This is a genomic window from Sphingobacterium sp. UBA5639, assembly GCF_002421245.1.
GTDB lineage: Bacteria > Bacteroidota > Bacteroidia > Sphingobacteriales > Sphingobacteriaceae > Sphingobacterium > Sphingobacterium multivorum.
This window is the reverse complement of record NZ_DIJR01000026.1, coordinates 1-47,075: the sequence shown is the minus strand read 5'-3', so window position 1 is coordinate 47,075 and position 47,075 is coordinate 1. Positions and strand designations below refer to the sequence as shown.

At 37.9% G+C, this 47,075-nt stretch carries 32 protein-coding genes and 1 pseudogene; 20 read left to right on the top strand and 13 right to left on the bottom strand.

What is annotated here, in order from left to right; translation table 11 throughout:
* Positions 1–143: 143 nt before the first annotated feature.
* Positions 144–4,010: a TIM-barrel domain-containing protein gene (locus tag B4Z90_RS16165; protein WP_070563789.1), complete on the top strand. Its 3,867-nt coding sequence runs from the start codon at positions 144–146 to the stop codon at positions 4,008–4,010.
* Positions 4,011–4,087: 77 nt separating this feature from the next.
* Here the strand turns inward: B4Z90_RS16165 and B4Z90_RS16160 are convergent, their stop codons facing one another.
* The 3 genes from B4Z90_RS16160 to B4Z90_RS16150 all read right to left on the bottom strand — a co-directional run bounded on the left by B4Z90_RS16160 (position 4,088) and on the right by B4Z90_RS16150 (position 5,844).
* Entirely contained in the window at positions 4,088–4,966 is an 879-nt protein-coding gene (locus B4Z90_RS16160) for a pirin family protein (RefSeq protein WP_070563786.1), read from the bottom strand.
* A 129-nt stretch (positions 4,967–5,095) separates the two neighbouring features.
* On the bottom strand, positions 5,096–5,410 hold the full coding sequence (locus B4Z90_RS16155) for a hypothetical protein (protein WP_070563783.1): 315 nt from the start codon (positions 5,408–5,410) through the stop codon (positions 5,096–5,098).
* 11 nt (positions 5,411–5,421) lie between these two features.
* Positions 5,422–5,844 (bottom strand): OsmC family protein, encoded by a 423-nt coding sequence (locus B4Z90_RS16150; protein WP_070563780.1) that lies wholly within the window; start codon positions 5,842–5,844, stop codon positions 5,422–5,424.
* Between the two features lie 261 nt (positions 5,845–6,105).
* Between B4Z90_RS16150 and B4Z90_RS16145 the strand changes: the two genes are divergently transcribed.
* The 9 genes and pseudogenes from B4Z90_RS16145 to B4Z90_RS16105 all read left to right on the top strand — a co-directional run bounded on the left by B4Z90_RS16145 (position 6,106) and on the right by B4Z90_RS16105 (position 20,428).
* A complete protein-coding gene (locus tag B4Z90_RS16145) occupies positions 6,106–6,825 on the top strand; it encodes an outer membrane beta-barrel protein (RefSeq protein ID WP_139144934.1) in 720 nt (239 codons plus the stop codon).
* A pseudogene (locus B4Z90_RS16140) lies at positions 6,818–7,030 on the top strand (TMEM175 family protein); the annotation flags it as partial. The gene B4Z90_RS16145 and the pseudogene B4Z90_RS16140, both read left to right, overlap by 8 nt.
* 138 nt (positions 7,031–7,168) lie before the next feature.
* Positions 7,169–9,193, top strand: coding sequence for a glycoside hydrolase domain-containing protein (locus B4Z90_RS16135; protein WP_236560373.1), 2,025 nt, complete (start codon positions 7,169–7,171; stop codon positions 9,191–9,193).
* 505 nt (positions 9,194–9,698) lie between these two features.
* Entirely contained in the window at positions 9,699–12,167 is a 2,469-nt protein-coding gene (locus B4Z90_RS16130) for a phosphodiester glycosidase family protein (protein WP_286802764.1), read from the top strand.
* Positions 12,168–12,307: 140 nt separating this feature from the next.
* Positions 12,308–12,877 carry a sigma-70 family RNA polymerase sigma factor gene (locus tag B4Z90_RS16125; protein WP_115047393.1) on the top strand — a complete coding sequence of 190 codons (570 nt, stop codon included), beginning with the start codon at positions 12,308–12,310 and terminating at the stop codon, positions 12,875–12,877.
* A gap of 64 nt (positions 12,878–12,941) precedes the next feature.
* A complete protein-coding gene (locus B4Z90_RS16120) occupies positions 12,942–14,126 on the top strand; it encodes a FecR family protein (protein WP_115047395.1) in 1,185 nt (394 codons plus the stop codon).
* A gap of 116 nt (positions 14,127–14,242) precedes the next feature.
* The gene (locus tag B4Z90_RS16115; protein WP_115047397.1) at positions 14,243–17,731 is read left to right on the top strand and encodes a SusC/RagA family TonB-linked outer membrane protein; all 3,489 of its coding nucleotides are present in this window, start codon (positions 14,243–14,245) and stop codon (positions 17,729–17,731) included.
* 18 nt (positions 17,732–17,749) lie between these two features.
* On the top strand, positions 17,750–19,492 hold the full coding sequence (locus tag B4Z90_RS16110) for a RagB/SusD family nutrient uptake outer membrane protein (RefSeq protein WP_201303574.1): 1,743 nt from the start codon (positions 17,750–17,752) through the stop codon (positions 19,490–19,492).
* Positions 19,493–19,519: 27 nt separating this feature from the next.
* A complete protein-coding gene (locus tag B4Z90_RS16105; protein WP_115047401.1) occupies positions 19,520–20,428 on the top strand; it encodes a glycerophosphodiester phosphodiesterase family protein in 909 nt (302 codons plus the stop codon).
* An 85-nt stretch (positions 20,429–20,513) separates the two neighbouring features.
* On the opposite strand, the gene B4Z90_RS16100 is transcribed toward B4Z90_RS16105, so the two are convergent.
* Together B4Z90_RS16100 and B4Z90_RS16095 are read right to left on the bottom strand one after the other, a co-directional pair.
* On the bottom strand, positions 20,514–21,599 hold the full coding sequence (locus tag B4Z90_RS16100; protein ID WP_115047402.1) for an SGNH/GDSL hydrolase family protein: 1,086 nt from the start codon (positions 21,597–21,599) through the stop codon (positions 20,514–20,516).
* Between the two features lie 237 nt (positions 21,600–21,836).
* Positions 21,837–22,685 carry a helix-turn-helix domain-containing protein gene (locus B4Z90_RS16095; RefSeq protein WP_115047403.1) on the bottom strand — a complete coding sequence of 283 codons (849 nt, stop codon included), beginning with the start codon at positions 22,683–22,685 and terminating at the stop codon, positions 21,837–21,839.
* Positions 22,686–22,884: 199 nt separating this feature from the next.
* Here B4Z90_RS16095 and aroE point away from each other — a divergent pair, with 199 nt between their 5' ends.
* The gene (aroE, locus tag B4Z90_RS16090) at positions 22,885–23,670 is read left to right on the top strand and encodes a shikimate dehydrogenase (protein ID WP_201303573.1); all 786 of its coding nucleotides are present in this window, start codon (positions 22,885–22,887) and stop codon (positions 23,668–23,670) included.
* A gap of 1,121 nt (positions 23,671–24,791) precedes the next feature.
* Here aroE and B4Z90_RS16085 read toward each other — a convergent pair.
* Both B4Z90_RS16085 and B4Z90_RS16080 read right to left on the bottom strand, forming a co-directional pair.
* The gene (locus tag B4Z90_RS16085) at positions 24,792–26,180 is read right to left on the bottom strand and encodes a hypothetical protein (RefSeq protein WP_286802761.1); all 1,389 of its coding nucleotides are present in this window, start codon (positions 26,178–26,180) and stop codon (positions 24,792–24,794) included.
* Positions 26,143–26,853, bottom strand: coding sequence for an acylneuraminate cytidylyltransferase family protein (locus B4Z90_RS16080; RefSeq protein ID WP_112375667.1), 711 nt, complete (start codon positions 26,851–26,853; stop codon positions 26,143–26,145). Before B4Z90_RS16080 ends, B4Z90_RS16085 begins: the two co-directional genes overlap by 38 nt.
* A 418-nt stretch (positions 26,854–27,271) precedes the next feature.
* Here B4Z90_RS16080 and B4Z90_RS16075 point away from each other — a divergent pair, with 418 nt between their 5' ends.
* The 8 genes from B4Z90_RS16075 (at position 27,272) to B4Z90_RS16040 (ending at position 35,633) form a co-directional block, all read left to right on the top strand.
* Positions 27,272–28,921 carry a vitamin K epoxide reductase family protein gene (locus B4Z90_RS16075; protein WP_286802760.1) on the top strand — a complete coding sequence of 550 codons (1,650 nt, stop codon included), beginning with the start codon at positions 27,272–27,274 and terminating at the stop codon, positions 28,919–28,921.
* 181 nt (positions 28,922–29,102) lie between these two features.
* The gene (locus B4Z90_RS16070) at positions 29,103–29,288 is read left to right on the top strand and encodes a hypothetical protein (protein WP_286802758.1); all 186 of its coding nucleotides are present in this window, start codon (positions 29,103–29,105) and stop codon (positions 29,286–29,288) included.
* A gap of 12 nt (positions 29,289–29,300) precedes the next feature.
* Positions 29,301–29,543, top strand: coding sequence for a hypothetical protein (locus B4Z90_RS16065; RefSeq protein WP_286802757.1), 243 nt, complete (start codon positions 29,301–29,303; stop codon positions 29,541–29,543).
* 106 nt (positions 29,544–29,649) lie between these two features.
* Positions 29,650–30,714: a TlpA disulfide reductase family protein gene (locus B4Z90_RS16060; RefSeq protein WP_286802755.1), complete on the top strand. Its 1,065-nt coding sequence runs from the start codon at positions 29,650–29,652 to the stop codon at positions 30,712–30,714.
* 99 nt (positions 30,715–30,813) lie between these two features.
* Entirely contained in the window at positions 30,814–31,482 is a 669-nt protein-coding gene (locus tag B4Z90_RS16055) for a hypothetical protein (protein ID WP_286802753.1), read from the top strand.
* Positions 31,472–32,137 (top strand): glycosyl transferase, encoded by a 666-nt coding sequence (locus B4Z90_RS16050; RefSeq protein WP_112375672.1) that lies wholly within the window; start codon positions 31,472–31,474, stop codon positions 32,135–32,137. The genes B4Z90_RS16055 and B4Z90_RS16050 overlap by 11 nt, the downstream gene beginning before the upstream one ends.
* A gap of 31 nt (positions 32,138–32,168) precedes the next feature.
* Positions 32,169–34,352 (top strand): peptidase domain-containing ABC transporter, encoded by a 2,184-nt coding sequence (locus B4Z90_RS16045; protein ID WP_286802750.1) that lies wholly within the window; start codon positions 32,169–32,171, stop codon positions 34,350–34,352.
* 3 nt (positions 34,353–34,355) lie between these two features.
* Positions 34,356–35,633, top strand: a complete 1,278-nt coding sequence (locus B4Z90_RS16040) for an HlyD family efflux transporter periplasmic adaptor subunit (protein ID WP_286802748.1) — start codon at positions 34,356–34,358, stop codon at positions 35,631–35,633.
* Positions 35,634–36,368: 735 nt separating this feature from the next.
* On the opposite strand, the gene B4Z90_RS16035 is transcribed toward B4Z90_RS16040, so the two are convergent.
* The 6 genes from B4Z90_RS16035 to B4Z90_RS16010 form a co-directional block, all read right to left on the bottom strand.
* Positions 36,369–37,946, bottom strand: a complete 1,578-nt coding sequence (locus tag B4Z90_RS16035) for a sulfatase (RefSeq protein ID WP_286802747.1) — start codon at positions 37,944–37,946, stop codon at positions 36,369–36,371.
* On the bottom strand, positions 37,933–39,336 hold the full coding sequence (locus B4Z90_RS16030; protein WP_075991594.1) for an alpha-L-fucosidase: 1,404 nt from the start codon (positions 39,334–39,336) through the stop codon (positions 37,933–37,935). The genes B4Z90_RS16035 and B4Z90_RS16030 overlap by 14 nt, the downstream gene beginning before the upstream one ends.
* Positions 39,323–40,801: a RagB/SusD family nutrient uptake outer membrane protein gene (locus tag B4Z90_RS16025; protein ID WP_120336615.1), complete on the bottom strand. Its 1,479-nt coding sequence runs from the start codon at positions 40,799–40,801 to the stop codon at positions 39,323–39,325. The genes B4Z90_RS16030 and B4Z90_RS16025 overlap by 14 nt, the downstream gene beginning before the upstream one ends.
* An 11-nt stretch (positions 40,802–40,812) precedes the next feature.
* On the bottom strand, positions 40,813–44,103 hold the full coding sequence (locus B4Z90_RS16020; protein WP_286802746.1) for a TonB-dependent receptor: 3,291 nt from the start codon (positions 44,101–44,103) through the stop codon (positions 40,813–40,815).
* A gap of 158 nt (positions 44,104–44,261) precedes the next feature.
* On the bottom strand, positions 44,262–45,437 hold the full coding sequence (locus B4Z90_RS16015) for a FecR family protein (protein WP_286802744.1): 1,176 nt from the start codon (positions 45,435–45,437) through the stop codon (positions 44,262–44,264).
* 45 nt (positions 45,438–45,482) lie between these two features.
* The gene (locus B4Z90_RS16010; RefSeq protein WP_286802742.1) at positions 45,483–46,076 is read right to left on the bottom strand and encodes an RNA polymerase sigma factor; all 594 of its coding nucleotides are present in this window, start codon (positions 46,074–46,076) and stop codon (positions 45,483–45,485) included.
* 300 nt (positions 46,077–46,376) lie between these two features.
* Here B4Z90_RS16010 and B4Z90_RS16005 point away from each other — a divergent pair, with 300 nt between their 5' ends.
* Positions 46,377–46,913, top strand: a complete 537-nt coding sequence (locus B4Z90_RS16005) for an RNA polymerase sigma-70 factor (protein ID WP_286802740.1) — start codon at positions 46,377–46,379, stop codon at positions 46,911–46,913.
* The last annotated feature ends 162 nt before the right edge of the window (positions 46,914–47,075 follow it).

Here is a 47,075-nt window from a genome sequence, read left to right as displayed (position 1 = left end):
TGCTCCATCGGAAGCTGTTCCGAAACCGCCGCTAGCCTGCAACATTATTATTGGACAATCGTTTGCATTCCATAATTCCTTTTTTACTTCGATTTACTATTGTATTATTGTTATGTTAATTTAATGCATTATAAATCATACGCATGAAGATATCTTTTTGGAGCACAAAAGCACAAGTCAGTTTACTGATGGGATTGGCTTCTCCTTTTATTTTTCAACCCTCTCGAGTTGACGCTAAAGTAAGTACGATCAATTATTATAATACAATGGGTCGCGATCACGGAAACCGTATTATCACGATTCAGAAAATTAATCCGACAACAGTCGAGATTGTATACGATAATGGTCAACGTCTTACTTTAGATTTCTACGGTAATCATATTTTTAGGATGTTCCAGGATGTTCATGGCGGTATAATCCGTGATCCCGAAGCAAAACCCGAAGCAAAAATATTGGTAGAGCAACCTCGGAAAACAGTCACTGGGCTTGAGGTAAAGGATGGAGGTAATAAGGTCAGCATCTCCACCAACGATATTCTTTTTTCAATGGATAAACAGACTTCACAGTTTAGTATCCTTAATCGTAAAACCAATAAGATTGTAGTTGAAAGCTTAAAGCCGGTCGTTTTTGAGGACAAACAAGTAAGCCTTGAATTAAAGGAAAATGCGGATGAGTACTTTTTTGGTGGTGGCGTTCAAAATGGACGTTTTTCACATAAGGGAAAAGTAATTGCTATCGAAAATCAGAACAGCTGGACCGATGGCGGTGTTGCCTCTCCAACCCCTTATTACTGGTCAACCAAAGGGTATGGTTTTATGTGGCATACTTTTAAGAAGGGAAGTTACGCCTTTGGAGCCAAAACCGCTGGCACAGTCAAATTGGCCCACGATACGGATTATCTGGATGTCTTTTTTATGGTTGGTGACGGTATTGTGCCTTTGCTCAACGATTTCTACCAATTGACGGGTAACCCAATTCTTCTACCAAAATTTGGTTTGTACGAAGGACATCTTAATGCTTATAACCGCGATTTTTGGAAAGAAGATGAAAAGGGAATTCTTTTTGAAGATGGCAAACGCTATAAAGAAAGCCAAAAGGACAATGGCGGAATCAAAGAATCGCTGAATGGCGAGAAAAACAATTATCAATTTTCGGCTCGCGCAGTCATAGACCGTTATAAAGCCCATGACATGCCTTTGGGTTGGATTCTTCCCAATGATGGTTACGGTGCTGGATATGGTCAAACGGCATCTTTAGATGGAAATATCCAAAACCTGAAAGAGTTCGGCGATTATGCACGTAAGAATGGTGTGGAAATCGGTTTATGGACACAGTCTGATCTCCATCCCAAAGACAGCATCAGTGCATTACTGCAACGTGATATAGTAAAAGAGGTACGGGATGCAGGTGTGAGAGTCCTAAAGACGGATGTGGCCTGGGTGGGCCCAGGATACTCCTTTGGTCTCAACGGGGTAGCTGATGTAGGGCATACCATGCCTTACTATGGCAACGACGCTCGTCCATTTATTATTTCATTGGATGGTTGGGCAGGTACGCAGCGCTATGCGGGTATCTGGTCGGGTGACCAAACTGGAGGTGTATGGGAGTATATTCGATTCCACATACCAACATATATAGGCTCGGGACTTTCGGGCCAGCCCAACATTACCTCTGACATGGACGGGATCTTTGGTGGTAAAAACTTCAAGGTCAATATCCGTGATTTTCAATGGAAGACTTGGACACCCATGGAACTCAATATGGATGGCTGGGGCTCGAACGAGAAATACCCTCATGCTTTGGGCGAGCCAGCTACTTCGATCAATCGTCTGTATCTGAAATTGAAATCTCAATTGGTTCCCTACAGCTATAGTGTGGCAAAACAAGCGGTAGATGGTCTGCCCATCATTCGCGCGATGTTTTTAGAGCAAGCAAATGCTTATACACTTGGAAAGGCAACGCAATACCAGTACCTCTATGGTCCAAATTTCCTGGTGGCACCGATTTATCAGGAAACACGTGTGGATGAGAAGGGAAATGATATACGCAATGGTATCTACCTGCCGGATGGTGAATGGATTGATTATTTTACGGGTGAAAAATACCAGGGTGGCCGTATCATCAATAACTTTAATGTGCCTATTTGGAAGCTGCCTGTTTTTGTGAAAAATGGAGCTATTATTCCGGTAACCAACCCGAATAATAATGTGCTGGAAATCAAAAAGGATCAACGTATTTATGAGGTGTATCCTTATGGGAATTCCAATTTCCTGGAATATGATGATGATGGAAAAACCGAGGCTTATCGGTATGGTAAGGGAGTAACTACATCCCTAACTTCGCAGTTAAACAATAATAAAGTTGTTTTTACGATTGCTCCAACACAGGGCGAATTTGACGGATTTGAAAAAATGAAGTCTACCGAAATTCGTTTCAACGTTACCAAAGCACCTAAGAAATTGACCGTAAAGGTCAATGGAAAAAATAATAAACTTAAAGAAGTGAACAGCTTAGATGCGTTCAATACTTCTGAAAATGTATATTTCTACGACGCACAACCAAACCTGAATCAGTTTGCAACCAAGGGATCTGAATTTGAAAAAGTACCTTTGGTGAAAAATCCGAAGTTGCTGGTACGACTAGCGAAACAGGATGTCTCATCGACTGCAATAGAAGTACAATTGGAGGGTTTCGAATATGCTCCTGTTGACAACTATCTGGCTCAGACCGGTGCTTTGACTTCGCCCAAAGCTGTTATCACAGATCAACATACACAAGCATATACCTTAACCCCAACCTGGGAAAAGGTTGCAAATGCTGATTATTATGAAATTGAATTCAATAATCTGATCTATTCGACCATCAAAGACAGTCAGTTGCTATTCGAAGGATTGGCCGCGGAAACTGATTACCAGTTTAAAATTAGAGCTGTCAATAAATCTGGTGTTTCAGATTGGAGTACATTTGCCGCAAAAACAAAGGCAAATCCATTGGAATTTGCCATCGAAGGAATCAAAGCAGAGACTTCTGTGGATAACCAAGGCGGAAATGGTATCAATAAATTGTTCAATTATGATGAGGGGGATATGTGGCATACAAAATGGGGACATACTGCGGTTCCGTTTGATATGATCTTAGATCTAAAATCCGTTAATCAATTGGATAAGTTTGTGTATCTTCCAAGAACCGATGGCGGAAATGGCATCATTTTAAAAGGAAAAGTATTCTATAGCAATGATAAGGACACCTGGACGGAAGCTGGTGGTTTTGACTGGAAACGTGATGGCGAAATGAAACGTTTTGATTTTGGAACCCATCCGGTGGCTCGATTTATCAAAATTTCAGTTTCTGAAGCTGTGGGAGGTTTTGGTTCAGGAAGAGAATTATATGTGTTTAAAGTGCCAGGTTCGTCAAGCTACTTACCGGGCGATATTAATAATGACCGATTGATCGATCATAATGACTTGACTTCCTATATTAACTACACGGGATTGCGACTGGGAGATGGAGATTTCGAAGGTTATGTCAGCAATGGTGATGTCAATAAAAATAATCTGATTGACGCTTATGATATTTCCAATGTTGCTGTTGTCATAGAAGGCGGTGCAAAACCAAATAAAGAAGAAAAGGTCAGTGGTAAATTAAAACTGATTCCTTCAAAAACGACCTTAAAATCGGGTGATATTGTGGAGATCAGTGTTAGTGGAGAGAATCTTAAAGCTGTCAATGCACTTAGTTTTGCTCTTCCTTACAATCAGGGTGATTTTGAATATGTCGGTATTGAGTCCGTACATTTAAAGGAGATGAACAATTATAGCAACGATCGTCTTCACACCAATGGAAGTAAGGCTCTGTATGCTACTTTTGTTAATCTGGGCAACAAGGAGACTTTGAATGGATCTGAAGTTTTATTTAAGATCAAATTGAAAGCAAAACGTAATGTCAATTTCAATCTGAAAGCAATAGATGGTATCTTCGTTGATAAAAAGCTGAATTCCGTTACTTTCTAAAATAAATAGCCTTAACAAAAAAGGGAGCCTCATAGGCTCCCTTTTTTTGTTAAATGATGTCTAAATAATGCACCTAATTAGTCCAATATCATACTAAGATCCATCAGCAGGATTTCAGTATCTGCTGAGGTTACTTTGAGGTTAATTTCAGCGACATCCCATATTCCAAAGCCATCTCTGCTTTCTAATTCTTTTCCTTCGACAGTAACACTACCTTTTATTACAAAAACATATACACCATTTCCTGCCTTTTTGATTCGGTATTTTGTTTGGACGTCCTTGTCAAAATGCCCCATGGAAAACCAGGCATCCTGATGGATCCATACACCCTCGTCTTCTCGATTTGGAGAAAGAATTTGCTGGAATTTATTCTGTCTTTGAGTTATATCCAATGTAATTTGATCGTATCGGGGGCTCACATTCCGTTGATTAGGGTACACCCAAATTTGAAGAAACTTGACTACCTGATCGGTGTTTTTATTATATTCACTGTGTATGATGCCTGTTCCGGCGCTCATGACCTGAATATCTCCTTTCCGGATAATGGCTTTGTTACCCATGCTGTCTTCGTGTTGCAAATCACCTTCCAAAGGAATACTGATGATTTCCATATTATCGTGCGGGTGTTTGCCAAAACCTCTTCCTTCAGCCACTATATCATCATTTAGCACCCGTAATACACCAAAGTGCATACGTTCGGGGTCGTGATAATTGGCGAAGCTAAACGTATGATTGCTATCTAACCAACCATGATTTGCATGACCGCGTGTAGCCGCCTTGTGGAGGACACTATGGTTTTCCAATTTGTCTGAATTATAGTTTACAGCTTCGGCATCCAGCGTTTCAAGCGGCTCTATCTCGTCAATATCATTCTTCAAGATATCAGCTGAAGACACTGTTGATGCAAATATCCCGGAACCCAAAAGTCCCTTTTTTATAAAGTTCTGTCTGTTCATGATCTTATTATTTAGTATCCAAAATTAGCCTATTGGCCGTCGATTTCTATTGATCTAGTTCAATAAAGAAAGAGTTTTAACGGTTTTCGGTTGTTTTTCTAGGACGCTATTGCTATATCCTGTGCTTTATTAAACGGAGAGTAAGTCTGGAAAAAGACTATAGACTTCATTTTTTAGAAGTCCACTTCCACCGCCATAATGTTTGATCAGACCAATCGGATAAGTGAGCCGCGTAAGGTGATCTGTTATTTCATGCTCTTCCTGAGGCGAGAGTCCCGAACTCAATAATAAAACATCTACAGGGACGTCAATAAGCTGTTTTTTACAGGCATCCAAATCGTATTGTATCGATGCATTCCAGTTGGGCGTGTTTTCAATGATTCTCTTGAGCGTGAGGAGAATTTCTTCATTTTTACCAAATATGAGAAAGGTTAAGATTTTCATGATGTTCTTTTTTAAGGATTTGTCCTGATGAGTGTATTGACAATGGCATTACCCTTTAAAATTTTTGAAATGGGACATTCTTCGGCAATTTGTTGCAGGCGTTCTCGGGTATCCTCTGCTAAGATTTGTCCAAAAGCTATCTCGCGATCAAAATATGTAACCACCTGTCCTTTTTCAATTTTGAGGTACATATTTGAACTGACTGAAATTTCTGGAATATCAAGCCCTTTTTTATCGATGTACATGCGTAAAGTAGCTAAGGTACAAGATACAAGCGATGAGATAAGAAGGGTGTAGGGGTCAGGCCCAAGATCTCTGCCGCCAAGTTTTTCAGGTTCATCCGTAATAAATTCACCATTCCTCCAGTGGATGCTGGTCTTATATTTCTGCTCGGCAATATGACCGATGACAGGGTTTTCCAATATATATTTCATACGGATAATTCTTTTGTTTGTAATACAACAAAAATAAGCCTGAATTGATTCATTTTCATTGATGTAGTTCAATAAATATAGTCATATTGTCTCCTGATATTTTTTTATTGGCTGATAAGATTGATGGATTTCCGCTGATGAATGCACCCTATCGTTACAGAAAAAATAAAGATTGGAGTAAGTTGAATCACATAAATTTTCTTACTTTTAACAATCAAATTCGCTCAATTTTTTAAAGGATTTTAATTTAATATTTCGGTTATGATGAAGAGATTTTTACTTGTCGGACTTTTTGCTGGTATAACCCATTTTATGGCTTTCTCGCAATCGCACGAACTACGTGTGGGTGTCACCTCCGGTGTGTCCAATTTTACGGGATCGGGAACCGAAGCAAAGAGTACGTTGAATGGATCTACACAACAGGACTATTATACCAATAATCCTTATGGAAAAAAATATGGAATCAATATTGGTGGCGCTTTAAACTACCGTTATGTTTTTGCCAACAACCTAATATCAGGTTTGGAAGGCGCCTATGAACGATTGCAGACAAAGATTGATTTGGAAGGCAATGAGTTTATGAATGGAAGCCGTGGTCAGACCCGTCTCAATCAACAATTTATCAATTTTAATCCTTTTGTTGGCTATCGTGTCTTTTTTGAACCGATGACAATGGATATACAGCTGGGTATGGATATTGCCAAAACGCTGAGCATCAAAGAAAATGGTAGCATTGAAGATAAACAGGGGAATAAAACAAGTTTTGATCGTGATAGAGGCAAGGTTATCGATTTGGATCTACGCCCGCGTTTACAGTTTAATGTAAATTATGACCGTTATACCATGTTTGCCGGTTATTCATGGGGCCTAAAAGACTACCGTAGTGGAATGTTGGGCGGTGATCCTGGTGTGGCGCGATTAAATGTATTCCGTTTAGGCCTGCAGTATCAGCTATTAACCCCGATCTTCAAAAATGACTAAAGGCAGGTTAGAAGCATTCAGTGATGGCGTTTTGGCCATCATTATAACGATTATGGTACTTGAATTATAAGTACCTGAAGGATTTACTTTTGCTAGCCTTAAACCATTATATCCTAAAGTTATCTCCTATATCGTTAGTTTTGTTTACGTTGGACTGTACTGGTATAATCACCATCATCTCTTTCAAATTGTTCGAAAAGTTCTCGAAGAATTAATAAATAAAAAACATCAGGCGCTGAAAAAAATAGTTGTTTGCTATGGCCAAGAACTGTATAGGTTAGCTTTTTGTATCGTGAAAAATCAGTTTGCGCCCTTTATACATATAAAAAATAATAGACTATATATGAAAAAATTACTGCTGTCTTTGATGCTCTGTTATGCTACAATTGCTGGAGCGCAGACCGATCGTGTAAACGTCTTCTTGGGATCTTCCGGCGACCACGGCCAGCTTTCACCAGCGGCTTCTTCTCCTTTCCATCAATTGAGCATTGTGCCCTATACTAATCCGGGGACGCATACGGGCTATGAGCATCTTGCCAAGGAAATTAAAGGCTTTACACACAATCGCCTCGAGGGAGTAGGTTGTATGGGCAGTGGTGGACTGATCCTTATTAGACCATTTATAAAAAATGATACAAAGCCGCTGAATAAAATTGACGAGCACGCCCAACCTGGGTATTATGCTTTAAAAACCGCAGAGGGTATTCAAGTTGAAGTGGCTGTGAATAATGATTTTGGTCGTGAACAATATACTTTTCCCGTGGGTAGGAAAGGTTTTTTTATTGATTTGGGGCATGCTTTCAATGGCGCTTTTGTTGACAATGAATTTACACAGGAGGGTAATCTGCTATTCGGTAAAGTACGTGCGAAAACGACCTGCCATGTGGGAACATATACCATTTATTATGCGCTGGAAATTCCTACAGCGAGCGAATGGCGAAAGGAGGGGAACAAGATCTGGGTAGACCTGAAGGAGGAAAGCCTTATAGCAGACGTCAATATTGCATTTTCGGCTGTGGATCAACAGGACGCAAAAAAGACACTTGCAGAATATGATAAGCTAGATTTTTCAACGGTAAAAAAACGTGCAGCTGATCGTTGGAAAACTGCCCTGTCGGTACTGCAGGTAAAGGGCGATTCGGATAAGGTAGATTTATTCTATTCCTTGCTCTATCGCAGTTTACAATCTCCTTATGTTATCAGCGATGAGCAGGGAAATTTTAGGGGAACAGACGGGAAAATACATCGTTCCAAAGAAATACGTTATCATGGATGGGCAATTTGGGACAATTATAAAACACAGCTACCGCTTTTGGAGCTGATAGATACTGAAATGTATCAGGGCGTTGTCTCCTCGATTGCAGACCTGTACCGTTATGGGAAATTTGACTTTGCAGGAGCTCATGAACCAGCAAATTCGGTCCGGACAGAACATGCCGCTGTCGTTCTTTTGGATGCGGTCAAGAAAGGATATCGGGTCGATATTGATGGAATAAAAGATTCGTTAATACATGATACCCTGCGCTATGATTTTAAGAAACCGGACAAGTACCTTGAAGCATGTTATGATATGTGGGCAATGTCCAAGCTTTTTCCGCAGAACAGCAAAATCTATCTGGAGCGAGCAAAATCATATCAGGCAATTTGGAATAAAGATTTCAAAGATCTGACCAAACGAGATGTCGACCGTATGTCGGCACGGGATATGTATCAGGGAACAATTAGGCAATATCGTTGGAATGTACCTTTTGATGTTATGGGATTAAGAAAGCTAGCAGGTGGTGAAGAAAATTTTACACAGCAACTGGATGAGTTTTATGACGGTTATTATTTCAATAGGGCGAATGAACCGGATATGCAATCGCTGACCTTATATAATGCGAGTAAAACCCCTTGGCGCTATCAGGAGTGGATACATCGAATTGCATTGGACACCATCATACAATATTACTTTAATGACAACAGCCGTGGAATCGGAGCACATATCGACCGGATCTATAAAAATGAGCCTAAAGCCTTTGTAAGAACCATGGACGACGATGCTGGTGCTATGTCGAGCTGGTGGGTGCTATCTGCGATCGGATTGCAACAACCTTTGGTCGGGGAACCTGTTTTTTATATCAGCGTGCCATTTTTTGATCAAATCAAACTGGAAAATAAAGGGAATCCACTGACCATTGAGGTGCCGAATCGAAGCGACAAAACGCGTTATATCAAATCGATTAAGTTGAATGGAAGGGATTTGAAGAGGTTATGGATCACACATGAAGAGCTTAGAAAGGGAGGGACGCTGCAGATTGAATCGTCGGAAATACCAACCGATTATGGAAGGGATGATCCTTGGATAAGTCACATGGACAACAATTAAACATGATCTGATCAGAGATTGTAGACTAAATTGGCGTTTTTTACTACTTGGAGATTTAAATATACTGACCATACAGATTTGAAAATCGATGACCAGTTAATTTGCTCCAGAATAGAATAACCTCATGCTAAAATAATGCAGTTACAAAATTTGCGATAAAAACTACGAAACTTAGTGGCTGTTTTTATCAAAGTGTGGTTGTATAGATATAATCTGGAAATGAACTTATTTTATTATTCAGATGTGTCTTCAATAACATATTTATTATTCCCTAAATATGTTGTTGAAGACTATTTCTAGAATGCAATTCGTAACCAAAACTACTCGGTCTGTAACCCTAAAATAGACAAAATTAATTATTTTCTTTTTTTATTTTTCTTGGTAAGGTGTTACTTTTTTTACCGTATCTAATAGTAAACTAAAGTATAAAAGAAAAATGAAACACTCAATTTGGATTTTTTTGTTAGCACTGCCATTTGCTCAGTGTAAAAAAATAACAACTGAGGTGGCTATTCCTACTACGGAAGAAACTTCAGCAAATGGTTCGATATCTACGGTTGAAGAAATGGAGGATTTTTTAAATGCCTTATCTTTAGATGAGGATTTATCGAGGTTTAAAGATGATATTGGAGAAGTGTCACTGGCTAATAACATCGATATGCAAGATATAGATTGGGATAGTCTGAAGGCTTCGGTCTCTTCAGATGTGACTCAAGCAAATAAAGAGGTTGAATATCGTTTAAGTGGGGGGCTGAATTTAGTCTTTAACGGAAATGGGCATCGACTTGAACATATAGATCGTGTGATTGATTTAGATCAAGGCGGTATTTCTTTCGGTTTGTTTGACGGAATTGATACATCTGGGGTCATTAAAAATCTGACGATGACAGGTGATATTATAGTTAATGGACAAAGTAAACAGGGTATTGCTATTGGTGCGTTTGGTGGATATGTTAAAGGTCGAATTGTAGATTGTACGAATTTAGTTAACATTTCATTTGCAGGTTCAGATCATGCTAATGTTTCGATGCGAATTGGAGGGATGGTTGGTGTGCTTGATGGCGGAAGTATTGGTCGTTTTGGTGAAGATTACTCCTGCATTAATAAAGGAGATGTAATCGTATCTGTTGAAAACAATTTGGCGACAGGCGTAAACAGTGGAATTCACTCTGGAGGAATTGTGGGATTTGTGCAAGGAACTGAAGCAATTATCTCGAATGCACAAAATTCGGGAACAATAAAAGTAGGGACGGGGCGTAGTGGAGGAATTGTAGGCTCTTTAAACGGAGGCAAAGTGGTTCAATGTATGAACGATGGTAAACTAATAGATGATTGGGAAAATAAGTTTCAAAACCGTGCGGATAGATATAATATAAAACGTATGGGAGGGATTGTTGGTGGTTCGGGAGCCAATACTTTGGTACAGACCTGCACAAACATGGGTTCCGTATTTTCAGTTAATGGCAGTCGTGTGGGGGGATTTGTGGGGCACAATGGGGGGTATGTAGATGATTGTACAAACGGTGGTATCATCCTTTCAGATGCTCGTGCTATAAGTTCTGCAAAACATGGTCCAGGGTGGGCTTGCGGATATTCCGGAACGAGTTCGTCTGATACATTCGTTAAAAATTGCCACATTGGTGGGAGGGTGGATAATTACAGTTTGTTTAGTCAAATTCCAGAGCAGGCTGCTGTAGCAACCTATAAAAATGCAGTGTGTCATGGTGCTTTCGATCCTATGTTGAATTATCTCAACAATAGGGATAATGATTATTACGCATGGGAAACGATTGACAGTATTCAATTAGCGCCTGGAGTATCATATCGAAAATATTCATTTATAAATTTTGGACAACATATTTATGCTGTTGAGATTGATTTGGACAATCCAAATGTAGTTTTTGAAACAGCAATGGCAAACGAAATATGTCCCAACCCCAATGCTAATCAGAATGCAAATAATGGAAAAAACCGACGTGAAACTCTATCTGAAACTATTACTCACAGACGGGCGCAAGGACGGAACATTGTAGCGGGAATAAATACAGGCTTTTTTAATTCGCATGACGGGTTTCCAAGGGGAGTACATATTGAAGAAGGGGAACCTGTTTTTATTAATAACCCGGATGTACGTAGACGTTTGGTTAACCATCGTCCCGGTTTTACATTCTTTACTGATCGTACGATAAGTTTTGGAGAGCGGGAGTTTAAAGGTAATGTGCGGATAGGGGCTGAGGAGTTCGAATTCTATTCTGTAAATGATACTATCGTTCGGTTAAATGGTAAAGTAAACTATGACGCCAATATATATACTAACCGTTTTGTAAAACAACCTTATGCTGGATTATCTAATCCAATTGGAGAGCGGGCTTTATTTTTAGTCTGTAGAAATCAAGCTGAGGGCTTGCAAGTAAATGTAGGTTACCAGACTGCGGAAGTTGTGCAAATAATAGATGGTCGAAATGCAGCGATTACAGTCCCATTTGTAGGTTCAAAGAAAGATTGGGTATTGCAAGTTACTGGGAGTAAGGCTGAGCGAATGCGTAGTTTACTTCAAGTAGGCAGTTTGATTGATGTGAAAAATACTTTGCTTATAGGCTCCGTTAGTAAGGAAATCAAAGTACACAATGCCAGTATGTTTCATTATGTTCAAAATGGTAATTATGTCGCTCCAAGCAGTGAAGCCGACGCATTGACTATCAACCCGACCACTAATATTGGAGTAAAAGAAAGTGGTAAAAAGATCATATTATTTTGTGTGGATGGTCGATCAGTAAACGATAGGGGTTTGGATTTTTATGAGGCCTATCGGGTTGCTGCAAAACTCCAGCTTAAAGATGTAATTAGATTTGATGGTGGTGGATCTACAACGATGTGGGCGAAGAGCATTGGAGAAGGTCGAGTTGTTAACCAAGTTTCGGATGCAAATGGTGAACGAAGTTGTATGAACTATTTACATATAAGAGTGAAATAAAGCGAGTTGTAAAAAGAAGGTTTTCTAATTATGGATAACCTTCTTTTTTTTATAACTAATTGTTTTGCAGATTGTTAACAAAAAATTAATTTTAGATTTTGTGCATTCTTCAGTAAATTTGTTTCAACTTAATCATATGTATGCTACTGACGATAGATATTGAAAAATTTAGACAAGGAGATCAAAAAATATTTGAAAAAGTATATGATTGCTACCAGAAACCATTATTACATTTTGCACGTACATTTATTCATGTAGAAGCGGCTGAAGAGGTTGTCAGCGATGCTTTCTTTGGTTTATGGAAGCATCGTATTAAGATAGATAATGATCGTCACCTAAAATCATTTTTGTATGTGACCGTAAAAAACATGTGTATTGATGTGTTGAGAAATGTTAAGTCTCTAGCAACATTTCCTATAGAAGATTTCGATTTTGCAAATGAAAAGCCGGAAATATTGGTCAAAATACTTTATTCTGATCTGTTGATGCATTTAGAACAAAAGCTTCAAAAGCTTCCTAATGCACAGCAAAAGGTATTCCGAATGAGCATTTTGGAAGGGATGAGCACGGAGGAAATCATAAGAGAGACAAATATGTCCGCGGAATCAATTTTTGTCCAAAAATCAAAAGCTATTTCCTCACTGCGCAAATCATTTGTGTACAATCCTTTGATGCTAATTGTGCTACAATATCTTATAGATCATAGATAATTTAATTTTTTTGGTAAGGTTGTAAACCTGTTTACGTATTAGAAGTAAATAGATTAAAAAGGAAGTGAAAGATTTAGCGGATTTACTAGAGAAAAAAGCAACAGGAGAATTAACCCCCGCTGGAGAGAAGGCACTTCAGGATTGGGCGAATAAAGATCCTTTATTCAAAAGTCTGATTGAACGTATAGATAACGAAGAACTATTTCTAAAAGACCTTAAAGAATTCCAGGATATCTCCACAAAACCTTTGTCAGAAGATCATCGTTTGTGGGATGCTATCCGTAGGGATGACAACACTAGAAAAAATAGATTCCGTTACAGTTGGATTGCTGTGGTCGCAGCAATTTTGGTTTGCTTTATCTACTTTTCTCCATATTTTTTGGTTTTTAGAGACAAGCAAATTTTTCAGACAGCACCTTTAGCCGATACTCGCAAAGATATTCTCCCCGGCAGAGACATCGCTTTTATCACGCTATCTAATGGAAATAGACTTACATTGGATGACATGGCTGTAGGAGCGGAGGTTACAGCAAATGATTTGCATATCCGAAAGGATCAAGATGGTTCATTAATTTGTGAAACACAAGAAAATGGAGGAGACCAGCGTGGCATGCTATTAAATCATGTTATAGAAACACCGCTTTCGGGTCAATATAAAATAACATTGACAGATGGTACACGAGTATGGTTAAATGCAGGATCACGGCTCTCGTTTCCATCACGCTTTAAAGGGGACGAACGATCGGTAATTTTAGAAGGTGAGGCTTTCTTTGACGTTAGAAGAATGCCTGAAAAACCATTTAAAATAGCGGTTAAACAACAGTTGGTTACAGTGCTAGGTACATCTTTTAATATCAATGCATATCCTAATGAGCCAAATGTGAAAACCACTCTTGTTGAAGGTAGTCTAAAGGTTGCTGCCGGAAACCAATCAAAAATTATAAAACCTGGACAGCAACTATTGGTATCGAATGGACTTCAGATGTCTGTTCATTCTACCATTGTGGAGGATGAAATTGCCTGGAAATTGGGTTATTTTAGTTTTAGATCAGATAACTCCATGGTTGTGCTAAGGCAATTGGAACGTTGGTATAACATTCATATTGTTATGAGTGAGGCTGTAAAAAAAGAGTTGAAATTGATAGGTAAAATAGATCGTAAAGCATCATTGGACCAAGTTATACGGATGTTTCGGACAAGTAATATTGATTGCAAGCTACAAGGGCATACCTTGATACTCGATATTTAACCACTAAAAATTTTCTCAACAATAATGAATATCCCCAAAGAGTAGTTGGCAGGATATGGGGACGCCCATGTCATATCCACGACTTTACTATATTTTTTATATGACAACATTGTAAAATGAATATTAAATCATTTCTTTCTACCTGCTGTTTGCTGCTTGGAGTCGCGGCAGTAAATGGTCAACAAATTACCTATAAAGCTCAAAATGTTGCTTTAGATCGGGTACTATTGGAAATAGAAAAGCAGAGTAACTGCTTCTTTCTATATCAACAAAAAGATGTTCAGAACAAGAGTTTAAAAGTTATAAATTGGGAAAAAGTCTCACTAAGGCATGCCTTAGATAGTATAGCTTACACACAAAACATGCAATACAGTATCGAAGGCAAAACAATTGTGTTTTCCATCGATACAAAGAAGAAGAAAAATGATTTCAACGGGTTAAAAGTGGAAGGATTGATTGTAGATCATAAGCAAGAACCATTAATAGGAGCAACTATACGTGTCAAAAACAAAGAAGATATCACGGTGGCTGACGAGTATGGCCGATTTGAATTCTTGTCGTTACATCAAAATGATATTTTAATTATTTCTTCTACGGGCTATGAAGAAAAGGAAGTTAATATAGGTAGCAATAATAGGCTACGGGTTGTACTAAATCAAAAAATAACGGCTTTAGAGCAAGTTATTGTTCAAGTAGGTTATGGACAGCAAAAAGCGAAAAACCTAACGGGAGCAGTGTCTGTCGTCCAAGCAAAGGATATTGAAAATAGGATCGTTTCGGGAACAGCACAAGCTCTACAGGGAATGGATCCTGCATTAAATATTACGTTTGGCACGGGGGCAATGGATGGTGGCTATGGAATCAATGTCAGAGGTACACCTTCAATCAATGGCGGTACGCCTCTGGTTTTAGCAGATGGTATTGAGGTCAGCCTAAGTCAGATCAACCCAAATGATATTGAGAGTGTGTCGATTTTGAAAGACGCATCTTCAGCCGCGATTTATGGCGCCAAAGCTTCTTCTGGTGTTATTTTGATAACAACTAAACAAGGGCGCGATCGAGGTGGTAATGGAGTAATTACATATAGTGGGCGCAAAGGTTTTTTACAAAATACGACATCGACAGACTTTATCAATACGGGCTATGATCATGTATCCATTGTGAATAAATTTTATAACATCTATCAGGGGACAGATATGGCAATCTATACAGAAGATGAAATGAAAATGCTGGAAGAACGAAAAAATGATAAGGTTGAGAATCCGGACCGACCATGGACCTATGTGCGAGATGACGGAAAGTATGCTTATTACGGCAATACCGACTGGTATAACCATTTCTATCGAAAAACCAGGCCAATGCAAGAGCATAATCTGACAGCTAATGGGGGGAATGAAAAGATCAAATATCATGTAAGCGGTAGACTATGGTCGCAAGATGGAATTTTTAATATTTACGAGGACCGCTTTCAAAGTTACTCGATGTTTTCAAAACTTGATGCACAAATCAAACCGTGGCTGAAGTATACTGGAACATTGAATTTCACTTCGTCCAATTATAAGTATGCAGGATATTATGATGAACAATTTACCATCAGAGCTTTACAAAGCAATATTTTATCTTCATTTGTACCTTTGAATCCGGATGGCTCCATTATGCAGTATCCCAATCAATTGAATGCTAATTCGCCGATAGGAGCTGGACATGGTGGCTTTTTAACAGCAAATAAAGCACGGAACTCCCGGGGTAACACGTATACAGTGTTGTCGAATAGGCTGGATGCTGAAATCACCAAGGGGTTGGTGTTGACTGCACATCATGCATATGGAAATAGGAAAAGATTGTATAAGTACCGCAATTTACCTTTTGATTATTCCCGTGAAGAAGGAGTATTGCTGAATTTTACGTCAGGAACAATTTCTAATTACTATCAAGAAAACCATTATCAGGTTCAGGATCACAACTTAAATGTGTATGCGACTTATGACCGCGATTGGGGGGCAAAGCATCATCTTACAGCGATGAGCGGTATTCAATATGAAAATTACCGGGAGACAAATCTCTCTGCACGGAAAAATGATCTTCTGAGCGAATCTCTAAGCTCTTTCTCTTTAGCTACAGGAGAGGCAACGGTCGGTCAAGCGATAGCTGCTTTTCGAACTTTAGGTATTTTTAGTCGTGCAAATTATAGTTACGCGGGAAAATATCTTTTGGAAATGACCGGTCGCTGGGATGCGACATCACGATTTGAACCCAATCAACGATGGGGATTTTTTCCATCGGTATCTGCTGGTTGGCTGATGAGCGACGAAAGTTTCTGGCAACCTTTGAAACAGATTTGGAATTCAAGTAAGTTACGAATTTCGTACGGTAGTTTGGGGAATCAGCAAGTTGGCAATTATGCTTACATCGAGGAGATTAAAACCTCTAATAGTATGAATTATACCTTTGATGGGACAACGAAGGCCAACTATGCGAATGTTTCGGATCCTATCTCATCGTCTTTAACTTGGGAGACTGTCAATACATCCAATCTTGGAGCCGACTTTTTGTTTTTGAATAGTAAGCTTTCATTTTCAGGTGATTATTTTATCCGAGATACAAAGAATATGCTGGCTCAATCGCTCACTCTACCTGCTGTCTATGGAGCGAATACCCCAAAAGGAAATGTTGCTGATTTAAGAACAAAAGGATGGGAACTTAAATTGAGCTGGCAAGACCAAATTAAACTGGATCATCCTTTACGATATCATGTAACGGCAACCTTGGGTGACTATAAAACAACCATTACTAAATATAATAATCCGGACAAACTGATTAGTGAGTATTACGTCGGAAGACAATTCGGTGAAATATGGGGCTATCGTGTAAAGGGATTGTTTGCAACTGATGAAGATGCTGCAGCCTATCAAGCGAGGCTGAATGATAAAGCAGTTAACAACAGAGTTTATACGAGTAAAAAGGAGAATTACCTCCGCGCTGGCGATGTGGAATTTATCGATCTTAATGGTGATGGCATTATCAATCAAGGCTCTGGGACAGTTGGAGATCCTGGAGATAAACAAATTATCGGCAGTACGCAACCGCGTTACAATTATTCGTTACGATTTGGTGCGGATTGGAACGGATTTGATGTGTCTATTTTCCTGCAGGGTGTCGGAAAGCGGAACTGGTATCCCACCGAATATGCCTATGATTTTTGGGGTCCATATTCCTTTCCTTCACTATCGTTTATTCACAGGGATTTTATGAATAATACGTGGTCTGAAGAAAATCCAGAAGGATATTTTCCCAAGCCGAGGGGGTATGCTTCTTATTCTTCAGGGGCATTAGGAGAAGTAAATGACCGTTATTTGCAGGACGTAGGCTATTTACGTCTAAAAAATCTCACAATAGGCTATACATTCAAATGGAAGGAAAAATCATCCACAAATATTCGGGTATACGCTTCAGGGGAAAATTTATATTATTGGTCCAAGTTGAAAAAATATAGTAAAACAGTAGATCCGGAATTGACGGTAACTTCTTCTACCTATGATGCAAACAGTGGTGTAGGCTATAATTTTTCGAAAACGATGATTTTCGGTTTGAATATCGTTTTCTAATTCTTTAAATAAAAAGCTATGATAACTATAACTATAACTAAAAGGGTAATTTTCGTGTTTGCTGTCCTATTGCTAATGGGCTGTAAAGATCAGCTTACACTAATGCCAGAGGATACGTTGAGTCCAAATAATTACTTTTCGAGTCGGGAAGAGCTGCGATTGTGGACGAATCAGTTTTACGGTCAATTGGATGAAGCGGATGAGCTGGCAGGTCAAAATGCTGACGATCATGTTGATAATTCTTTGGGAGCTTTGATTTTAGGACAACGTGATGCTGCAAGTGAAACTGGTTGGAACTGGTCACTTTTGCGGAGTATTAATTACTATTTACAAAATTCGTCCAATTGTGCTGATTTGGAAGCAAGAAAGCAGTATGATGGTGTAGCATATTTTATGCGGGCTTACTTCTACTTCAATAAAGTTAGGCGTTTTGGTGATGTACCCTGGTATGATCAAGTGCTGTCGTCTTCTGACGATGAGCTACTCTTTAAATTGAGAGATAACAGGACGCTTGTCATGGATTCAGTTATGGCAGATTTAGATAGAGCCATTGGTATGTTACCAATTGCCAAATCGGTATCAACTGTGACCCGTTGGACAGCTTTGGCATTGAAAACTAGAGCTGCTTTGTTTGAGGGTACGTATAGAAAATATCGGGGTATTGCTGAAGCTGATAAATATTTGTTGCAGGCAGTTCAAGCAGGCGATGAATTTATAACCAATAGCGGTTACACGCTTTATAAGGCTACATCAGGTATGAGTTATAGAGAGTTGTTTGTAAGTGATGATGCGATTGCGCAAGAGGTAATTTTGGCAAGGATATATAGTTCAACCGTTAACCTTATGCATGGTATACAGTTTAATATTATCAATAGTAAGCAGGGGATGACAAAACGTTTTATGAATCATTATCTCATGAAAGATGGTACCCGTTTTACGGAGCAGCAAGGATGGCAACAATTAACTTATAGTAATGAATTCGGCAATCGTGATCCACGGATGGCTCAGACCATCCTTCATCCAGGCTATAAACAGATTGGTAGCACGCAGGTTACTAAAAATCAATTAAGTTCTGCGACGGGATATCAGCCCATCAAGTTTGTTTCTTCATCGGCTTTTAGTGGCGCCTCAAAGGGAGTTAGTGATTTCCCATTATTTAGAGCTGCTGAAGTTTATCTCAATTTTGCAGAAGCAAAAGCTGAATTGGGAACACTGACACAAGGAGATCTAGATAAGTCAATCAATAAAATACGGGAACGTGCGGAAATGGCATCACTCCAATTAAACTGGGCTAATCAGTATCCCGATGAACTCCTATTAACTTACTATCCGCAGGTATCAAAAGACAATATGAAAGGTGTAATTTTAGAAATAAGGCGAGAACGAACGGTGGAACTTGTTATGGAAGGATTCAGGCAGTGGGATATTATCCGCTGGCACGAGGGGCAGCAGTTGGCCATGCCTTATTATGGCTGTTATTTCCCAGGCCCCGGCCGTTATGATATGGATAATGATGGTGTGGATGATCTTGTCTTATGGACAGGTGTCAAAGAATCAATAGCTAATGGAGTCAGCAAAGAAATTGGAGTAGACATCATTTTATCCCAGGGAACAAACGGATATGTTATAGCCTATCCCACAGTTAAAATTACTTGGAATGATAATCGCGATTATCTTTGGCCGATTCCCACAAGTGAACGGGTGCTCTCAGGTGGACGTCTGGTACAAAATCCAGGATGGGAAGATAGCTCAGGTTTTTAAGATTGTTCAAATTTAAAAGTTACTAAAATGGGAAAAGTGAAAAATATATTACTACTATTAGTTTTATTGTTAAATGGACTCGTTCAAGCACAAAACACAGTAGATAGAGCTCGTGTAATACGTCGGGCGCTATTGGAGCGAAATTCTGATCATGTTTTTGTAGTGACGCACCGAGGTGATTGGCGAAATTATCCCGAAAATTCTATTTCTGCTATAAAGAGTGCCATTCAAATGGGAGCGGATATTGTAGAGTTGGATGTACAGCGGACAAAAGACGGCGTGTTAATTCTGATGCATGACAAAACTTTAGATCGCACTACAACTGGCAGTGGTCTGGTAAAAGATACTGAATTTAATACTATTCAGACTATGTATCTGAAGAACGGAGCCGCTATTCGGACCAAAGAAAAAGTGCCGACATTAGAAGAAGCTTTGATTGTGTCAAAGGGTAAGGTTTTACTCAACTTAGATAAAGCTGACGATTATTTTGATGAAATATATGAATTACTAAAAAAAACAGGAATGTCGCATCAAATAATTATGAAGGGAAATCGATCAGCTACTGAAGTAAAAGAAAAATATGGTTCATACTTGACGGATATATTATATATGCCCATCGTTGATCTAGATAAGCCAAATGCCTTAACGAGTGTCGCTCAATTTTTAACAGAAATAAATCCGGTGGCGATTGAATTCGTGTTTTCTGATAAAAAAAACACAAAGGTTACTACCTTGCCGAAGCTTTTAGAAAATAAAAGTTTGATTTGGTACAACACACTTTGGGACACATTGTCAGGAGGGAATGATGATGATTCAGCATTAGCTAATCCGGATGCAATCTATGGTTATTTAATCAATCAATTGCATGCACGTATTATTCAAACCGATAGACCTATATTTTTGATTGATTATTTAAAAAAAATCGGAAAGCACTAATTGTAAAGACATTTTATAACAGATCTATGTGGATGCAAAAATGAGTGAAGCTTGTTTGGGTTTCACTTATTTTTGCATTTTGACTTTACTTCAATGCTTTTAAAATAGCTTTTTGGATAGTGTTAGCAATTCTTTTAAAACCTAAATCACTAAGGTGGACACCATCGGTAGTCGCTTCGTGGTCTGTTCCGATCAACTCGTCCGAGGAAATATAATAAATTTTCTTGACACCGTCTTTTACTAGCTTATCATATCCTTTTTTTGCGTTGTCGTTTTGTTGTTTCACACGCTTTCCAAGAACTAGGTCAAAATTTCCGTTTTCTCGAGATACAGTTTCCACCAGTATAATCGGAGTTGAGGGATTTTTTATCCTAACCTGTTTGATAAAAGGTATAATCCGTTCTTCAATTTCTTGTGGGCTTGGATTTGGGATACAATCTAGTACATAACAATCTGCCGGTACTGACGCTACATATTCGCCCACCTCTTTCTCCATTTTTGCACTTCCACTGAATCCGAGATTGATGACATCAACTCCTAGTTCTCGCTGTAAAATGGCAGGGTATGCCATACCCGGACGACTTGCAGAAGCCCCTTGCACTATACTTGAACCATAGATAACAATCCGTTTGTTTGGATCTATTTTTGGAGATCTTGGGATTGCAATATGCGCATGAGTAGATACTCCTACAGCTATCGATGTCGTGGTATTGTAAAGAGGTAAGTAAAGCATAAATTGTTTGAGACTGTTATCCATATTGTTGATTAATATATGCTCATTATTTGTGCTATCTTTCAGTGGTTTGCCTACATTTACGAATTGCCATTTCCCATCTTTTAGACAATATAAATCTAAACCACTATGACCAATAGGAGTCATATTTGCAGCATATCTAGCCGATTCAAGCTGCCATTTTGCTGCAATGAACCGGGAATCAGTTTCAAATAAGAATGCGATTCCAGCACTATTTTTTGCTAACTTTTGGACAGCGCTTGGTAGATCAATTTTTTCGTCATTGGGTATACGTTCATAAATTGGTGAAGATTTCTTTGCTTTGCCAATGATTTGAAGTTCAGAGGCAGGGATATATTTAATGTTTTCTTGAGCTTGTAAAGAATAGAATAGCAGGAGACTTGAGATAGAGCTCAATAAAGGTTTTATGTAATGCATTGTAGATTTTTCTTCTCTAAAAATAGTTTTTTTTGTCCGTTTGAGTATTTGTTTTAGGTTAAGTTTTAATGAATAAAATGTAAATTTTTAAAAATATCTGTTGATCAGACTTTAGAGGAATACGATAAATTCTTTTATAATTAATTACCGACTATTTTTCGATATGAAATCATGGAAATATATCTTAAAAGTGTTTTTTCGATGATTTTTTTGACAGTTAAAGGTTATTATAGATGCTTAAACTGTATTTTCAAGGTGTAAATTTCTATATACTTTTGGGGTCAGACCTATATGGTTTTTAAAAAATTTGTTTAAATGGCTTTCATCGGTAAAACCAAATTCATATACGATCTGCGATAGTGAAACGGTCGGAACAGTTAATCGAGTTTGAATTAAGTTTATGCGGTATTCGTTGACATAATTTCGATAACTTATACCAAACTTTTTTTTGAAATAATCACTGAAATAACTATTTGCAATAGAGAAGTGAGCGGCGATGTTTTTAATCTGAATAATTGACGGTTGGTAGATATGTTGATGTATGAAGGAAATGAGCTCTTCTTTACCGGGCTGACCATTGTCAATTCTTATATGAAGTTTAGCAGCAGCTTCGCTAATTAAGACTAAGATAGATCGTATCTGATAAAATATGAGCGCTGAACGAGAGATATCCTTCGAAAATTTGTACAATACTATATTCTCAATAATATTTCGAAGTATAGCATTGGGAGGTTCATCTATTTTTAATTTCACTTCCTTTAATAACTTATTCTTCATTATTCGGACAGGTTCATATAAATTGAAATTATCTACTGTATGCTGTGAGTGTTCTGACAGATATGCGTCTGTGAACTTTATAAATGTGAAGTGAGTACTTTTGTTTATCTCAAAATAATGTTCGTCTTCTGGACTTATTATAAACAGATCTCCTTCCCCATATTGAAACCTATTATTGTTCAGTAAATGAATGCCACTACCTTTGTGGATATAAACCAGTTCATAATAAGTATGGCTATGAAGGGGTAAATGAAAAGTCTTTTCTTCATAATCATGAATAACGAGTTGATCAAACTGTATTTTCTTCATTTTAAAAGTGCTTACGATAAAAATACAAAAAATACCTTTAAATATACCTGGGCGTGGCGCCGGTAATATGCAATCTTTGTAATAGAAGATTTATCATTTTGTATCAATTACTTTATTTCACATTTATGCAAGATAACATTGATTTTTTGCCTTTTATTACGGGCTCTTTTGCCAAACCAGCTTCTGAGATCCAACTGTAATGATGATTGAAGCAGCTTATAGATATCACAGTATCAACGCTCGTTATCTGAATTGCGAGGTTGAGCCTATGCATCTGGCAGATGCTATCAAAGGAGCAAAAGCCATGGGATGGATTGGTTTCAATTGTTCTATTCCACACAAAATAGCGGTCGTTCCATATCTTGATGAATTAGGAGGCTCTGCACGATTGATAGGTGCGGTTAATACTGTAGTTAGAAGGGGGAACCTTTGGATAGGTGAGAATACAGATGGAAAAGGATTTTTAAAAGCGCTAGAAATTATTGAAGATCCTAAGGACAAGTGTATTACAATATTTGGTGCTGGAGGCGCTGCTCGCGCAATTGCAGTTGAATTGGCGTTAGCGGGAGCCCATACAATTATTATTGTAAATAGGGACAAATCTAAAGGTGAAGAACTTGCCGATCTGATAAATAGTAATACTAAAACTAACGCGTTATTTAACTGTTGGGAAGGAAGGTATAAGATAAAATTATCAACGAATATTTTGATCAATGCAACTAGTGTAGGGCTGTTTCCCAATGTGGATCAAAAACTCGATATTGAATTTGATCTTATCGGAAAGGAGATGATTATCGCAGATGTTATACCCAATCCCCCAGATACTCATTTTATAAGAACCGCTCGAGAAAAGGGATGTAGCGTTTTAAATGGTCTTAGTATGCTCGTTAATCAAGGCAGAATAGCAATTAAATATTGGATGGATATGGACGTCGAGCCTTCTGTTATGCATTCAGCGTTGGCCAATGTTTTAAAAATACACTAATGATCAAATTTAAACGTGTAGAGCATATACTCATAAGTGTTCCTTTAGGCGGGCTAGCTTCAGCGCAAAGGTTTTATGCTGAGATATTGCGTTTGAATCAAATCCTTGGTAATCATCCCAGGGGGGCTATTTGGTTTGAAATCGGAGATATCCAGCTTCATATTCGTGAAGAAAAGTACCATCAAACAAATTCTGATATACATCCTGCGTTTGAAGTTTTCGACTTATCCCATGCTAAATTATTTTTGAAGAATCAGAATATAATCGTAAAATACTCGTCCAAGATAGATGGTCGAGAACGATTTTTTTTTCGAGATCCATTCGGAAATAGGTTTGAATTGATCGAATATCTAAGGTGCTAATATAGTGTAAACTTTACAGAAAAGGTATTATTTCCACATCGTAGGTACCATCTGATTTCTTGTGGTGTTCATAAACTTTTGCGCTGACGGTTGCTATAGTTTTTTCTTTAGCAGGTGAAAAATCCCGTTAGATATCTTTTTACGTGAAGTTCAATAAAAAACTATGCAAAACAGGCTGAAATGGTGTGATTCTCCTAGACCTTTACATCGTCGGAAAACGATGCGTAGAAACGAAAAAAGTCGCTTTTCTATATAGAAAAGCGACTTTTTTGTTCTGTGCTCCCACCTGGGCTCGAACCAGGGACCAAAAGATTATGAGTCTAATAGTCGGTACCTCATTACCTGACACAAAAACGTTGTTTCTAGCTTGCTAAGGCAATATATTGAATATTTTTTACTTATCAAAATTTGGTACTGTTACACTATCGTTACATAATTTGCAGTGAAAACGATAAATTAAATAAGTTTAGATACCCTTAAGATGTTGCTCGGAAAAAAAACATTAATAAAATCCTCATAATTAATTAAGGTTCTAAAGATGCAAATCAATAGAAATGGTTAACCTGCGAGATAAAATTTCCGGCTATATATATTTTGGGGTTTTGGTGCATATTTACAACAGAACGTTCGATTGATCTTTCCCTGTTGAGATTAATTGTAATATTTTTCTGAGGTTACAGTTTGACCCATTTATGTATAGGTTGACTATCCTGTTTAAATATCACATTTAACCATTTAATGAGTTTCTAGACCAAGTTTTTAGTTGAATTTTTTAAAGAAATCCAGTCCATTGTTTATAGCAATGTCTCCTGTAGCGAAAAAATAATCCTGCTTTTCTTTACGAATTATATTAAAATTTTCTTTGTAAACAGATTGGTTGTCGATGATAGAACACATATCTACCTTTGCTTGTTCGATTGTTTTGGCTATATATCCTAGCTTCTTTCCTTTTATATCTTGCGGGTAATAAGGAACAGAAGATAGCTCCAAAACAATAGGGATGACGTTATGAACCAAACCTTCCATAAGTGTTGAAGAAAATGTGGAGACGCCGATTTTCGTTAGTGAAAATATACTACTTAGATCTCCACTGCTTTTTATTTCTATATTTGGAAATTGGCTGAATTTACTAACCCAGCTTTGTTCAATAGTAAACTCGGGATGCTCACGAACCCATACTTTATATTTTGGAAAGCTCTCTGCACACCATAATGCAAATTCTAAAATATTTTCGAAGTATTGCTCATTTAAAATAATAATCGGAGCTTGTAGAAAAAAGGTAATTATATTTTCTTTTGTCAATTTTGGAACTTTATAGCAATATCCTATTGATACAAATTCTGGGTCTGAGTTATATTTCTTCCAGAGCCCATTGAATATATTTCCCCAGGTAAGAAAGTAGTCGTATGTCATATTACGGAATCTAGAATGCATTACTGAAGGCCAACCTTGTTGTAGACATAGAGTCTGAATTTGAATCTGTTTTCCAATTATAGCCAGTGCTTCCATTTCTGAATGGCAGCCCTCCAAAAGAACTATACATTTTGGTTTTAATGCAGAGAGGTATCCCATAAAATTATTAGTAAACCAAAACAAATAGGGAAAGTTTCTCTGCAAAAATGATTGATGAAAACACTTGAAATCGCTTCTCAAACAAAATTCAATAAAAATAATATTTTGATTTTCAGTACTAAAATTTCCTAAATCAAAATTATAGAAAATAACTGTTTTTTCCTGAATCCTTTCTAGTATTGGAAGAAAATAGTAAAGCTGTCTTATGTTATAACAATAGAAACATACAGCTCCGTTATATTCCTCAAGATAATCCATATCTGTAATAGCTTTACAGGGGACTGTTTCTATATAACCTATTTCGTTTGAATTCGGAAGCAACGGTTTCAGATCATTGTTCCAGATAAGTCTTTTGAGATTTTTTTTTGTATTTCTCTTTAATCGTTCATTATTATATTCATCTCTATAAAAGAAAAAGATATGTGTCCATAATGTATTGATTATTGTCTTGGAAAAATCTAGCCTTTCTAAATTAATAGCTGCTTTATTAATATGCTGACATCTGTTGATAAATAGGAGTAACAGTTCCTCTACCGTTTCAATAAACTCGAGGTAATAATCTTTTTTTTTCTTCATTTTGCAAATATTTAACATATGTTTCTGCTATTTCCCAATCGATCGGTTCATCAATTTCGATAGCGAATGGGCTGGTTATTTCGACTGTACCGACTGTTCCAGAAATCAGTTGTTTACTTTGTAATATGGCCTGAATGGTGCTTCCATATATTGCACCAGATTCAATTAAATAGCCTTTATAATCCTGTCTCCTAGGTTTATTTTCCCAATTATAATCCAAAGAATCGCCATCTTCCGTCCACCTAAAATGTTTTAATCTAAGACATGATAAAACTGAATCGTATTGATTATCAATTATTTTGGCAATAACTGCCTGTATGTCATATACGGAAGTTTGGGGCGATGTTGCCTGTAACAATATGAGTTTATCATTTTGGAGGTAAGTGTGTTCATTTAAAAATTCAAGAACTACGTCTGTAGTTGGCGAATTATCATCAGCATTTTTATTGCTTCGGTGAAACAAAAGTACTTTATTCGGATATACTTCAACGAGAATTTTTTTTATAATATCATCGTTTGTAGCCACCCATATTTCATCGAATTTATGAGTTTTTAAGGCAGTGTCTAAAATCCATTGAAACAGTGGTTTACCGTTAAAATATTTATGGTTCTTTCCAATGATACCTTTACTACCTTTTCTGAGAGGTATAAATGCAATAAGCTTATTTGTCATACATAATCTTTTTTGTCGTTTTAATGGGTTATTCTTTGGAGAATATTCATTTAATATATGTGACTTATATTTATAATTATATTTTATATTGTTGATTTTTGATTGTGAAAATGCTGTAATTGAAATTTATGAAATTTATTTTTTTTATTTAACTTATTTATGTATATTCGTTTTATGTAGAACATAATCCAAATAATTACCTAAAGTTAACAAAATATTATATGAATTCTATTTTGGTTTAAAATAAATATTGAGTAAATATTTTTCTTTTCTGAACTTATTTTAGTTTATAAATTTTTATGTGATTTACAGGAGAGTATTATGCAGTATTATTTTATTGTCAAGTGGTAATTGTAAAGGGGGGGATCAATAAATTATGAAAAAGTTACAATAAATAACCTTAATATTTTAATTAAGAATGTTACGCAATTTTATTAATACAAATGTTTATGAAAATAATCTGACATTAGTTTGTCAGCATATCTTAAATCATTACGGAATTAAAAATACATTTTCTGGAGTTAGTACTCTGATAGATGAACACACTGAATATCCCTCATTATTGTCAATTATAGATACCTTGTCAGAATATGGCATTGAGAGTGCTGCCATCCGAAAAGGAGACTATAATTATAATGATTTTGAACTACCATTTATTTGTTCAATCCAACAGCCATATTGGCCTCAAGCTTGTTTCACAGTTGTGACTAAAATTGATGGCGATGAGATTAATTATTTAGATCCTGTTCAGAAAATCGAAGTATCTGCTTCGGTTAATGATTTTAGTAATATTGATAAGGATATCGTTTTGTTGGTTGATGCTTCCACTTCAAAGGATGAATTGTATTATCAGAAAAACAGACAGATTGAAAAACGCAGCTTTTTTAAGAAGCTTGTACTCCTTTTAATATTTGTGATAGCATGGTCTTTTAGCATCGGATATGCTGTATTAAACGATGTTCCGCCAATAAGTGCCTTTTCCGTCCTATTTTTTCTACTAAATACGATAGGAAGTATAGTAAGTCTTTTGCTTCTATGGCATGATATAGATGCTCATAATCCATTTTTGAAACAAGTCTGCGGCGGGCATGCCGGTAGTTTTAATTGTGATGCCGTTCTGAAATCAAAAGGCGCTTCTTTTATTGGATTAAGCTGGTCTGTTATTGGATTTAGTTATTTCACTACGATGATATTGTCGCAGTTACTTTTTGGTCTTACAAATATTCTTTATTTATCCTATTGGGCATTATTTTCCTTATTGGCCGTCCCTTATACACTCTATTCTGTCTACTATCAGTGGAAGACAGTTAAGCAATGGTGTCCCCTATGCTTGATGGTACAAGGAGTGTTATTTCTTTCTGCAATTAACTTTGCTATTTACATTTACTTCAATGGTTTAAATTCTTTATCGATTTTTCCCCTTATGACCTTATTAACCATTGGAGGGGGGATGCTGAGTTTAAGCTCTAGTTTGGTTCCAGTTTTCAAGGGGAGTAAAGAAAATCAAGAACACAAAAGAAAATGGCATCAGTTACGGTATAATAGAGATATTTTTCAAATATTGCTACAAAAGCAACCCGCCATTACCTTACCAGTGGAAGGTCTCGGAGTACAGATTGGTAATCTAAATGCGGACTATGAGATCATCAAAGTCTGTAATCCATATTGTGGGCCTTGCGCTAAAGCCCATCCTGAACTCGAGGAGCTTATAAGATCGAATAATAATATTAAAGTTAGGGTTATTTTTACGGCAACAGGGGAAGATAATGATATTAAGACTGCACCCGTTCGGCATCTATTGGCAATACAGGAACGGGATGGTCACAATAAGCTCTCCGAGGCATTGGATGATTGGTACCATTCAGAAATTAAAGATTATACATCCTTCGCAGATAGATATCCGATGAATGGTGAGCTGGAAAAGCAGAAACATAAAATTGAGGCTATGCGTGTATGGTGTGATAACATGAAAATAAGGGTAACACCTACTTTCTATATCAATGGCCACGAGCTTCCTGATTCTTACCGGATTTATGATTTAAAACATATACTCAAAAATACTACGTAGTTGATGTTCGGTATTGATTGCAACAAACCGAGCAACAGAAGGCTCCCTGTAAAAGGCCCTCCATTTTGATGCCCAGGAGCTAATGGACATTATAAACTTAAATATTAAATGAATGAAGAAAATCAATTTAAAGTCAATTAAGACAGAGGAACTTCTTTCCAGAGATCAATTAAAACAGATTATGGGAGGATTTACCGGGAGCGGTGGCAGCGGTACTGGTGTTGTCTGTTCAGCAACTGCTTCATGTGGTGATGGTCGTACATTATCATGTAATGGTTATGCAAACGGATGCGCTGGTGTTGATGGACCAAATGGATATGTGGCCTGCCAAACTCAGGATGGTACAATGAAAACTACGAGATGTTAAAAAGTAAAAGTTATGAAAAAAATCAGTTTAAAAACTATTAATAATCAAGAAATTCTTTCCAGGAAAGAATTGAAAAACATTATGGGCGGTTTCACTGGAAGTGGAGGAGGTAGCGGTGTGGGATCCTCTTGTTCTGTGACATGCAAAGACAAGGATAACACTAAGCTTACAAACGATTGCGGGTATGGTGTATCCTGTTCAACGGATGAGAATAACATATATTGTGACGGGAAAGTTGCTAAGACTTGTCCTTAATAATTGATCGTTAATAAATAAGGGGTCGTCGTAGTTAATGACGATCCCTATCTTAAATAAATAATAAGATATGAGAGGTTTCTCAATTTTGTGCATTCTCTTTTTTATGGCAGGAGCACTATTGGCCCAGAGCCAAAAATATTCAGTCAAAGGTAGGTTAAAAGGTTTGGGAAACCAAATGGTCTATCTGAGTAACAAAGGTGCAGCATATAGTAATATAAAAAAGCTAAAAATTATAGATTCATGCTACAGCAAAAATGATACTTTCCTATTAGAAGGGATTATTGCTGAACCGGATTTTTATTCCATAGAAGTTCCATCGTTAAATATTGGTTGGCAAACTTTTATTTTAGAGAATACGGAGTATACTATCACCGGCCAAATAGATTCTTTACATAAAGCCAAAATTGAAGGTGGTCCGCAACAGTCTGCTTATCATGATTATCAAGATAGAATTGAAAAACCTTTTAATGAAAAATATTTTTTTTATCGGGAAAAAAATGATGAAAGTAAGGATGTTAATCTCTATAAGGACTCCTTAGCTAACCTCATGATACAATTTAATCATGACTTTTTAAATTTTATTAAAGCAAATTCAGATATGTTTATTGGGTTTAATAGGCTCTATTCATACGCTGGTATGAAAATGCTCACAGATTCTACGCAACTAGCTGCTTTTAAGTCATTGAGTCCCGAATTAAAAAGAAGAGGAATAGAAAAAGGGCTTGATGTTCGTATAAGGGGCGGTCTCAAGGTGGGAGATTATTTACCCGATTTTACAATGGAAGATATAAGCGGGCAAAAAGTTACATTATCGGCCAGTTATAGAAAATATGTGCTGGTTGATTTTTGGGCAAGCTGGTGCGCCCCATGTATTGAAGAACTGAATAAAATAGGGAAATGGTATAATAAAGAAAACTCTTTAGACTTTGAGATCATTGGTGTTTCTGTGGACGTGGATAGGTCCAACTGGATCTCGGCATTGGAAAAATATAAATATCCCTGGATTCAGGTATCGGATTTAATGGGATCGAGCAGTGATTTTTTTAATAGATGTGGTATCAGGTCTATCCCACATAATTTTTTAGTTGACCAAAATGGCCAAATCGTCCGTGTTAATATAAATTCTGAACAATTACACCAATTCCTGAAAGAGAAACATTGTTATTGATCGTTTCTATTCTGAAGCATAATATGATGGTGCTGTTGATACAGGTTTATTAGATGAAAGCATCATTAACACTTTGTTATAATTTTAAGGGATTTTAATATGAAAGAAAACATACCAGTTTTTGCGATTAACCTGGAGGATAGGATTGATCGGAGGGATCATATCCTTAAGCAATTCGCCGGAAAATCTGAATTTGAATTTACACTTTTTAAAGCTGTTAGACATAAAATAGGTGCAGTAGGTCTATGGAGGACAGTATATAATATTGTAAAAGAAGCAGGAGCTAAACAATTACCTTATATTATAGTGTGCGAAGACGACCATTGTTTTACACCCCATTACAACGTTGCTGAATTAAGAAATACAATAGCGAAAGCAGAGCATTTGTGCAGTGATATTTTATTGGGCGGGGTGAGCCATTTTGAAGATGCTGTACAGGTGGAACAGGAACTTTTTTGGCTCAATCATTTTACAGGTTTTCAATTTGCGATCATTTATAAAAGATTTTTTCAAAGAATTCTAGCACTGAGATTTAATGATGATGATGATATTGACCTGAAAATAAGTGAAATAAGTGGTGGAATACATTGTATGTATCCCTTTATTTCTATTCAGGAAGAGTTCGGCTATTCAGACGTAACAATCAAAAACGCAGAACCTGGGATCGTGGAAGAGTATTTTGTTAAATCTCAAAAGAGACTGGAAACACTGTCATTTTTGCGGGGCCATTTCGATAATCTCCATAATAATAAGGAAAATGGAAAATAACATTACTATACCTACTTATATTATTAATATTCCCGAAAGAAAGGATAGGCTAAAGCATATTTTAGCCCAATTTGATGGTAGAAATGAATTTGATGTACAAGTAGTGGAGGCTTCCGTGCATACTAATGGCGCCATAGGTCTATGGATGAGTATCTGTAGGGTTATACAAATGGCGATTGAAAGTGATGAGGATGTCATTATTCTTTGTGAGGACGACCATCAGTTTACACCGTATTATGAAACTGAAAAATTTCTGTCCGCTATTTACGAAGCACATCGTTTAGGTGCTAATTTTTTGCTTGGTGGAATTATTGGAGGGTACAGTAATATGCTTCCTCTTCAGTCGGGAATAACATGGATTGACACTTTTTGGGGAACGCAGTTTGTCGTAGTTTTCAGGTCTTTTTTTGAAACTATTTTGGCCGAGCCTTTTTCGGAAGAGGATGTGGCGGACGGCAAGTTTTCAGAAATGACCAGCAATAAGTTTGTTATGTATCCAATGATTTCCATTCAAAAAGAATTCGGGTACTCGGACATCACGGCTTTATATAACGTAAATGGACACCTACAGCATGTTATCCAATCTGCTATCATTAGAATGGATAAAATTCATGAGGTATATCATAGCCATCCGTTTGATAGTGTAAAACAGTAAATTTATTGTATAAACCATATAAAACTCCTAAGTGATAAAACGTTTTCCATATTATAAACAGATGGACATGATGGATTGTGGGGCTACCTGTCTGCGAATGATATTTAAATATTATGGTCAGTCTGTCTCCATACACAAAATACGAAAGCTCTGTCAAACCACCAATACGGGAGTCAATCTGCTGGGGATCAGTGAAGCGGCTGAAAAGCTTGGGTTCCGTACCTATGGTGTAAGGTTGAGCCTTGAACAGCTTAAAGAAGTGGAACTCCCCTGTATTCTACATTGGAATCAGAATCATTTTGTGATTCTTCACAGGATCAGGAAGGGAAGGTACTTTGTTGCTGATCCGGCAATTGGGCTCGTTGCCTACGGGGAAAGCGAATTTGCCAAAAGCTGGTATTCCACCAAGGAGCTACATTCCGGATTATCACTTCTGTTAAGTCCGGGGCCTAATTTTTATCAGCTAGATGATGAGACTGAACTGACGTTGGGGTGGGGGAAGATGTTTACCTATTTCTATAGGTATAAAAAGCTTTTCCTACAATTGTTTCTTGGGATGATTTTGGGCACAATTCTACAGTTGGTCACACCCTTCCTGACCCAATCGGTCGTTGACATTGGAATCAATAGTAAGAATATCAGTTTTATCAACTTGATCCTGACTGCTCAGCTCATGCTCTTTGTTGGGAGCACCTCGGTTTCTTTTATGCGTTCATGGATCATGCTGCATATCAGTACACGGGTAAATATTTCCATTTTGACGGACCTGCTTATCAAGATCATGAAACTTCCCATGTCTTTTTTTGATTTGAAAACTCATGGTGATCTGATGCAGCGGATGTCTGATCAACAGCGTATTGAGTCTTTTCTTACAGGAAATACATTAAATACCCTATTTTCCTTAGTCAATATGCTGATCTTTGGGGGCTTGCTGGCTATCTACAATACAACAATTTTTATTATATTTTTTGCTGCCACTGTATTATATACGCTATGGATTCTGTTTTTTATGAATTACAGACGCGAACTGGATCAAAAAAGATTCAAAATTTCATCGGAGAACCAAACCTATATGGTTGAAATGATCCAAAGTATCAAAGATATTAAATTAAATAATGCTCAGAAACAAAAACGCTGGGGCTGGGAGGCACTACAGGCCAAGCTATTCCAGTTCAGAGTAAAAAGTCTGGCACTGTCGCAATATCAATCACTCGGGTCAATGGCAATCAACCAGACGAAGGGAATCCTGATCACGTATATCAGTGCCAAAGCAGTCATTGATGGTAATATAACGTTAGGGGGAATGATGGCAATACAATATATTGTCGGTATGGTTAACAGTCCTGTCGAGTCCTTATTGAGTTTCATGCAATCCTATCAGGATGCCAAAATTAGTATGGAACGTCTGAATGAGATATACGAGACTGATGAAGAAGAAAATCTTCATAAAGATTATCTTTCAAAATTACCGGTGCGGAAAGATATTGAGATCCGTAACCTGACCTTCCGTTACTATGGAGCGGGTAATGAACCTATATTTCATAAACTCAACCTGTCCTTTCCTGCGGGTAAAACAACGGCAATAGTAGGAGCGAGCGGTAGTGGTAAAACAACCATATTAAAGCTGTTATTGAGATTTTATGATTATGAAAAAGGCGAGATTCTTGTAGGAGGTAGACGCCTCGAGCAGTTGGATTTTTCTTTATGGCGTGAGAGTTGTGGCGCCGTGTTACAGGACAACTATATTTATGCTGATACTATCGAGCGCAATATTGCAATCAATGACGAGTTTCCAAATGAACAACGTTTACAGCATGCGATCGAAACTGCCAATCTGAATGATTTTATAGCAGAGCAGCCTTTTGGGATATCAACTAGGATAGGTATCGGCGGTAAGGGTATAAGTCAGGGGCAAAGACAACGGCTCATGATAGCTCGCGCCGTATATAAGGAGCCGGAATTTATTTTCTTGGACGAGGCTACGAATTCACTTGATGCCAATAATGAGAAGCTCATCATTGAGAATCTGGATCGTTTTTTCCAGAGACGAACAGTAGTTGTTGTTGCTCACCGTCTAAGTACAGTAAAAAACGCAGACAATATTGTTGTGATCGAAAAGGGAACAATTGTCGAGCAGGGGACGCACATAGAGCTAACCCGATTAAAAGGACGATATTTTGAATTGGTAAAAAATCAATTGGAACTAGGGAATTAAGGTATGAAAAAATCGATTATGATTAATGAGAATCTTCATTCGGAAGATTTACAGGAAATTATCGCCAAACCACCTTCCTGGCTGTTGAAACGGGGTATCTCTTTGATACTAGGGATAGTACTGTTGATGTTGGGATTATCCATATTTATACGTTTTCCAGAAATTGTTGCAAGTGCTGTGAAATTCAATAGTATCAATGCGCCGAAGGCTATCATGAGTCGAAATAATGGTACTCTTGTTAAAATATTGGTCGGGGACGGAGAATGGGTAAAGCCAGGTACTGAACTCGCTTATCTGGAAAGTACCGCAGATCACGGCCAGGTGACAACTCTGCTGGAACGCTTACAAAATCTGAAAAAAGTAAAAAACGAGAGTTATAATCTAGAAAGTCTAATTGACCCGGCTAAACTTAACTTAGGAGAATTGCAGGCAGGATATCAGAATTTTTATTTAGCTTATCTGAATTATAGAGCAGCAAGCGAGGATGGGATTTACCAAAAGAGAAAAGGAGCTTTAGTAAAGGAATTGACTAATCTGGCGAGACAGTATGAAAAAGCAACGCAATCATTTAAGCTACAGCAGCAGCAGCTGAAACTTGCAGAAGAAGAGTTCGAAAAGTACGAATTGCTCGCTCAAAAGAAAATTATTAGTCCTTCTGAACTACGTGAGAAGGAAGCATTGCTACTGGCAAAGAGGCAAACTATTCCTCAGATAGAAAATAATTTAATTGGTTATGAAGGAAATATGCTCGCTAAAAATAGAGAATTAACAGACCTTAGCAACCAGATCGATGAAGAGCGTAAAAAATTTGTACAGGCACTGAATAGCTTTATAAGTGAGGCCGAAACCTGGAAACGGCAGTTTATATTAACGAGCCCAGTAAACGGTAAACTTATCTATGGCTCCTTTTTGCAAGAAAACCAACAGGTTAAGATGGATCAGCCCCTTTTTTACGTCAATCCAAATAATGAACAGTATTACGGGGAACTCCTTCTACCACAAGTGGTATCTGCAAAAGTTAAAAAAGAACAAAAAGTATTGATAAAAGTTCGAAGTTATCCATATCAGGATTATGGCTACTTGAATGGAAAAATAGATTATATATCAGATATTCCAATGCAGGACAGTGTCTTTTTCGCCAAAGTTTCGCTTATTCGTTCTGTTACTGATTCATTGATTATTTTGAAGCCCGGAATATTTGGTGATGCAGAGATCATTACGGAAGATAAATCAATTTTTAATAGAATATGGGATAATCTAACCAAGAATCTGAAGTTTTAGCTTAGACATTACAAATATCAAAGAAATATGAATGGATTGAAAACCCGACTTCTTTTTATACGGATAGCCGTGTTCTACGTAAGCTATTTCAGGTGTCGAAATATTGGAGTCCTTATTCGTGTTCCTGGAATGGTTTTGTTAATTATATTATTACATATCGAGATCCAGGTTCAGCTACAGGAGGGGGTGTATTTACTGTACAAAGTGACCTCTCCCCAAATTTAGGAGTGTTCTAAAGTAGAAAATTCTGCTGTTTTGACCTGTGTTTCGATAAACATTTCAGGAGCCATATACCCTAAACAGCTGTGGAGTCTGAAGGTGAGTACTCTTCCACCTATCGACATCTTTGGAAATAAACTCGATCCATTATCCTGATGGATTTTCCTGAGTATTGGCTGCCGGCATAACATGAGTTCTTCTGAACCAAACTTTCCATAAGTGTTGACGATAATGTGGAGAGGCTGGTTTTTGTTAGCAAAAATTTTTTACTTAAATCTTCACTGCTTTTATTTTGATATTAATAAATCGTTGAATTCATTAATCCAGCTTTGGTCGATAGCCGACTTGAGATACCCACTAATCCAGACGTTATATTCTGGAAGGCGCTCTAAATACTATATTGCAAATTTTAGAGTTTTTTCGAAGTATTGAAATTTAGAAAGAAGGAAGAGGAGAAAACTTCCTTCTTTTCTAAATTTCAATACTTTTAAAATAAGATTTTTACATCTAGGTTTCTTAATCTATTTGATCTGGAAAGGGAATTTGCTGTCCTGTAGCCTTATAAGTAGGCAACTGTGCTTTCCAGGTCCGGAGCTGATCTGAAAGCAATTTGCTGAGTTCCTTGGTTTTTCCTTTCATTTTTGGGGCTAGGTTATTCAGCTCTCCAATATCGTTCCGGAGATTGTAGAGTTCCAATTTCCCATTTTTCATATCGTAAAGCAGCTTATAGTCTCCCTGTCGTACAGCGGAAAAGAAATTGATCCCCGGGCCATCAGGTACAGTCCATTTATTGGGAATATTCCATACCAAAGGGCGGCTATTCCAATTGTCGGATTTATTTCCTTCTAGAAGCGGCAATAGGTTTTTTCCGTCGGATTTATCTTGGACCAGCTGATAGTTGTCTATTTTGGCCAAGCTGAGTATTGTCGGAAAGAGATCTTCGACCATAACAGGGGTAGCATCCGTATTGGCAGGATGCTGTTTGGCCTGTTTGATTAATAAGGGGATTCGGATACCGCCTTCGTAAACGGAGCCTTTGCCAGCTTTTAAGGGTAGATTTTGGGTATGGCTCGGTCCAGACCGCATCGGGCTGAGGCTAAGTCCGCCATTGTCGCTCAGGAAAATAATGACAGTATTATCGTACAGGTTCTTGTCTTTGAGAAATTGTACGATATCGCCCATGCTCTTGTCATAGCCTTCGACTAAGGAAGCATAAGCCGCTTCAGTGGAATCTAAGCCACGGTCGAGGTATTTTTGTACAAAGCGTGGATCGGGTTGGATCGGGACATGCACCGCATAGTTGGAAAAATTAAGGAAAAAAGGTTCCTTACGGCGTATAGGTTCCTCCAGTGCCTTGAGGGCCTCCCGGGTTAACGCTTCCGTTAGAAATGTGGGTGTACTGTGATATTCCATGAGATCGGGAACTGCCTGGTAACCTGCTTTTCCAGGAAGGTTACCATAATTTTGCTCGCCATAATAGTTTTGTGGATGTCCGGCGGAGTGCCCTGCAATATTGACCATAAAGCCCAAATTCAAAGGACTTGCACCTGGTGTTCCGGCAGACCCCCAGTGTGCTTTGCCCACATGAATGGTATAGTAACCATTGGCCTTGAGGATGCTTGGAAATGGAGTGGCATATATCGTATGTGGAACATTGGGCACAGGACTCAATCCGTTGATATTCCAATCCGGTGGATTCAACAATTCATCTTTGCTATCTGTCGGCGTGTCAGCCTTGGGATGGGTCCAATTGGTGACACGATGATGAGCAGCATTTAAACCGGTCAGAAAGCTCACCCGGGAAGGTGTGCACACCGGTGTTGCATACGCATTGGTAAATTTAATGGATTCTTTGGCCAATGTTTCGAGATAGGGGGTATGAAACTTTTCGTTGATTGGCGTTTTGACCTTGTAAAATGGTTCGGACATGTCCTGCCAACCTAGGTCGTCCACAAAAAACACGACAATATTGGGGCGTTCTGTTGTGGGACCAAGTTGTGCCTTGCGTTGGCTCTGCGCCTGCAGCAATAACCCCATATTTGTAAATAGGGTCGCTAATAGGATAAATTTGCTATTTTTCTTAAAAAGTATCATAAGCATTAAAAGTATGAATAATAGGTTGGCCAATGGCCTTATCTATTGTTAGTTTAATTTGTGTACAGCGAATGGGGCCTTTCAATTGAATGATACATTTGTTACCAACGGACGAACCCGTAAATAGTGTTTGCCATCCCTGCTTTGTTTTCGCAGTAATGTGGAAAGCACGTATACGTTGTCCTTGATCAAGGCTTTCTTCAATCATTAACTGGGTAACAGCTTTCGCCTTTTTAAAGCGAATAAGCTCTTGTTTTGGGTCTAGATCCTTTATCGGACTACCATATTGACGTTTGATCTCACTTCCTAGTTCTTCTAATCGCCGCCGATCTATTTGCGGCACAAGCCCCAGGGTGTCGGGTGTAACTCCTAAGATCAAAGTTGCATTTCTGCCGACAGACTTTTGATACATATCCACAAGGTGGTTAAGAGAAAATACCGAATTTTCGTCATTTGGTTCCCAAAACCATTCGTGTCGACCGTTTGCTCCGCGGAGCGGGGCATCAGCCATTGCAGGCATAAAATAGGTTCCATCCGGATCACCGGTTTTTAAGAGTAAGAAATCGTTTGTGGAAATTGCCCTTGGACAACTCTCTCCTGCGCCGGTATAAGGAAAAGGAAACATAGACCAGCATGGATAATGTACTGTTCCAGACTCGGAACCGCCCCATCTTGCTTCTGCCAGTTCGTCGTTATGATAGAAAAGGCAATTAGGTTGATATTTTTTTACAATTGGGAGCACATTTGGAGCACCTTTCTCAGGGCTGCTGGCTCCACCATCAAACCAAATCTCAAACAGTGGACCGTACCATGTGCATAGCTCCTGTACCATTCCCTCGACCATTTTATTATAGTATTTTTGCCGTTCTATTTGCTGCTGTCCAGTACCGATTGCTTTAAAATCGTGAATACCAAGGTAAGCGTTCCAACGAATCCCTACATAAATACCTGGTTTTATCCCGTGTTTGATACAGGCTTTTATAAAATCACCAACAAGATCTTCTTTCCCGTTTTTCCACCCTAAAGCACTCGTGTTATAGGGATTGACTTTTGAGGGATAAAGGGCAAATCCAGTTTCATGAGTCGCGGTAATGAGTGCGAATTTAGCCCCTGCTAATTTTGCGCTCAGCACCCATTGCTCGACATCCAGTTGTTGCGGCTGGAAAATGTGTATATCAGGAACCGGAACAATACGATTGGATTGCTGTTGATATGCCTTCCGGTCAAAGACATGCAGATCATAGTGAAAGATGATACCAAATTCGGCTCTCTGCCAAGCAAGCTGCTGTTTATTTGGGAGGGCGACAACTTGAGCATATATGCTTGGGCAGGAAAGCCCAAGCATGATAATAAACAGCAATAAATCGTGGTATGGTTTAGTAACCCTCATTTTGCGTTAAATTTGGGTTTGCATCAATTTGTTGGAGCGGGATAGGATAAACGACCTGGTATTCTTTGGCTGCATAACCTCGCTCTTTGGCTGACTGGATAAATTTTCCATGTCGAATCAAGTCTTCGCGACGCAATCCTTCAGAAAAGAACTCTCGCCCACGTTCCGCCAGTAGAAAATCACGCAACAATAATTTGTTAGTATAGTCTGCTAATTTGAGTAAAGTTGTATTGGCACGTTGACGAACCTGATTGATGAGGTCGATACTCTCTTGATTAGGACCATTTAGCTCATTAAGTGCTTCAGCACGACTTAAAAGAACATCGGCATAACGTATGTAGACAATATCGTTACCCATATTTTCGCCCACACCGTTTGGATCTGGCCAGTATTTGAAGCTTCGTACATCATTGAGGGCTTTACCATTGTTATCCTCGAGCAATTCCACATTTTTACCAGAGATATCGGTATAGTTTCGTATGAGCAGTTCACGTCTTTTATCGTTCGATTCAAAGGTTTTGTAAAATGCACTATACGTACGGAATTGTGCACCGAAATTGACCCAGTTGGTGAGAATAGGGTAGTTTGGTGGGAAAGCATGTGCCATGTAGTTATTTTGATAGCCTGCTTGTGCGATACAAGGTGCCCTAAAGATATATTCTTTATTGCTTTCACCTTCAATGGCAAAAAGTCGTGGATAATTACTATAAAGTTCATATTGATGAAGATCTATAATTTCCTGTGTGACATCTGCGAGTTTTTGCCAATTTTTTTCTTTTAGATAAATTTTCATTAGATAACCTAAGGCAGCACCTTTTGTTGCCCTGCCTATTGGACTTTCTGTAAGCGGTAAATATTGTTTGGCAAATTCAAGGTCACTGATGATATAGTTGACAAAGACATCTCGGTCGGCTCTTTTGGCATTTTTTCCAATTTCTTCGATCTCTTGGGGACTGGCGCCGACGGGGATATCAATCAAGGGGGTAGGGCCGAATAAATTATAGAGGAAATAATAAGATGACGAGCGGATAAACTTGGCTTCGGCTTGTATTTTGTTGAGTTTGGCCGGGTCTAAGCCATTGAGCTGATTGGATAGAATGATAACCGAATTTGCACTGGCAATGGCTTTATACATTTTCTCCCAGAATGAATTTAAAAAACTATTATTGACAGACCAATTAAACTGGATAAATGGAGCGGCATCTTTTTCAAGGCCACCACCCGTTTCAAAGGCAATATCTGTGTTGAACTCATTCATCATATAGGTATAGTTACGATGATCATAAGCAATAATACGGGATTGCGCATAAGCTCCTGTAAGCAGTGCATCAATGCCAGTCTCATCGGCTAAGAATTTGTTGGGGTCGTATTCTGTATATACTTCTTCTTTCAAAAATGAATTGCAGCCTATCGTCGATAGGGACAGCAATAATATGGTGAGATATTTGAGTTTTAATGTTGTCATGTTAGTCGAATTTAGAGTGTAAGATTTAATCCCAATCGAATTGTGCGTGCTAAGGGGTAGCTATTGTAGCTCACTTTGGAAACGGCACTAGTTCCTGTCGCACTTGCGTCAGGATCATAACCTTTATATTTGGTCCAAGTTGCCAAATTCTCTAGTGCCAGAAATATATTGACGCGATTGACTGATTTTCCATTTTTCAATACCTCGTAGTTTAAATTGATATTTTTGAGTCTTAAAAACGATGCATCTCTTACAGTCATTGAATTGATAATATAGTCGCCACCATAGGCTGTAGGGTTTACGCCGCTCGGATATTGATTGGTTGGGTTTTCTGGTGTCCACCTATTCAGGTAGTATTCGGATAACCTGTTGCGATATTCGTTGGTAGGATAGAGGGTTTCGGTGATATTGGCGTCTAACATACTAATTCCGCCTACGTATTGAAGTAGGAAGTCCAGTGAAACATTTTTATACTTGAACGTATTGGAAAGGCTCAGATTGATGGAAGGGAAAGGTTTTCCTAAAATAGTTCGATCTTTTAAGTCTATTTTCCCATCTTGGTTCTGATCTTTAAAGCGAATATGCCCCGGCTTTGCTTCAGGTTGTGCTGAATTTTTTATCTCCGCATCGTTCTGAAATATTCCCTCCGTCTCATACCCATAGAAAGATAACATGGGTTGACCCCGTTCTACAAGTTGATAGTTGGAGATAAAACTGGCAATAGATCCCGTAATAAGTTGTGGAATAAAATCTGGTAGCTCTTTGACTTCATTTTTTAGTAAAGCCAAATTAAATAGACTGTTCCATTGCCATTGATCACGAATAATATTTTTGCTGTTTAATTGAAAATCAATACCACGGTTTTCAACATTTCCAAAATTGACCATGTAGTTACTAAAACCCACCACTGAAGAAATGGGCTTACTGAACAGTTGATCCTTAGTGTTACGTTTGTACGCGTCGACAGATCCCGTAATTCGCCCACGCAAAAGCTCAAAATCTAATCCTAGATTTATTTCTTCCGTAGATTCCCACCGTAGATTTTTATTAGGTAGTCTCGCTGGGACAACACCCTGATAAATCTTATCACCAAAGACAGCATTTCCCGACGCGACCAAGGTGTTGATTGTTTGGTAATTGTCTATTCCTTGGTTTCCTAATCGTCCATATCCAAATCTCAGTTTAAGCGTGGTCCCATTTTCTTTCAAATGGGAAAGAAAATCTTCATCCGTTAATTTCCATGCAAAAGCTCCGGAAGGAAAAAATGCAAACTTGTTTTCTTCAGAAAAGCGCGATGTACCATCTGAACGCAAAGAGGCTGTAATAAAATAACGATCGTTAAAATTATAATTGATACGGCCTAATACACCATTGAGTCTGTTTCGGCTTTTACTAGAGCTTACATTGTCGCCTTTATCACCATCTCCACTCTGTAAAAGGTTGTAAGAAGTGATGTCAGATAAAAATTTCATTGAACTGGCTCCCACGCCTTCACTTTGAAACTCTTCAAATGTTGTTCCCAATAAGAAAGCCAATTGATGTTTTCCAATTTTTTTATTGTAGTTGAGTAAAAACTCGCCCAACCATTGGTGGCCACTTGACGCATTTTTTGAACCCAATCCGCCATTGGCAAGACCGTTTATGGTCGATCGGTCCGTATAACTGGAGTTCATCATGTTGGCGGTACTTCCACCAACACGTAATGTTGCTGTAAAGTCGGTAAAAGGTTTAATTTCTGCGGTAATCAATCCGTAAAAGGTGTTGGAGATATTTCTATTCTCCTTACCATTGATTAGGGCCAATGGATTGTCTAAAGCGATAAAGTTATTAAGGTAGTATCGACCATGTTCATTGAGGTATGCCGGTAGGGTGGGGTCAAATTGCAGTGCGCTATTGAGCGGGCCCGCGGCTTCATTCACGCCATTGGATGTATAGATTGCTTGCTGGTTACCACGGGTATAATTTCCGTTTATATTGAATTTTATATAATCCTTTGGTCGAAATTCCAGATTTGTTCTGAAATTAATTTTAGCGTAGCCCGAGTTTTTTACTAGACCATCTTGGTTGAAATAATTTAGAGCGGTATAGAAATTACTCTTAACCCCACCGCCGGAAAAGCTAAGTTGATGATTCTGTACGACCGCATTTTTTCTAAATATTTCATTCTGCCAATTGGTTCCTTCTCCCATGTTGTTGATCTGGTCTTCCGTAAAAATGGCGTCTTTGTTTGCGTCTTTTCGGATAGCATTCAGAACTTGCATGTACTGCTTTCCGTTAAGGACATCCAATTTTTTTGATACATTTTGAAACCCGATATAACTATCATATTTCGCTATAGCTGTGCCAGATTTTCCTTTTTTTGTTGTAATAAGCACTACACCGCTAGCCGCACGAGTACCATAAATAGCAGCTGCTGAGGCATCTTTTAAGATGTCTATTGATTCGATATCATCCGGGCTTAAGCTACTTGGATCGATACCAGGTAGCCCATCTACGACAATCAAGGCATCATTACTACTATTGATGGAACCGGCACCCCTGACCTGTATTTTGGTTCCTGCCCCAGGCGCCGAATTGGTTTGGCTGATGGTTACACCTGGTGCCTTACCATTGATCAACTGAAGGGCGTTGATGTTGGATCCTTGCGTGAAATCCTTAGCTTGAACGGCAGAAATTGAACCCGTGAGGTCTGATTTTTTTTGAACACCATAGCCCACAACAACGACTTCTTCCATTTCATTGATTTGAGGCTCTAAAGTAATGTCGAGCTGTTGGGACCGTTGAAAAGATATTGTTTTCTCTTTAAATCCAATAAAATTAATGCGAAGCTCACCACTGGACGGAGTCTTGGCAAATTGAAAATCACCATGTTCGTCTGTCGCCACAGATTGTCCGGTACCGACGAGCAGAATAGTGGCTCCGGCAATAGGCTTTCCAGTATTGTCTTTTAATTTGCCCCGAAGATCCTGTTGAAATGTGTTGTCTTTTGCAGCTGTGGTTGAAGCAGAAGCATTGGGATGGATCAAAATTGCATTATTACGCACGCTATAGGTCAATTGCTGATCGGCTAGTAATATGCGTAGTGCTTCGGCTAAAGGCTTGTTGGTAATGCTGAGATTCATTTTTTTGTCTTCATCAATTTGTTGAGAATTGTAAAGAAAGTCTTTGCCACTCTGTTTTCTAATCTTTGTTAAAATAGATTTGAAGCTTTCCCCTTTCACATGTAGCGAAATGTTTTGTCCATAGCTATTTGCACTGACATGGAACGTGGCTATTACTAGAAACAGGATAATCAGTTTCATAAAAATCATAGTTTTTACGATAATCCTGGTCGTAGGATATCGAAATGAATAAGAAGTTTTATACATTTGAACTGGATAAATTGATTAATAATTTTCGTTTTGTTTGTCGTTATCTAACTGCGGGAGTGTTGGAGCACTTCCGTTTTTTTATTTAAAGTTTATTTATTGGTTACATAAATGCCTCCTTCTTTTATGTTGAATCTCAGGTTGGAAACTTCCTCTAGATTTTTGAGTAGATCACTTAGTTCATTGGTGCGCCGATAGGTTCCTGAAAATCTATCCCCGCTTTGTGAGCTGATCTTAATAAATTTAACATCATACCAGTCTCTAATTTGTTCGGTTAATTGATAAATATCCACATTCTCGAATTTAAAATAGCCTTGCTGCCATGCCAGGATATCCGTTGTATCTATTTCGGTTTTTTTAGGCGTTGCAGTTTCTCCGTATGCTTGCTGCCCAGGAGAAAGGTGGATCACAGTCTTTGGACTACTAACCTTTACTTTCCCTTCCAGTAATGAAATCCTTTCTATACTGTTAGGGTAACTTTGGATATTAAAATGTGTTCCCAGGACCTCGGTAGTATAATGTAATCCTTGGACAGAGAAGGGCTGTCGATCGAGATGAGTGACCTCAAAATACCCTTCGCCGACTAATTGTACCTGACGTTCCTTTTCGTTAAAGCTTCTCGGAAACGTAATCTGTGAATTGCTATTGATCCATACTTTTGAACCGTCAGGTAGAACAAGTGCTTGTGTTTGCCCTTTTTGGGTTTGAATAGTCAATTTCGTGTTGTTGGCTAAAACATGTTTGTCGTCTTGTCTAAAAACAAGAGTGCCCGCTGAATCCTTGACAATCCCATAGGTTTTGAACTCGGATTGCTTCAATGGGATGTTGTTGCCGTTAGTGTTATTGCTGGCATAAATGAGACCGCTATGTTTTTTCAGAAAGATTTGATTTACTGTTGTGTTGTGTTGAGGGTTCTCATCCTTATCTTTGTCGGTAAGCGTAAATAAAAGTGTCGCAAGAGAAATTATACCAATGAAAATGGCTGCATAAGGAAGGAAGGTTTTCCAACGGCTATTTTTTATGGCACCAGTTTGATACGGGGTATCTTGAACTAAATGCGCATGGATATTGGACCAAATCTTGTCTTTTTTATTTTTTTCCAGCGCGACTTCCTTGGAATATTTGAGGTAAAATTTGTCAAATTTAGCCAAAAGATCGGCACTGGAATTAGTGGTCAATAGAACTATTAATTGTCGTTCCTGTTCTGGACTAAGCTTATTTTCGAGATAGTCTTTGACTAAGTTTTCAAACTCAGAATTGGTCATCATGATATTGGTCTTTATTATAAGAACAATATTGAGTTGGGCTAAGGACTAGTCGATGAAAAAAAAAGTAAAAAATAATAAGGGATAGATGATCGAAGAATCTCCAGGGGTACGCTTGAGTTCTTCTTTGATAAATTTTAAAGAAGACACCAAATGATTTTTTACGGTATTTGTCGAAATGGATAACTGTTGCGCTATTTCCTGATGTGACAGTCCCTCGAATCGACTCATACGAAATACGAGCTGTTGTTTTGTGGGTAGCTTTTGAACCAATTGTTCCAGTGCTTCGTTCACTTCTTTTTCCGCCAAAGGGTCTTGTTCAAAAATGCAATCATGAGATCCTTCGGAGCATAGGGGTTCGAAGAGGTTATGGTATCTTTTAAGCTGTTTGAGCCTATTGAAGCATTTGTTTCGACTGATTACATAGATAAATGTTCGAATATTGCTGTCTATATCTATTTTTTCTCTTGAGTCCCATAGCTGGAGAAAAGTATCCTGTACAATTTCTTCCGCAATCTGCTCATCCTTTAAAATATGATGCGCAAATTGGTAAACCATTTGCGCATATTTATCATAAAGTATCTTCAGGGCAATTTGATTACCCTGGGATAATTTGTACAATATGACAATTTCATCGCTCAAATCTGATCGATTATAGGCTATAAATATTATTAATTCTCATAATCTACGTTTTCATCGATTCATTCTTAAAAGACGTAAACTTAATATAGTGCCAAGTTAATGAAAAGAGCGTTATGATTGCGTGTAATAAGCAAAATTTTCTGATTATTTTATTTAAAAATTTTATAGATCATTTTATACATTTATAAAAAAATGTTAATATTGTACTTATGTAATACATAATATTGTTGGCATTTTTCATAATTTAACCAATTAGTCTTAAACATCTGCTAACCATTGAAGAACAATTTAATTACCGATATGGAATCGAATCAAATGGAAAGTCAAGTAGAGTACAATATTTTGCGCTGTCTAAAAGACGGAGATATGCAAGCATTTTCCTTAGTTTATAATTTTTATTGGGATGGCCTCTATAACTTTGCTTTACGATTGATGAAGGAAGAATCACTAGCACAAGATGTTTTACATGATGTCTTTACCGAGTTGTGGGCACGTCATAAACGATTAAACATCGAGTCGTCGTTAAAAGATTATTTATTCATTTGTATAAGAAACAGATGTTTTAAACTGCTGGGGAAATTACGTCGGTTAAATGAAGTAGAGGAACACCTGTTGTTAGACATAGCTGTTGAGCATGATGAGCTTTCGTATAAAGAACTTTCTGATCAGCTTGATGGCTTACTAGAGAGACTTCCTACCAAAACAAGGGCAATATTTATCATGAGTCGCGAAGATGATTTATCCTACAGACAAATCGCCAAAAAAATGAACCTTAGTATCAAATCTGTCGAATATCATATATCAAAAGTCTTGAATAAATTACGAAAAGCCTTATAATTATATTAACCTTTTCGTTATTTTGTCGTATTAACAAATTAAAATCTTTCAAATTCATCTGTATTCTAAGCATATGCCCATAAACGATAGAGAAGATATAAAAAAACATACTTTTGATCGTATTCTAACAACGATTAGTCGAAAGAAACGTAAAAAGCGTTT

Bases quoted from the DNA above. Each gene is read 5' to 3' on its own strand.
- B4Z90_RS16165 (WP_070563789.1), top strand. From the start codon at position 144: ATGAAGATATCTTTTTGGAGCACAAAAGCACAAGTCAGTTTACTGATG.
- B4Z90_RS16160 (WP_070563786.1), bottom strand. From the start codon at position 4,966: ATGAACAGACAGAACTTTATAAAAAAGGGACTTTTGGGTTCCGGGATA.
- B4Z90_RS16155 (WP_070563783.1), bottom strand. From the start codon at position 5,410: ATGAAAATCTTAACCTTTCTCATATTTGGTAAAAATGAAGAAATTCTC.
- B4Z90_RS16150 (WP_070563780.1), bottom strand. From the start codon at position 5,844: ATGAAATATATATTGGAAAACCCTGTCATCGGTCATATTGCCGAGCAG.
- B4Z90_RS16145 (WP_139144934.1), top strand. From the start codon at position 6,106: ATGATGAAGAGATTTTTACTTGTCGGACTTTTTGCTGGTATAACCCAT.
- B4Z90_RS16135 (WP_236560373.1), top strand. From the start codon at position 7,169: ATGAAAAAATTACTGCTGTCTTTGATGCTCTGTTATGCTACAATTGCT.
- B4Z90_RS16125 (WP_115047393.1), top strand. From the start codon at position 12,308: ATGCTACTGACGATAGATATTGAAAAATTTAGACAAGGAGATCAAAAA.
- B4Z90_RS16115 (WP_115047397.1), top strand. From the start codon at position 14,243: ATGAATATTAAATCATTTCTTTCTACCTGCTGTTTGCTGCTTGGAGTC.
- B4Z90_RS16110 (WP_201303574.1), top strand. From the start codon at position 17,750: ATGATAACTATAACTATAACTAAAAGGGTAATTTTCGTGTTTGCTGTC.
- B4Z90_RS16105 (WP_115047401.1), top strand. From the start codon at position 19,520: ATGGGAAAAGTGAAAAATATATTACTACTATTAGTTTTATTGTTAAAT.
- B4Z90_RS16100 (WP_115047402.1), bottom strand. From the start codon at position 21,599: ATGCATTACATAAAACCTTTATTGAGCTCTATCTCAAGTCTCCTGCTA.
- B4Z90_RS16095 (WP_115047403.1), bottom strand. From the start codon at position 22,685: ATGAAGAAAATACAGTTTGATCAACTCGTTATTCATGATTATGAAGAA.
- aroE (WP_201303573.1), top strand. From the start codon at position 22,885: ATGATGATTGAAGCAGCTTATAGATATCACAGTATCAACGCTCGTTAT.
- B4Z90_RS16085 (WP_286802761.1), bottom strand. From the start codon at position 26,180: ATGAAGAAAAAAAAAGATTATTACCTCGAGTTTATTGAAACGGTAGAG.
- B4Z90_RS16080 (WP_112375667.1), bottom strand. From the start codon at position 26,853: ATGACAAATAAGCTTATTGCATTTATACCTCTCAGAAAAGGTAGTAAA.
- B4Z90_RS16075 (WP_286802760.1), top strand. From the start codon at position 27,272: ATGTTACGCAATTTTATTAATACAAATGTTTATGAAAATAATCTGACA.
- B4Z90_RS16070 (WP_286802758.1), top strand. From the start codon at position 29,103: ATGGGAGGATTTACCGGGAGCGGTGGCAGCGGTACTGGTGTTGTCTGT.
- B4Z90_RS16065 (WP_286802757.1), top strand. From the start codon at position 29,301: ATGAAAAAAATCAGTTTAAAAACTATTAATAATCAAGAAATTCTTTCC.
- B4Z90_RS16060 (WP_286802755.1), top strand. From the start codon at position 29,650: ATGGCAGGAGCACTATTGGCCCAGAGCCAAAAATATTCAGTCAAAGGT.
- B4Z90_RS16055 (WP_286802753.1), top strand. From the start codon at position 30,814: ATGAAAGAAAACATACCAGTTTTTGCGATTAACCTGGAGGATAGGATT.
- B4Z90_RS16050 (WP_112375672.1), top strand. From the start codon at position 31,472: ATGGAAAATAACATTACTATACCTACTTATATTATTAATATTCCCGAA.
- B4Z90_RS16040 (WP_286802748.1), top strand. From the start codon at position 34,356: ATGAAAAAATCGATTATGATTAATGAGAATCTTCATTCGGAAGATTTA.
- B4Z90_RS16035 (WP_286802747.1), bottom strand. From the start codon at position 37,946: ATGATACTTTTTAAGAAAAATAGCAAATTTATCCTATTAGCGACCCTA.
- B4Z90_RS16030 (WP_075991594.1), bottom strand. From the start codon at position 39,336: ATGAGGGTTACTAAACCATACCACGATTTATTGCTGTTTATTATCATG.
- B4Z90_RS16025 (WP_120336615.1), bottom strand. From the start codon at position 40,801: ATGACAACATTAAAACTCAAATATCTCACCATATTATTGCTGTCCCTA.
- B4Z90_RS16020 (WP_286802746.1), bottom strand. From the start codon at position 44,103: ATGAAACTGATTATCCTGTTTCTAGTAATAGCCACGTTCCATGTCAGT.
- B4Z90_RS16015 (WP_286802744.1), bottom strand. From the start codon at position 45,437: ATGATGACCAATTCTGAGTTTGAAAACTTAGTCAAAGACTATCTCGAA.
- B4Z90_RS16005 (WP_286802740.1), top strand. From the start codon at position 46,377: ATGGAATCGAATCAAATGGAAAGTCAAGTAGAGTACAATATTTTGCGC.